This window comes from Achromobacter sp. HZ34 (assembly GCF_002209485.1).
Classification (GTDB): domain Bacteria; phylum Pseudomonadota; class Gammaproteobacteria; order Burkholderiales; family Burkholderiaceae_B; genus Bordetella_C.
On the sequence record NZ_NJIX01000001.1, the window covers coordinates 1263314 to 1319947 of the forward strand.

Below are 56634 nucleotides of genomic sequence, written 5' to 3' on the forward strand. Positions count from 1 at the left end.
CTTCCTGCCCGTCCTGATCCTGGGCTATCTGCTGAATTACCTGGACCGCACCAACATCGGTTTCGCGGCCCTGACGATGAACAAGGACATCGGCCTGAGCGAAAGCCATTTCGGCTTCGGCGCCGGCATCTTCTTCCTGGCCTATTGCCTGTTCGAAATCCCCAGCAACATGCTGCTGTTCCGCTACGGCGCCCGTTTGTGGCTGGCGCGGATCATGATCACCTGGGGCATCTGCTCCGCGGTCATGGCCCTGGTCTTGGGCCCTTACAGCTACTACGGCGCGCGCCTGCTGCTGGGCCTGTCCGAAGCGGGCTTCTTCCCCGGCGTCACCTTCTTCCTTTCCAGCTGGTTCCCCGCGCGCTACCGCACCAGCATCCTGGCCTGGTTCCTGCTGGCCATTCCGCTGTCTTCGCTGATCGGCAGCCCGCTGTCCGGTTCGCTGCTGTACATGGACGGCGTGTGGGGCCTGAGCGGCTGGAAATGGATGTTCCTGCTGGAAGGCACGCCGACGGCCCTGGTCGGCATCTGGGCCCTGTTCGTCCTGGCCGACAGCCCCGACAAGGCCAAATGGCTGACCCTTCCTGAACGCGGCCTGATCAAGCACATGCTGGCCAGCGAACAGCGGGAAAAGCCGCGCAAGGACTTCGCTGCCGCCCTGCGCGACCCGCGTGTGCACCTGCTGGCCCTGATCCAGTTCGGCTTCACCGTCGGTTCCTATGGCGTCGGCATCTGGCTGCCCTTGATCCTCAAGCAATTCCTGTCCACGCCGCTGGAGATCGGCCTGGTGTCCGCCATCCCCTATGCCTTCGCCAGCGTCGGCATGCTGCTGTGGGCGCGCCACTCCGACCGCAGCGGCAATTCGCTGGGCAATCTGGCGTGGAGTTGCGCGGTGGGTGCGGTAGGCCTGGGTTTCGCAGTGTTCGCCCACGGCAGCGTCAGCTCGATGGCCAGCCTGACCGTGGCACTGGTGGGCGTCACCGCGGCGCGTGCCATCTTCTGGGCCATTCCTGGCCGTATCATGACGGGCATAGGCGCGGCGGCGGGTTTCGCCTACATTAACTGCATCGCGGCGCTGGGCGGTTTCGCCGGGCCCTACGTCATCGGCTGGGCCAAGGAAAAGACGGGAAGTTTTTCCGCTGGCCTGGCGGTCATGGGACTGATCCTGGTCATTACCGTCTTGCTCGTGCTGCCGCTGCATCATTACCGTAAACGGGCGCAGGCCGCCGTCCCCGCGACGTCGTAAACTCGCGCCATTCTGTCCATTGCGTCCATAAGCCAAGAACCATCCGAAGGAGAACACAATGTCCGATTCCGCCAAACGCCGCGCCGATTTCCGCGCGCTCATCGAAGCCCGCCAGGGCCTGATGATGCCCGGCGCCTTCAATGCCCTGAGCGCCCGCGTGGCGGCCGACGCCGGCTTCAAGTCGCTGTACCTGAGCGGCGCGGGCGTCACCAATATGTACCTGGGCCTGCCCGACCTCAGTTTCATCGGCCTGACCGACATGGCCGACCATACCGCCCGTGTACGCGATGCGGTCGACCTGCCGCTGCTGATCGACGCTGATACCGGCTACGGCAACGCCGTCAACGTAGGCTTCGCCGTGCGCACTTTCGAACGTGCCGGCGCCGACGCCATCCAGCTGGAAGATCAGGTCAACCCCAAGAAGTGCGGCCATTTCAACGGCAAGGCCGTGATCGAAACGGCGGAGATGCTGGGCAAGATCCGCGCCGCCGTGGACGCGCGCCATGATCCGAACCTGCTGATCGTCGCCCGTACCGATGCCTGCGCCATCCATGGCTTCGAAGCCGCGGTGGAACGCGCGCACGCCTTTGCCGAAGCCGGCGCCGACGTGCTGTTCGTCGAAGCCGTCACCACGCTGGATGAAGTGGAGAAGCTGCCCAAGCTGCTGCCGCGTCCGCTGCTGATGAACATCGTCATCGGCGGCAAGACGCCGGCGCTGTCGCGCGACCGCCTGGGTGAACTGGGCTACGGCATCGTGCTGTACGCCAACGCCGGCCTGCAAGGCGCGGTGCTGGGCATGCAGAAGGCGTTCAGCGCCCTGTCCAAGACGGGCATGCTGGAAGAGGACCCCAATCTGGTCGTCCCCTTCAACGAACGCCAGCGCCTGGTGGACAAGGCGCATTACGACAAGCTGGAAAAACAGTACGCCGCACCGTAATCGGTGACCGGGCCTGCTGGCCCGGGGCGCTGAGGTCCGGGTCCCTGTTGGGATCTGGGACCTGGGATCTAGGATCTGGGACCTGGTTCCGAAAAAAATCCGGGCTCCCATCAGGGGAGCCCGGTTAGCATTGAAAACGGCAACAATAACGCGCCCCCACGGCAGGCTCTATGCCGGCTCGGCCGTCCCCGCCCCCATGGGCGTGATCGGTGAGACATAGGCGCCTGCGTTGGCCACGACATCGCGGGCGATGTCGATGATGACGCGCGCCGCCCGCCCCCGCGCCTTGGCGCGATGGGCCGCATAGATCACCAGCGGCGCCAACGCCGGCACCGTCTTGTGCCGCACGATGCCGCCCATCGCCAAGTCCTGTTCCACCAGGCACACCGGCAAGACGCTGGCTGCCACCCCCAGTCGTACCAGGCGCACCAGCGTCGCCATGTCATTGCAGATATCCAGCGTGGGCAACGGCACCTTGGCCCGCGCGAACCACTCGCTGATGATGTTGTGGAAAGGCGAAGCCGGCGGCATCGTCACGATGCGCCGATCGCGCAGATCCCCCGCCCGCAGCGTGCGCACCGCGCCGGTGGACGCCGGCCGCGAAAACCACGCGATTTCGCACAGGGCCAGCGGCTCGACGACATGCAGCGGATCGGACGGCGCATCCGTCAGGAAGGCGATGTCCAGCTTCTGCGCATCCAGCTGCTGACGCAAGGCGGCGCTGTTGGTGATGGTCAGCTCCACCCTTAGCGTGGGATGGCGCCGCTCCAGCTCGGCCAGCAACGCGGGCAGGCAGCTCAAGGCAAAGGTATTGGAAGACCCCAGGCGCAGGGAACCCGTCAGCGGATCGCCGCTGCTCAGGCGCCGTTCCATTTCCTGCAGCACGTCGAAGCCGCGCTGCACGTACTGCTGGGCGATCTGCCCTGCCTCCGACAGGCGCACACCGCCTTTGCCGCGCACGAATAGCGAACATCCCAGCGCGGCCTCCAGGTCGCGGATGCGCAACGAGATCGACGGCTGCGTGATTCCCAACCGTTCCGCCGCAATGCGGAAGGACCCGCATTCGCTGATGGCAAGAAAAGCCTCCATCTGGGCCACGGTGTAGTGCTTCATGTTGTCGTGTTTTGCCTTGGTGCTTCCAGCCTTGGTGTGTCATTTTGCGGGGCTGCATTCCCCTATTGTTCATGCCTGATTGAACGCCTGCGCGAATTCGTCCGAGAAGATGTCCGCCAGGGACTGGCGCAATGCCGCCGCGCGCTCGACGCCATAGATCTCCTCGAATCGTCCCTGCGCCTTGCGCCACAGCTGATTGGATTCCGCCAGCTTGGCCTTGCCCCGTGTCGTCAACACCACGCGGCGGCTGCGGCCATCGCGTTCGTCACGCTTCTGCACCAGGTAGCCATCTCGCTCCAACGGCTTCAGGCTGCGCGCCAGCGCGGACAGGTCCAGCACCATGGCATGAGCCAGCTCCGACGGCGTGGGCTCGTTACCGCGTTCGATATGCACCAGGACGGAACGCTGGACGATAGTCAGTCCACACGGCGCCAGCACGGCGTCGTACAGCTGCGTGAGCCTGCGCGTGGCCTTGCGCAAGGCGGCGCCATTGCAGACCAGAGGGTCCTTGATGCTCGAAACGGGGAGCCGTGGCATGGGTATCTCCAGGGAAGCCTCGACTTTAACGCACCTTGACCGATACTGGCATATGCCAGTACATTGGCCGAATACTTGCATATGCCAGTAAATTTCAACCACGGTTTTCCTGCGTCGTTTTTCCTTGCATGCGCAATTGCATGCACCCTGCCTTGCGTCCCTGAGGAATCCATGTCGGCCAATCCCGCCCTCAACGCTGCCCCGCCTGCCTCCAATGCGCGCCTGCGCGGCATGCTTGAGGCGCCGATCGCATCGACGCTGATCCGCATGGGTTGGCCCAATCTGTTGATGATGCTGGCACAGTCTTCGACCGGCCTGGTGGAGATGTGGTTTCTCGCCAAGCTGGGCACCGATGCCTTGGCCGGCGTCGCGGTAGTCATTCCCCTGCTGATGCTGATGCAGAACATGTCGCAGGGCGCCATGGGCGGCGGCATTTCGTCGGCCATCGCCCGCGCGCTAGGCGCCGGCAACGCGGCGCTGGCGGACTCGCAGGCGCGCCACGCCGTGGTGTTGAACGCCCTGGTGGGCATCGCCTTCACCGCCATTTTCCTGTCCTGCAGCGGCATGCTGTTCCAGCGGCTGGGTGCCACCGGCCCTGCCCTGGCGTACGCCAGGACGTATGGCCAGGTGCTGTTCGTCGGCCTGCCGCTGATGTGGACGATGAATGCGCTGGCCAGCGTGATCCGTGGCACGGGCAATATGCTGGTGCCGGGCGCGGTCATTTGCGGTGGCGCCTTCCTGTTGATCCCCGCGGCCGCGGCGCTGATCTTCGGCATCGGTCCGGTGCCCGCCCTGGGCGTGGCGGGCGGGGCCTGGGCTTTGGTGGTCTATTACGGCGTGGGCACCCTGGTGCTGGGCTGGTATTGCGTCAGTGGGCGCAACCTGGCACGGCTGCATCGTGGCCCCTTGCACTGGGCGCCCATGCGCAACATCCTGGCCGTGGGCGGCATCGCGTGCCTGAATCCGGTATTGACCAACAGCCTCATCGCCATCACGACGGCCATCGTCAGCGCCTACGCCGGGACGCAGGCACTGGCCGGCTATGCGACGGCCGCGCGCCTGGAGTATCTGCTCATGCCCATCGCCTTCGGCCTGGGCGCGCCCATGGTGGCGCTGGTCGGCGCCAACCTGGGCGCGGGCCAGACCGAACGGGCACGGCGCATCGCGTTGACGGGCGGCGCGATGGCTTTCACGCTGGCCGAGACGGTCGGCATCCTGGCGGCGATCTGGCCCGAAGCATGGTTGCGCCTGTTCGGTACGGACACATTGATGCTGCAGACCGGCGCGCACTACCTGCGCATCGTCGGTCCGTTCTTCGGGTTCTTCGCGCTGGGCTTTTCCCTGTACTTCGCCTCGCAGGGCGCACGCAAGCTGAAATGGCCCTTGCTGGCGGGAGCCTTCCGCCTGGCAATCTATGCGGGCGTCGGCGGCATCGCGCTGTCGGTCACCGGTTCCTTGACCGTGTTCTTCACGGCGGGCGCCGTGGCCATGGTCATCTACGGCGTGTGCATCTGCCTGTCGGTGACGTCCGGGCAATGGACGGCGCCGGCATCGGCGGCCAAAGGGACGTGACATTCAGGGCGTGACGTCCGCGCCGCACACGCGCTTGCAGCGCATTTCTCGTAAATCATCAGCATCACAACATCGGGAGTTGATCATGAAGATACTGGTCGTCGGCGCGGGCGCCATCGGCGGATACTATGGCGCGCGGCTGATCCAGGCGGGCGCGGACGTCACCTTTTTGGTGCGCCCCAAACGCGCCGCGGCACTGGCCGAACGTGGCCTGCGAGTACATAGTCCCCTGGGTGATTTCTCCGGCCAGGTGCGTACCATCACCGCCAGCGCGCTGCAGCCGGACTACGATCTGGTCCTGCTCAGTTGCAAGACCTATGACCTGGACGCCGCCCTGGACGACATCCAGGGCGCCTTCGGCGAGCGCACCCCGACGGACGGCTCCAGGGCAGCCGGCCCACGGACGGCCGCCCCCTACATCCTGCCCTTTCTCAATGGCCTCGGTGTCTACGACCAGCTCGACGCCCGCTACGGCAAGGACCGCATCATTGGTGGTGCATCCTACATCGCCACCATGCTGGACGCGCAAGGCGACATCCGCCATCTGGCCAATACGGACGTCGTCATCGTCGGCGCGCGCAGCGAGGCCGGCGCCACCACCGCGCAGGCCTTCCATGCGCTGATCACGCAATCCCCCGGCATGCGCTCCCTGGCGACCGACATCGAACAGGCCTTGTGGAACAAGTGGATGATGCTGGCCTGCGGCGCGCTGATGAACTGCCTGATGCGCGGCACCATCGGCGACATCCTGGCGACGCAGGACGGCGCCAGGCTCATGCACCAGGCCATCGCCGAATGCCTGTCCGTTGCGCAGGCAGAGGGCCATCCCTTGTCGCGTGAAGAGGTCCGCAAGCTCGAGGAGCGGTTGCTCGACGTCAATTCCAAGTGGGCCGCCTCGATGATGCGGGATATTTCCCAGGACGCGCCGCGCCTGGAATCGGCAGCCATCGTCGGTGACCTGATCACGCGCGCCACCCGGCACGGCATCGACGTGCCCCTGATACGCGCATCGTATTGCCACCTGCAGGTCTACGCGCGCCAGCATCACTGAGAGCGAAGGTGTCGTATACGGATGGCCAATGCCGCATGACCGGCCATGGCCGCCGGACTGACGTGAGCATGGACCTGCTACGCTTCCGCTAAACCCTTATCGAGAAGCCGCCCGCCATGACCACGCCTGCCCAGGTAAACGCCGCCGACCGCCCCGTCGCCCTTGTCACCGGATCGACATCAGGCATAGGCGCGGCCGTCGCCCGCCGGCTGTCACAAGACGGATACGCGGTGGTCCTGCACTCGCGTGCATCGGCCGATGCCGGCACGGCACTGGCGGCGGAGTTGGGCAACGCAGTCTATATCCAGGCCGACCTGGGCGACGACAGCCAACGCGGCCGCCTCATCACTGAAGCCGTCGCGGCATGGGGCCGCCTGGATGTCCTGGTCAACAACGCCGGCATCAGCCGTGTGATCCCCCATGGCGATCTGGCCGCCGCCACCCCGGAGGTCTGGCACGAGCTCTACGACGTGAACGTGGTGGCGCCTTTCCGGCTGATCACCGAAGCGCAGGATGCCTTGCGTGCCGCCGCCAGCCGGGGGCGGCCGGCCAGCGTCGTCAACATCAGTTCACATGCCGGCATCCGGCCCAAGGGCGCATCCATACCTTATGCCGCCACCAAGGCCGCGCTGAATCACGTCACGAAGCTGCTCGCGGTGACGCTGGCCCCTGGCATCCGCGTGAACGCCGTGGCGCCGGGCCTGGTCGACACGCCCCTGACGGCGGACTGGACCGACGCCCAGCGCCTGTGGAAGGAACGTGCGCCCATGCGCCGCGCGGCGAGTCCCGCCGACATCGCCCAGGCGGTCGCCCTGCTGGTGGCATCGGACTACCTGACCGGCGAAGTGCTGCTCTCGGATGGTGGACTCAATCTCGTGTGAGGCGGGCGCGCATATCCGCCAGGGCCCAGGCATGGATGCCCAGGCCGGCCAGCGCCAGCAAGCTGCCCACCCAGCCGGTCGACGACCAGCCCAGGCCTGCATCGATGGACAGGCCGCCCAACCATGCGCCCAACGCGTTGGCGATGTTGAAGGCGGAATGGTTCAAGGCGGCGGCCAGCGTCTGCGCGTCACCGGCAACGTCCATCAGGCGCGTCTGCAGCGTCGCCGCCAGCGCCACCACGGTGCCGATCAGAAGCACGTTGAGCGGCCCCAGGAAGGGGCTGCTGGCCGACAGATAAAATGCGCCCATCACGATGGCGGCCCAGACCAGCACGTAGCGTATGGTCTTTTCCATATTGCGATCGGCGAAGCGCGAGCCCATCAGATTGCCGCTGACCATGCCCAGGCCGAACAGCGCCAACACCACGGGCACCCAGGCCGGCGGCATATGCGCCATCTCGGTCATCGTGGGCTTGATGTAGCTGAACACCGTGAAGATGCCGCCCGAGCCGATGGCGCCGATACCCAGGGTCAGCACCACCTGCTTGTTGCGCAAGGCGCCCAGCTCGCGCAAGGGACTGGCGCGTTTGTCGCCGGGCACGTAGGGCACCCAGCGCCATACGGAAAAGGCCGTGAGCAAGCCGATGGCGCCGACGATGGCGAACGCTGAACGCCAACCCAGCAACTGCCCGATGGCCGCGGCAATGGGCACGCCGACCAAGGTTGCGATGGTCAATCCGAGCAGCACCATGGCGACGGCTTGCGCGCGCCGATGCGGCGGTACCAGGCCAGCGGCGACCAGGGCCGCGACGCCGAAATACGTGCCGTGGGGGAAGCCGGTGGCGAAACGCGCCAACGCCATGGACCCGAAGCCGGGCGCCACCGCGCTGACGAAGTTGCCCAGCGCGAACACCAGCATCAGGCCGATCAGGAAGCTGCGCCGCGCCCAGCGGGCACCCAGCACCGCCAGCAAGGGCGCACCGATCACCACGCCCAGCGCGTAGATGCTGATCAGATGGCCGGCTTGCGGGATGCTGATCTGGAGATCGCTCGCCGCGTCGGGCAACAGGCCCATGATGACGAACTCACCGGTGCCGATGGCAAAGCCGCCGACGCCCAGGGCAAACAGCGCACGGCGCGTTTCCGCGCGGGAAAGCGTAATAGAAGCGGGGGCGCGGCTGTCGGCCACGCCAGGAGATAAGGACATAGGGGTTTGAATAAGGAAATGCGTGAAGGACAGCGCGGAAGCACAACGTCGCGCGCCGTGTGCCGAAATGGAGCGGCAATCGGGAAGCACGCGGCAGCGATAGACCGCTATGGTAACCGCTGAAGATGAACGTCACGTCACAGGCGGGCGCGCGGTCGAGGTCTCGGCCGGGATCGCTGCCGGGGTCACTGCCGCGGAATCGTCGGCAGGTTCTCTGCCTCGTGCGCGAAACGTTCGATGAGGAAATCCAGCAAAGCCCGCACACGCGGCACCATGTAGCGGGTGGGATGCCATACGGCGTATACGCCCGCCTCTTCCCAGGCATAGTCCGGCAGCACGATACGCAGGCGGCCGGCGCGCACTTCCGCGGCCGCGTCCCACATGGGCTTGCGCACGATGCCACGACCTTCCAACGCCCATCGGCGGGCCAGCATGCCGTCGTTGGTCTCCCATGCCTGCGCCATCGGCACCGTGAACCGCGAGTGCGCGCCGTCCTTGCGGAAGTGGAATTCATTGAGCGGACCCGCGGCCGTCACCAGCACGATGAACGCATGACCGTTCAACGCGTCGGGCGTGCGCGGTTCACCATGTCGGCGCAGATAGTCCGGCGATGCGCACAGCACGCGGCACATGGGGCCCAGCCGGCGCGCGACCAGGGTACCTTCCTCGGGCGGGGCGAAACGGATGGCAAGGTCGATGTCGTCCTGTACCAGGTTGGTGATCGAGTCCGTCAGCGTCATGGACAGGCGCACGTCGGGATGGCGCGCGGTGAAGTCGTCCAGCCACGGCGACAGGATGTGCAGGCCGAAGTCCGTGGTGGACGACACGCGGATCTTGCCCTGGATGGCGCCGGTTCCCACTTGCAACGCGGCCTCGCCGTCATCGATCGCTTGCAGGGCGACCTGACAGTGGGCCAGGTACACGCGTCCTTCGTCCGTCAGGCGCAGTTGCCGGGTCGTGCGGACGAACAAGCGGGCGTTGAGAGCCGCCTCCAGCTTGCCCAGGCGCGCACTCGCCGCCGCCGGTGACATGCCCAGCTTGCGGCCGGCGGCCGAGAGATTGCCCAGTGCCGCTGCCGATGCGAACAGGCGCATGTCACCCAGTCTGTCGGCTGCCATTATTCAGTTGAATTTGAAAGACTGTCTTATACAAGACCGATTATCAAATATACCGGATATATCCATACTGACGCCCGTTGCCTCGCCCTGGGGCGTATTACAGATGCATCCACATGAGTTCCAGCTTCCCCCATGGCGCGGCCGTTGCGCCCGTTGATCCCGTTGCGCCTGCTTCGCCTGCAACGTCCCCGGCGCCCCCTACGTCTCCAGCCACCCCTGCTTCGACAGCGTCCCGGGCGGCCGCCACACCGAGCAACTTCGACGAACAAGCCGCCACGCTGCATTGGCCCGGTCTGATCGCGCTGATGCTTGCCAGCTTCGCGGCGACCGCCAACGAGAGCGTGCCCGCCGGCCTGTTGCCACATCTGGCCGCGGGCCTGGGCGTTACGCAAGCCTGGGCCGGGCAGCTGGTCACGCTGTGCGCGCTGGGCGCGGGCCTGGGCGCCGTGCCCCTGGCCACGCGCCTGCGCCACTGGCCACGGCGCCGCGTCCTGATCCTGGCCCTGCTCGGTTTCTTTCTGTGCAATGCCATCACCGCCCTGTCGCCGCATTTCGGACTGACCTTGGCCGCGCGCTTCGTGGTGGGCGCAGCGGCGGGTCTGGCCTGGAGCGAGATCGCCACCTTCGCGCGCCGCCTGGCACCACCCGCGCAGCAAGGCCGTGCGCTGGCCGTCGCCATGCTGGGCATTCCGCTGGCATTGGCCCTGGGCGTGCCCCTGGCGGCGTGGCTTGGCCAGTGGCTAAGCTGGCGCTGGATATTCGCCGGCCTGTCCGCCCTGCCCTTGCTCCTGATCGGCTGGCTGCTACTTGCCGTGCCGGAGGTGGGTGGTGAACAATGCGGCGCTCGGGATGGCGGCCACAACAGCGTACGAGATAAGAAAAAACAGGGCGCAAGCATTGGAGGGCCGAGCAACGCGTCCTCGGCCTCACATGATGGTCCGACCCTGGTCCAGGTGCTGGCCATGCCCGGCGTGCGGCCCGTGCTGGCCGTGGTCCTGCTGTGGGTGCTGGCGCATTACACCCTCTACACCTACATTGCCCCCTTCCTCGCAGCGGTGGCGTTGGAAGGCCACCTTGGTATCGTCCTGTCGACCTTCGGACTTTGTACCCTGGCTGGCTTATGGCTCGTCGGCTGGCTGGTCGACCGGCATTTACGCAGCCTGGTCCTGGCTTCGCTGGCGCTGTTCGTCGGCGTCACGGTGGCGTATGGATACTGGGGCGCATGCTGGCCCGTCGTCGCGGGCGGCGCCGCGCTTTGGGGCCTGAGTTTCAGCGGCGCGCCGACGCTGCTGCAGACCGCCCTGGGCGACGCGGCCGGTGCCCACGAGAGCATGGCGCAATCGATGCTGGTGACCGTGTTCAACCTGGCTTTCGCCGGCAGCGGCATCCTGGGCGGCGCCATGCTGGCAACCGTCGGCGCGCGCGGCCTGCCCTGGGTCTTGATGGTGCTGGCCATCGCCGCATGGTGCGTGGCGCTGCTGGCGCGCGAACATGGTTTTCCCCGTCGCCGGCTCAGCCCAGCATCTCCGGCCGAAACTGCGACCGGCGGCTGATGGTTTTTCCCGACACCATGAACACGCCATCACCGGTGTAGTGCAGGGTCTCCGGATGCTTGGGTGTCGTCGCCACGTGCGCCTTCACGATCTCGAAAATGAAGAAGCCGTAGCGGTCGACCAGGGCATCGTCGTAGAGCCGGCATTCGAAGTTGGCGTGGCATTCCTCGATCAAGGGCGCGGGGACCTCGGTCCCCACGCGGGCCGTCAAGCCGAAGTGGGCGAACTTGTCGATTTCAGCGCCAGTCGTGTTGCCGATACCCACCACGGCGTCGGTCAGCGCTGTCGTCGGCAGGTTGATGACGCACTCCCCGCTTTCACGAATCAGGCGGTGGCTGTGATTGCCATGCGAAATCATCAAGCCCACGAGCGACGGCGAGAACTCCAGTATCGTGTGCCAGCCCAGCGTCATGATGTTGGACTGGTCCTGCCACGCCGAAGACAGCAGCACGATGGGGCCCGGCTCCAGATAGCGCCTGGCCTGATGCACTGGAAAATCCGCTTTACCGGCGTGCCGCCCGTCCGGCTGCCGCGCAAGTGCATTCATGGCCTCTCCTTGAATTACATAAGGTTGAACAGCGCGCCCCTTGAATCGGGATGCGGCCAGCAGCGCAAGCATCGTTCCAGCCGAAACGCCGGTCGTATCGAAACGACGTCGAACACGGCTTCAGAAAGGCTTCAGGAAAATACGCTGGCTTCGCGGCTCACATCCCCATGCCTGCGACCGGCGTGCCGACAGATTCCCCCTTGATGAAATCGACGAAGGCCTTCAGCGGCGCAGGCATGAAGCGGCGGCCGGAGTAGTACAGGAACGGTCCTGGGAAGCTCGGCCACCAGGGTTCGAGTATGGGCACCAGCGCGCCGCAGTCCAGGTGCGGCCGCAGCCATTCTTCGAACAGGAAAACGATGCCGCTGCCACCGACGGCGGCATCGACGGCAAGGTCCACTCCGCCACCGATCAGGACCACCAACGGTCCGCTCGCATCGATGCGCAAGGTCTCGCCGTCGCGCTCGAACTCCCAGGCCGCCATATTGCCGCTGGGAAAGCGCCCGCGCAGGCAGGCATGTTCCATCAGGTCGCGCGGATGCTCCGGCCGGCCATGCCGCGCCAGATACGCAGGCGCGGCCGCGGCCGCCATGCGCTGCGTGCGCGGCCCGATTGGCACCGCGATCATGTCCTGCTCCAGCCGCTCGCCGTAGCGTATGCCCGCATCGCAGCCCTGCGCCAGGATATCGACGAAACTCTCCTCCGCCACCACGTCCAGGCGGATGTCCGGGTAGGCCGCCAGGAAAGGCGAGACGATGGCCGGCAAGACCAGGCGCGCCACGCTGACGGGAACGTTGAGCCGCAACGTACCTGCAGGCCGGTCGCGAAAACCGTTGACCGCCTCCAGCGCGGACTGCATTTCCGCCAAGGCCGGCTCCAGGCGTGTCAGCAGACCCCGGCCCGCCTCCGTCAAGGACACGCTGCGCGTGGTCCGGTGCAGCAGACGTACGCCCAGCTGCGCTTCCAAACGGCGGACGGCATCGCTCAAGCGGGACGCGCTGGTGTCTTGCAGCCTGGCGGCGTCACGGAAACCGCCGGACATGGCGACGGCGGCGAACGCGTTGAGATCGTTCAGATCGGACTTCATCCCTCTACTCCCCGCACTGTCCTATTTTCCGTACAGCCCGTACGGATTGTACGGGATTATCAACGGCCGCCAGACTGTTTATCTTGTAGCCATGGCGCTGACGCAGCACCGTCAGTGGATCCCTTAGCTCCCCGACGACCCTCCAAGGAGACCCCGATGTCCCGCAATCAATATCCCCGCACTTTCCCGCTGGCTGGCCGTGAGGTGAAGCGGCTCGGCTACGGCGCCATGCAGTTGGCCGGCCCGGGTGTCTTCGGTCCGCCCAAGGACAAGGAAGCCGCGCTGGCGGTACTGCGCGCCGCCATCGAAGCCGGCGTCGACCACATCGATACCAGCGACTTCTACGGCCCCCACATCACCAACCAGTTGATCCGCGAGGCCCTGGCGCCGTACCCCGATAATTTGCGCATCGTCACCAAGGTGGGCGCACGCCGCGGCGCGGATGCGTCCTGGCAGCCGGCGTTCTCGCCCGAGGACCTGACCGCCGCCGTCCATGACAACCTGCGTAACCTGGGCCTGGACGCCATGGACGTGGTTAACCTGCGCCTGATGTTCGACGTCCATGGTCCCGCCGAAGGCGACATCGAGCCCATGCTGTCCGTGCTGGCCGGATTGCAGCAGAAGGGCTTGATCCGCCATATCGGCCTGAGCAACGCCACCGCGAAACAGGTCGAGCAAGGACGCAGCATCTGCGACATCGTGTGCGTGCAGAACCAGTACAACCTGGCACACCGAGAGGACGACGCCCTGATCGATGCGCTGGCCCGCGACGGTATCGCCTACGTACCTTTCTTCCCGCTGGGCGGCTTCAGCCCACTGCAGTCGGCCACCCTGTCAGACGTGGCCAGGCAGTTGAACGCGACCCCCATGCAGGTCGCGCTGGGCTGGTTGCTGCGCCGCTCGCCGAACATCCTGCTGATTCCCGGCACGTCGTCGGTGGGCCATCTGCGGGAGAACCTGGCCAGCGGCGACCTGGATCTGCCGGACGACGCGATGGCCGCGCTGGAAGGCATCGCACAGGAAAAGCGAGCATAAGGGCAGGCGGCGGCGGGCATCTCCCGCCGCCATCCTGTTAGCGTCTATACCTGTATAACGTCACTACTTTTTCCGGAGCGCGTTTGGGACGACAGTGTCATCACTCGTACCGCACTCAGGAGAAACAAACATGCGTGTCTTCGTTACCGGCGCCACCGGCTTCATCGGCTCGGCCATCGTCAAGGAACTCATCGGCAACGGCCACCAGGTGCTGGGACTGACCCGGTCGGACGCCGGTGCGCAAGCGCTGGCCGCCGCCGGCGCCCATGTGCATCGCGGCGACCTGGAAGACCTCGACAGCCTGCGCAATGGCGCAATGCAAGCCGATGCCGTCATCCACTGCGCCTTCGATCACAACTTCGCGAACTTCGTGGCCAATTGCGAGAAGGACCAACGCGCCATCGAAGCGCTGGGCAGCGGCCTGGTGGGCTCCGATCGGCCCATCATCATCACCTCGGGCACGGGCATGGGTTCCGGTGAACACGGCCAGCCTGCCACCGAAGACGTGGTGAACTTCGACCACCCGAATCCGCGCAAGCTGTCGGAACAGGCCGGTGTCGCCCTGGCCAGACTAGGCGTGAACGTGATCACCATGCGCCTGCCCCAGGTGCATGACACGACCCGGCAAGGGCTGATCACACCGCTGATCGCCATCGCGCGCGACAAGGGTGTGGTGGCTTACGTGGGTGAAGGCCTGAACCGCTACCCGGCAGCCCATGTGCTGGACGTCGCCCGCCTCTATCGCCTGGCGCTTGAAAAGCGGCAGCCGGATGTGCGCTATCACGCCGTCGCCGAAGAAGGCGTCACCGTGCGCGATATCTGCGAGGTCCTCGGCCGTGTGCTGAAGCTGCCTACCGCGTCGATCGCGCCCGAGCAGGCGGCGGAACATTTCGGCTGGATGGCCATGTTCGCCGGCATGGACCTGCCGGCGTCCAGCGCCCGGACGCGGGCCGCCTTGGGTTGGAACCCGACGGGGCCCAAGCTGCTGGCCGACCTGGAACGGCTGGAAATCCCGGCGGCGTAATACGGCAGCGATCAGTACGACAGCGATCAATACGACTTCGGCAGTCCCAAGGCCTTTTCCGCGATGAAGCTCATGATCATCTGCGGGCTTACCGGCGCGAGGCGGGGTATCCATGCCTCGCGCAAGTAGCGTTCGACGTGATATTCCTTGGCGTAGCCCATGCCGCCATGGGTGAAGATGGCGTTCTCGCACGCCTTGTAGCAGGCTTCCGCGCCCAGGAATTTCGCGCTGTTGGCTTCAGCGCCGCAAGGTTCCTTCTGGTCGTACATCCACGCGGCCTTCTGCACCATCAGGTACGCGGCTTCCAGCTCCATCCACGACTTCGCCAGGGGATGCTGGATGCCCTGGTTCTTGCCGATCGGACGATCGAACACTTCGCGCTCGTTGGCGTACCTGGCGGCGCGGCGCAAGGCCGCCCGGCCCAGGCCGACCGCTTCGGCAGCGATCAGGATGCGTTCCGGATTCAGCCCGTGCAGGATGTAGCTGAAGCCCTTGCCCTCTTCGCCGATACGATCTTCCACGGGGATCCGCAGGTTATCGATGAACAGCTGGTTCGAATCGACACACTTGCGCCCCATCTTCTCGATCTCGTGGACTTCGATGGCGCTGCGGTCCAGGTCCGTATAGAACAGGCTGAGCCCTTCACTGCCCTTGCATTCCTCGATGGGCTTGGTGCGCGCCAGCAGCAGGATCTTGTTGGCCACCTGGGCGGTTGAAATCCACACTTTCTGCCCGCTGACGACATAGTGATCGCCCTGCAGTACGGCCCGCGTCTTCAGCTTCAAGGTGTTCAAGCCCGTATTGGGTTCGGTGACGCCAAAGCACGCCTTGTCCTTGCCGGCGATGAGCGACGGCAGCCACCTTTGCTTCTGCTCGTCATTGCCGAACACCACCACCGGGTGCAGGCCGAAGATGTTCATATGCACGGCCGACGCACCGGACAGGCCGGCGCCGGTGGCGGATATCGTGTGCATCATCAACGCCGCTTCACTGATCCCCAGGCCCGCGCCACCGTATTCCTGCGGCATGGCGATGCCCAACCAGCCGGCCTGCGCCAGGGCCTGGTGAAAGTCGAAGGGAAAGCCACCCTCCTTGTCCTTCTTGAACCAGTAGTCGTCATCGAAAGGTTCGCACAAGCGTTCGATGGCGGACTTGATCTGTTCCTGCTCGTCACTCAGACGGAAATCCATTGTTCTGCCCTGTTGTCTCGTCGTATTGATTGCCCGCTGCGGCAGAAAAAAATATATCACGCAAAATTCTCTGTGGTGAATATTTATTCACAAGGGTGAATTTTGCTAAAATTTTTTGTTGGCATTACCCCGTCGTTGCGCTGCTCATCGGGCAGCCCCCCTGTCCCTAATCAGCAGGACCTGATCATGTCGGAAGTGAAACTCGTCGGCCGCACACTGGACCTGTTCGAGTGCTATGCGGATAAAGGAGAACCCCTGTCGCTGACGGAGCTGGCGCAGGCGTTGCATGCCCCCATGTCCAGCACCTTGGCGCTGGTGCGCACGCTGGTCGTGCGCGGGTATCTGTACCAGACTCGCAAACGCACCTATTACCCCACCAGGAAGCTGATGGGCCTATGCGCGGCGATCGACCTCCAGGATCCCATCCTGGAGGTGCTGCGGCCTTATCTGGCGCGGTTGCGGGACGAGAGCGGAGAAACCGCCGTCCTGGGAACGCGCGAGGATATGCAGGTGATCTATCTGGATTGCGCGCATTCGCCCCAGGCCATCCGCTATACGGCCGAGGCCGGCGAGGCGCGCAGCCTGCATGCGAATTCCCTGGGCAAGGCCTTGCTGTCCGCCATGAACGCGGAAGAATTACAGGAGGTGCTGGACAGCCTGGAGATGAAGGCGCTTACCAGCAAGACGCTGACCAGCAAGAAGGCGCTGCTCAAGGATCTGCAGCAGGCGCGCGAGCGCGGCTGGTCGGCGAATATCGCGGAGAGCGTGCCCGACCTGGCGGCCATCGCCGCGCCCTTTTCGATGGCGGGCAAAGGGTTTGCCCTGTCCATCGTGGGCCCGATCGGGCGCATGGAATCCGCCTGGGCCAGGCACGTCAAGGTGCTAGCCAAGGTTGTAGCGGATCTGTCGCGGCATCAAGCCATCGACAACGTTTGAAGCGCAGCGGCCACGCAATCACGCCGTGTAAGGCGCGGCCCTGAAAGCGTCCTGTTCTTCGGCCAGCGCGGACCACGCCGCCTGCAACGGATAGTCTTCCGGCGCGATCAGTCCCGGCAACATCCGTTGAGTGAAATGCCAGGCCACGGCGATGCTGATGCCGTCCTGCTCCACGGGAGCCTCATCCGAATCCGTCGCCCAGACCAGCGGGGATTGCCCCAGGTCTTTCTCGATTTCGTCGAAGGCGGCCCGCAATTGGCCCTCGACCCGATCCACCCAAGGCTGATGCTGCTTGTCTTGCGGACGCAGATTGCGTTCATAGGCGATCTGGATGGCCTTTTCGCTGGCGACGAGGGCCAGCCCCGTCAGGCGCAGCACGGGCAGGCGCGCTTCGGGTTCTTCCGGAACCAGGCGGCGTTCCTCGGGGACCAGGGACTCCAGGTACTGCAGGATCAGCGTCGAATCCGTCAATACCTGGCCATCTTCCGTGATCAAGGTGGGCGCCTTGACCACCGGATTGATGGCCTTGAAGTCGTCGTAACCGCGAAATACCGAGATGGCTCGATGGGTATAAGGCAATCCCATGACCTGCATCGAAATGGCAACCCGCCTGACGTAGGGCGAGTCCAGCATGCCTATCAGCTCGAATTTCATCGCTTACCAACGCTCCAAATAGACCAGCTCCGCCACATCCAGGAATGGGGTGATTTCACTACGGCAGAGCAACGCCCGAGATATTCGCACAAATTTCGACAAGTGCGTCCTGTAATTCAGGATCCGCCGCCTGCGGATTGAATTTCAGCGGCTTCAAATGATAGAAGTATTGGCCGCTGACGCGTGCCTCGGGGTCATCGGCGGCCGCCAGCCAGGCCTGGGTCAGGTGGCCCTGGTCCAGGTCATCCGGCGCGCCGCGTCCGCCCATCTTCGTAGGCACCCACCCGGGCTCCAGGGCATTCGACAGCACATCCGGCCAACGCCGCGCCAGCGCGCACGCCAGCATGGCGTCATGCAGCTTGCTTTCCGCATACGCGGTCGATCCGTTCCAACGCCGGCGTTCCCAGCGAATATCGTCGAGATTGGCGTCCGCATGGTGATGCATGCCGGAACTCAGATAGACCAGCCGCGCCGGCCGCTCGATCAGCGCCGTCAGGATATACGCCGCCAGCGTGTTGATGGCGAAGACGTGCGGCAGGCCGTCGCTGGTGGTTCTTTGGGGCTCCTGGTAGCCGACCGCGGCATTGTGGATGACGGCGTCGAAGCGCCCAAACTCGCGCCCCAGCACGTTTACCTGCGCCGCGACGTCCTTGGCTGCCGCGATGGTATCCAGGTCGCCGACGACGACCGCTGCCGCCTTGGGCAGCGCGCGCCGGGCGTCGTCGGCGCGCTGCGCATTACGGGCATGCAGCACGATCTGGTGGCCCTGGCTGGCCAGCAGTTGGCCTGCCATCAGTCCCAGGCCGGTGGACGAACCGGATATGAAGATACGAGACATGGATCTCTCCTGTTGATGCACGTGGTGTTTGAGCGGAACGAATGACGGGGAAGGAACGACAAGGCAGCAACTAAGCGGAGGAAACGACGCGACGGGACCGGACCTGGGCGCCACGTAGCAGCATAGCGCCCAGCAAAGCGCAGAGCCCGCCGAACAGATAGACCGCGGCGTAGCCTGCCTGCCCGGCGATGAATCCCGCCACCGGTCCCGCGATGCCGTAGGCAATATCGAGGAACGCCACGAACGCCCCCATGGCGCTGCCCCGGTTGGCCGGCGGTACCCGCTTGAGCGCCTCCACGCCCAGTGCGGGGAAGATCAACGCGCATCCCAGCCCGGTCACCAGGGCGCCCGCCAACGCCACCGCTTCCTGCGTCGCGCCCCACACCATGATCTGCCCGATCGCTTCGACGACCATGGACCACAGCGCGACGCGGTAGCCGCCGATACGATCAGGCAGATGCCCCAGTACCAGGCGCACGGCGATGAAACCCGCGCCGAACGCCGTCATCACCAGGCCCGCATGCCCCCACTGGCGATACGCGAAGTAAAGCGACGCGAATGCGGTCAAGCCGGCAAGGCCCACCCCTTGCAACATCAAGCCCAGCCCTTCCCGCCAGATCTGGCCCACGACGCGCATGAAGGGCAGTCGCGCACCGCCTGGCGAGGCGTAGGCCGTGGCCCCCAGCATGACCGCCATCGCCAGCAGCGGCGCGGCGATGCACGCGATCATGGCAGCCGGCAGGCCCCAAGCCTGGTACAGCATCATGCCCACGGGCGCGCCGATGGCCAGCGCCGCGAACATCGCGATACCCGTCCAGGACATGGACATGCCCGCCCGCTGCGGTCCGACCGACGCGATGGACCAGGACACGCAGCCCGTGACGAACTGGCTCTCTCCCAGCCCGGCCGCCAGCCGCCCTGCCACCACGGCGGCCAGGCTGGCCGCGGGAGCCAGTCCAGGTATGGCGGCGAGCAGATATAGCAGGCCTCCCAGCACGCAGAACGACGCGCCCTGCAAAGCCGCACGCTTGCCGCCGCGGCGGTCGGTGACGTAGCCGGCGTAGCCGCGCGCCAGCACGGTGGCGACGAACTGGATGCCGATCGCCAGCCCCACGACCAGGTTGCTGAACCCCAGTTTCTCGTGAATGAACAGGGGCATGACCGGCAAGGGCAAGCCGACCGCCAGATAGCCCGCGAACAAGGCCGCGATGACGGGCAAGGAGGGACGCGTTAGCGTGGTCGGGCCGACAGCGGATTTCATGGTCATTGAAAACATGATCGACTCCTGGCTCACGCCGAACCCGCCCGATACCCACTCGCCTCGACCAGATGATCGCGCGACGCCGTCACCTCCGCGCCCAGCTTGTCCAGGTCCACGCCCACGAGCCTGCCGCCCCGTTTGCGCACCTGTCCCGCCACCATCACGGTGTCGACGTCGGCCCGGTCCACGGCCTGCACGATGGTGCCGATGACATCGTTCACCGGAAAGATTCCGACGCCCCGGGTCCGCAGCATGATGATGTCGGCTTGCTTGCCGGGCGCCAGCGTGCCGACACGCGATGCCAGTCCGGCCGCGTGCGCGCCGTTGACCGTGGCGGACTCCAGCACCGCCTGCACGGTGATCGGCGCCGGCACGTCCTGCTCCCCGCGAAACTTGCGGTAGCGCATGGCCGCACGCTGATGCCCGAACAAGGCCCGCATCTCACCGAACATGTCGCTGCCGAAAGCCGTATCCAGGTCGATACCCAGGGCCGGCTTCAGGCCATGGCTCACCGCCTGCTGCCAAGCAAAGCCGTCGTCATCGAAGCCGAACAGGGCATCCGACCGCGGATTGACCGTCACGTTGACTCCGCGGTCCGCGAACAATTGCCAAGTCTGCGCGGGAATCCGCGTGCAGTGATTGAAGATATTGTGCGGGCCGAGCACGCCGGGCTCGGCGAACTCCGGGCCCAGCGTGGCCAGGTCGCCGATGAACTCCGTCAGGATATGCATGTCCAGGCCGCGCGCCACCTTCCACCAGTCCAGGTTCAACTGGCCGAACAGGCCCACCCGCACCAGGCTGTCGCTGCCGTTCCACGCTTGCGCCAGGCGCGCCAGATCGCCGGGCAAATGCGCGCTGGAAGCCTGCTTGTCCATCGCCGGTCCCACCATGTGCAGCGCGCGTATGCCAGACGCCGCCAGGGCATCCAGGGCCGCATCGGTGTGCTCGGGGCTGCGCGAACTGTGGCAGGCGTCGACGATGGTGGTGATGCCGGCATCCAGCGACGCCAGCGCCGTAAGCCTGGTGCTCAGGTACATGTCCAGCGGACGATAGTGTGCGCCCAGTTGCTGCGCCACCACGTCGATGTAGGCGAACAGGTCGTCGACGTCGGGCATGAGCCGGCGCATGACGCCCAGCCACGCGTGGTGGTGGGCGTCGACCAGGCCCGGCATGACGATGCTGCCCGTCGCATCGATGACCTCGGCGCCCGCGGTCGGCAGGTCGCCACCGAGCGCGGCGATACGGTCGCCTTCGACCAGGACATCGCCCACGGCGGGTGCGTGCGTGCCATCCGCCATCGTCACCAGGGTGCCGCCTTTGAACAGGGTGCGTTTGATTTCAGACATGGAATGCTCTCCGATTACGTTGTGTCGTCGACGCAGGGGCTGCTGCGTCGGTGATGGAACGATAGGCGTCGGCGCATTCTTGATTAAGATAGGGTCAATCAAATCATTTTTGCTTAAATTCAAAGGTGCAGGCATGAGCTTCGACGGCAGACTCCTATCGGGCATGAGCGTGCTGGCCGCCGTGGTCGAGACCGGCAGCTTCACCAAGGCGGGCGAAACCTTGGGCCTGTCCGCGTCGGGCGTCAGCCGTTCGGTCTCGCGCCTGGAGGAACGCATCGGCATCCGCCTGCTGGAACGCACCACGCGCGCGCTGCGCTTGACGGGCGAAGGCGCCCGTCTCTATGACCTGGCCGCGCCGCATCTTTCCGGCATCGAGGAAGCGGCCAACGCGGTGTCCGGCGCCGCCACGGTCGTGCGCGGCACCCTGCGAGTCAGCTTGAATCCGATCTTCTCGCGCCAGGTGCTGGCGCCGCGCCTGCCGGAATTCCAGGAACGTTATCCGCAGGTCGAATTGCTGTGGGTGTCGCCCGCCGAAGCCCGCGACCTGGTGGCCGAAGGGATCGACGTGGCCGCGCGCTTCGGCGAGCAGGTGTCGTCGGGCATATCGTCCCGCTTGCTGCTGACGACGCGCGTGCTGACGGTGGCGGCGCCGGCGTATCTTGCCAGGCATGGCGTGCCCAGGACACCGAAGAAACTGGCGACGCACGACTGCATGCAGTTCATCGACCCGCAACGGGGCCGGCCGTTCCCGTGGGAGTTCCACCGTGGCAAGGAAATCCAGCGGGTCGATACCCGCGGACGGCTGACGTTCACCGACAGCGAAACCATGGTGAACGCCTGCCTGGCGGGGGCTGGCGTCGCGCAAGTCCTGGCCTTGGGGCTGGAGCCGCTGATCGCCAGCGGCGCCCTGGTCGATCTGTTTCCCGACTGGCCTGGCGAAACCTTCCCGCTCTACATCGTCCGGCCCTCGCGCCGCCTGCCCCCAGCGGCCGTCGAGGCCTTCATCGACTTCTGCGTGGACATCTGCCGCGGCCCCGCCAGCACGCAGCGGCGACGCGCCACGGCAATAGCGCCGTCAGCATCAAAGCAGGCTGTGAAACCCGCTCGATAGCAAAGCCAGTCCCGCAAGGAACAGCAGCAAGGCCATCAGGCGGTCGAAGGTCTTGGCTGACAGGTTCAGCACCAGAGGCTTGCTGAGAAATGTTCCCGCCATGATCCCCGCACCCGCCAGCAAGCCGTTCAGCGTGGTCTCCCACGGCAAGGCGCCCTGGCTGGCGAAGGTCGCGATCTTGCTCGAATAGAGGAATAGCGCGCTGGCCGCCTCGGTGCCCAGAAAGGCGCCGCCCGTCAGCCCATACGCCATGAAAGCCGGCACGCTGAGCGGCCCGGTGGACAGGACCAGTCCCGTGAGAAAGCCGATGCCGCCACCCGCCAACCCCAGTTGCATGACGCCCAGCTTGCGCCCACTGGCGCGCAGGCGCCGGCGCAACAGCAGCATCGTCCAGAAGAACAGGCCCAGCGCCAGGTCGATGACGCCGGGCGGCAGCACCAGCAAGGTGCGCGCGCCCAGCGCCGCGGCGGGCACGCCCGGTATTGCATAGGCCAGGGCGGCGCGCCAGTCGATATGGCGCCACCACAACAGCACCCGGGATACGTTCCCGAAAATGGCCGCGATGCCCATGATGGGAACCGCGGCCAGGGGACCATACGCCTGGACCAGCACGGGCAGCAGCAGCAACGACGACCCGGTGCCGACGATGCCGCTCACACTGCCGGCGACCAGGGCGACCATGACAACGAACAAACTGGTAATCAAAGCGGCCTCACGCCTGGCAAGAAGGATTGCGGGCAGCTTAAGACGTGACGTACGATCACACAAACGATAATAAATACCATATTGCGGAACTAAAACTCACAATGAAGCGCCGACACCTGCCTTCCCTCAACGCCCTGCGCGTCTTCGAAACCGCGGCACGCGCCAGCAGCTTCAGCGCCGCGGCGGAGGAACTGGACATCACGCATGGCGCGGTCAGCCGGCAGATTGCCGTGCTGGAGACCTGGCTGGGCCAGCCCCTGTTCCTGCGGCAGGGCCAGCGCAATGTCGCCACCGACCATGCGCGCGCCTTCGCGGCCGAGGTCAGCACGGCATTCGATCGCCTGAGCGACGCAGTCACACGGTTTGGTAAAGCGCCCGCGACCAGGGTGGTGCGGGTGGCGGCGCAAACCACCGTAGCCATGCGCTGGTTGATTCCCCGCCTGCCGGATTTCCACGCCAGTTATCCGGATATAGAAATCGCCGTGTCCACGGCCAACACCGGCGAGCATGAAAAACTGCGGCGCTTCGACGTCCTTATCCTGCGCGCGCCCCCGGACAAGCCGGAGTGGCGTTACTTTCAGCAGACGGTGCTTTTCGAGGAGCGGCTGACCGTCGTCGCCGCGCCGGACCTGCTTCAAGCAATCCCCTTGAAGACGGCAGCCGACCTGGCCAACCATGTCTTCGTCACCTCGGCAACGCGATCCGGAGAATGGGAACGATGGCTGCAGGCCGCGGGAATGGCGGACATCCGCCCGGCCCGCTTCCAGCGTTTCGACCATTACCATGTGTGCCTGCAGGCCGTGATCGACGGGCTGGGTATCGGTGTGGGCGGCGTGCCCACGTTGTCGCGGGAGATCGAAGCGGGACGGCTGCTGGCCCCGTTCGAGTTCACCACCGCTGGCAGTACCTATTCAGCGCTGGTGCCGAACGATGTGGACAAGACCAGCCATCTGCATTGCTTCCTGCAGTGGCTGGAACGGCAGGCTATCAGTCCCGCGCCACGTGCACATGCGACTTGATGTGCTTGAGGTTGATCACGATGGTGAAGGTCATGATGACCAGCAGCGACCACGAACTCCACTTGCCCAGGTGAACGGCCGACCACGCGCCCAATTGATTGGGGTAGGCCCACAGCTTGAAGAAAGTGCTGATGTTTTCCGCCAGCCACAGGAAAAATCCGATCAGGACGAACGCCAGCAGCAGCGGCATGCGGCGATCTTCATGCACCGGCCGGAAAATCACCGTCGTTCTGGCGTATAAACCCAAGGCGCAGGCGGTAATGAACCAGCGGTAGTCGCCGATATAGTGGTGCGTGAAGAAATTCGCGTAGATGGCGATGGCAATCAGCCAGGACATCCAGAATGGCGGATGGTGGCGGACACGCAACTGGAACAAGCGCCAGGCCTGGATGATATAGCTGCCCACGGCCGCATACATGAAGCCGGAAAACAGCGGCACGCCGAACAGCTTGGTATAGGCAAAATCCGGATAGGTCCACGACGGCATGCCACGCGAGGTCTTGAACACCTCCAGCGCGAAACCGACTACGTGGAACAGGCAGATGGCCTTGAGTTCATCCACCGTTTCCAGGCGCGCCCACAGCATCCACACCTGGATCGCCAGCGCGTAGATAAGCAGCAGATCGTAGCGGGGTATGCCCAGCGTGTCGCCGCGCGGCATCAGGAAAACGCCCGCGAAGAACAGGCCCGCGAACAGGCAGGCGCGGGCTTCCTTCATACCGAAGTAGAGAAACTCCACCACGCCCCGTCGCCAGCCCGCGCTCATGGGCGGTATGGCCGGCTGCGTCAGCGCACGATCCAGGGATTGCAGACTCATACTGCCCAGTCATCCGAATTCAGGTCGGCGCTAATAGTAGCAGCGTCCCCGGTCGAGCCTGGCGCACTCAACCCAATTGCGCCAGCCAGGACGCCAGGACGCCGCGAGCGGCGCTGGCGAGTTCGGGGCCATACGTCGCCGCATCGGCGCGTATCGTCCGGGGGTCGATGCCGCGCGTGGCCAATTCGTGGGCGTGGCCGATCAGCCAGCGTTCGATCTGCTTGTCGTCGGCTTCCAGATGGAATTGCAGTCCCAGGATGTGCGGCCCGATGGCGAAGGCCTGGTTGGGAAATCCCGGGGTTTCAGCCAGGCGGGTGGCGCCATTGGGAATGCCGAACTCATCCCCATGCCAGTGCAGCACCGGCACGGTACCCAGCCCGCCCAGGACCGACGACCGCCCCGCTTCCGTCAAGGCCAACGGGGCGTAGCCGATTTCCGCGCGTCCCGTGGACCTGACCTCGGCACCCACTGCGCGCGCCATCAACTGCGCGCCCAGGCAGATGCCCAGCGTAGGTTTGTATTGCCGCAGGCGCGCGGCGATGGCTTCCTGTTCCGCCGCCAGGAAAGGATAGATGTCCGTCTCGTATACGCCGATCGGGCCGCCCAGCACGACGACCAGGTCAGGCTGGGTCAGGGTATCGACATTCAGCGCATCCACGCCCGCTTCCAGATAGCGCACGGCATAGCCTCTTTCGGCCAGCAATGGCGCGAGGACACCCAGATCCTCGAAAGCGACGTGGCGTATGGCCAAGGCCGTTTTATTCATGCTTTCAACTCCATTTCATTCACAGTGAGCGGGAGCAGCCGACCGGGCGGTTCCGCCGGAACCGCCGGCCAGGAACACCCGCCTGGTTAACTGGAACGGTGACGCGGGCGGCTTGCCGGCGCCAGCAGCAGTTCCGCGCTGCGCGCCTCGAACGTCAGCCGCAAGGCCGCTACCACCTGGTCGCAGGCGGCCGCGACCGCCTCGAATACGGTGGCGCCGGTTACCAGGCGGCCAGTCACCGCCGCGCTGAACAGATCGCCCGTACCCTTGGGCGTGGCATCGACGCGCGGGTGGTTGAATACCTCGCGGCGGATGCCATGCCCCTCGCGCATCACCACGATCACGCGCATTTCGCCGTCGGCCCAGGTCTCCGGCGCGGCGCTGGTCACCGTCACCCACTGGGTGCGGCCAACCAGCAAAGTCTTGGCGGCAGCGACGACGCTGTCGACGTCATGCACCGGCAGGCCTGTCAGGCGCTGCAGTTCGAAGCCGTTGGGCGTCATGCCGTCCGCCAGCGACAGCAGGTGCTGGCGGTAGGCGTCGACCATGCCCGGGCTGACGTACTCGCCGCTGTCGTAGTCGCCAATCACGGGATCGACCACGCAACGCACATCCGGCCTGGCCTGCACGACTGCGGCGATCCACGTGCCCAGTGCCCGCACCTGGGCGGCGCTGCCCATATATCCCGCCAGCACCGCTTTCAGGCTACCCAGCGCGTTGCGGGCGAACAGGTCGCGCAGATAACCCTCGAACCATTCGATGGGAATCGGCCCGCCGTGGATGGTCGGATAGTGCGGCGTATTGCTGAACGCCACCGTCGGCACGGCGGCGGTCATCAGGCCCATTGCTTCCAGCGTCGGCAAGGCGACGTTGTTGCCTACCCTGCCGTAGACCACTTGCGACTGCACGGATACCACGTCGACAGGCAAGGGCAATAATGGCGTCGACGCCGCGCCCACGGTCGGATCGAAGTTGTCCATCAGCCTTGCTCCCCTGCCCCTGCGCCCGCAGTCGGCCAGTAAAGCGCATCGGGCGTCGCCCGCGCACCGAAGATCGCCTGGCCCACGCGCACCACCGTGGCGCCTTCCTCGATGGCGATTTCATAGTCGCCGGACATGCCCATCGACAGTTCATCCAGCCCCGCGCCGCCGGGTGCGTCCTGGCGCAGACGGTCACGCAGCGCGCGCAGGCGCACGAAGCACTGCCGCACGCGCGTGGCGTCGGCCGAGAACATCGCCAGCGTCATCAGGCCGCGCACCCGCAACGCCGGAAATGCCGGCAAGGCCTGCAGGAACGCCGCCACCTCGGCGGGGGGCAGGCCATACTTGCTGTCTTCCATCGATGTATTGACCTGCACGAACACGTCCAGGGAACGCCCTTCTTCCTGCAGGCGGCGTTCCAGTGCTTCGGCTACCCGCAGGCTGTCCAGCGCCTGGAATTCCGTGGCGAAGCGTGCCACCAGCTTGGCCTTGTTGGTCTGCAAGTGGCCGATCACCGACCAATGCAGGTCGCCCAGGTCCTGCATGGCTTGCCATTTGCCATAGGCCTCTTGCGGCTTGTTCTCGCCGAAATGGCGGCAGCCGGCGGCATAGGCCAGGCGCAGGATGGCTTCAGGCTTGGTCTTGCTGACGGGAAGCAGGCGCACGCCGGCGGGGTCGCGCCCGGCTCGCTCGCACGCCGCGGCGATGCGCGACTGCACCGCCGCGATATTGCGGCGGAAATCCTGCACGGATTCAGCCTGCGGCCAGTGGCCATGCTGCTCGTGCAAGGTGGATGTTGCCAAAGGGGTGCCGGTGTTCACTCGCTCGCGCCTCGATACCTGAATGCGGATGACTTCGTTGCTTGTGGCATGGTGCCGACAGCTTCATTGCTCATGCTGCGGGTATTACCGTCGCATTACCGGCATAAATGTATCACCCATGCCAGGCCGGCCTTGGTTCGCCTGGGTTCGACTGGATTCGTATACTTCCTGCAACCTCCTGCAGTCTGCGCGTTTGGCCGCGCGCCGGCTATCCGCTGTTTCCACGCCCGCCCTGCCCGACCATGCCGTCCGCCCTTACCGCCTGCCCCTGCTGCCCGATCGATGGCTTACTGTCCACCGTCACCCGGCGCTATCGCATCCCGGCGATACCGGACCCGGCGCTGTCCGCAACATCGTCGACGGCCAACCCCGCCACGGCATTGGCGCTCATCATCGACCAGGCGCGCAACGCCACGGCACAGGGACTGCGGCCGGACTCCGCGTTGCAGGATGTTTTCACCGACCGGCTCGCGCGCCTCATCCAGGACGCCCTGCGCCCCATGCACGGCGACAGCGCGTTCCAGGCGATGGTGCTGCGGCAGCGCGACCCGGGCGTACGTGAATACGCGTCCCTGTCCGCCCACGCCGAGCGAGACCGCCGCGCCGTCCTGACAATGGTGAACGCCATCGCGCACCCGGGCAAGCAACAGCGCCTGGCGCCGGGCCCGTTGCGCGAAACCTTGGCCCAGTTGCAGGCTCGGGCCGAGGCGGGATGCTGGACGGTGCTGGCCGACCTCGCGCGGGTAGCCCTGCGGCCGTCCCCATCGGGACCTGCCCTCGCGGAAGAGGCCGCCATCGAAGCCGGCCTGGAAAAACTGCTGCAGGGTCCCGCCTTGCAGCGGCTGCAGCGCCGCGCCGACCTCGCCGCCGGCGACAGTGTGCGCCGATACGAAGCGCTGTGGGACCGGCAGGGCCCGCGCTCCGGCAGCGCCGAAGCCCTGGCTTTGGGCAAGACCACGCAACGGCGCGGCGCCGCCGTCGAGGCCCTGGCCGCGCAGGCGCTGCAGGGCTGGGCGCGCAGGCTGGGCGAAGCGCAGGGCGGCGCCACGGCCTATCGCGTCGTCACGTCGATGCGCGTACCGGCGTCGCTGGCGGCCAACGCCGATCGAGCCAAGACAGAGTGGGACGTCGTCCTGCTACGCCGTGCGGGCGGTGAAGACGGCCCCCCGGAAGTTGAAAATTCCGCCCGGCAACGTAACCATGGTGCGCAAGCCAGGACTGCCCATGAAGGCGCCGGTAGCGATGGCTGCTGGGATATCTGCCTGGTGGCCGAGGTCAAGTCATCGGTCGACGCCGCCACCACCGACTATCCGCGCCTGTTGCGCGGCCTGCGGTTGCTGGCGCAGGCGGACGGTGCGGCGCGCTATTCCTTCGCCTGCCAGCAAGGCGTGATCGAAGTGCGTGGCGCCTCGCTGCGCGCGCTGCCCACGGACGATGACCGGGTGGCCGGCGCCGTGCTCTATTGCTGCGACGCCGCGTTGGACGATTCCCCGCGCCTGCTCAACGCCGCCAGCCGCATGCAATTGCTGTCGGCCCCGGAAAGCCTGGCCTACGCGACCCACGTGCAGAGCGCCGCCTCGTTGGAGAATACAGCGCTGGATCCAACCACAGGGCCGGATCCGAAGGCGCTGGCGCCCGTCTGGCACAAACTGCTGTCATCACCGCAATGGCAGCCCGTCCTGCAGCAATACGCCACGCTGCACCAGGTACGCGAACTCATGGTCCACGTGGCCGACCTGGACTGCGCCGTCGCCGAACCCAATCCACTGGTCTCTGGCAAATCCTGACCGACGACAAGCGGTGAGACAGCAAATACTCGTCGGCACTCACGTCCTGCCCCAGTAATCATTGCCAAGGGAATCTGCGCCGGCTCCCACCGCTCCGGCTTACCTTCGACATCGCCAAACCTTGCCCGAAGGACATCGGCTAGCGTCAGGACATTGGACGCAACCTTGGCGCTGCTGGCAGCAGTATGCGGACGAGCATCGATACCGCTTTTCCGAGTATCGCAACGCGGCCATCCACCAAGTGCTTCGAGGCCATATCGCAAATCGCCTGTCCGAAAAGCTGTTCGGCGACCACAATCAGAGAGCGGAGGCAGCATCAGCATTCCAGCCTCGTACGCCAGACGAGCCTTCCACTGATCCGCCAATATCCCCACGGGCAAGGAATAGCCACATCGGCGACCCGCGCGATCGGTCATGATCCGCTCCAGCAGCGCCTAGTCCGCTGCGCAGCACCACGTCCAGTTGTAGCGACGATGACCCACATGCAGATTAGCGCGGTCAATACCTACCCTTCTTGCGGGAACAGCAGTTGAACTGACTGCCCCTTTTTCCTGGCACCGGTTCCAATTAAATCCCGCCGTGCCGTCCGAAAGCATGGGCCGCAGGATTTACTCGCTAGCAACTAGGGCATGGCCAACGTCCGCGCCACGCAAAAGTAAACAAAGGTCCAGGTCGCGCGCAGCGTGCTCCACTTCGACATCCAAGGCAAAGCCATCGGCGGCGCAGAATCCGTCGAAGGCATTACAGCGCCGATGCAGCGGACCTTAATCCGTAGCGCCTTTCTCGATGTAGGCCGGACTAGTGCGTGTGAAAAGCATCCGACAAGCATTAGCTCCGGCGCTCATACTGACTGACTTCGACGCTCGATAAAACCTATTTGGTGCTACGTAAGCCGCTCGCTAAGTCGCTCTAACCGATGTTTTGCTCTCCGCAGGCTTTCCGATCGCTGTGATGCTCGTTCCGGGCACCAATCATCGTTAATCCAGGGTACCAACCGGCGGTTATAGCCGAGTCCCTGTCTAGCCATTGCACCGACATTCGCAAGCAAATCTTCTTTGACTGCTCTAGGAGCCAATTTCGCCAAGATCAGCAGATGTTGTTTTGGATCGGGCAGTTCATCAGGGGTGGGGGGGAATCTTCCACGCGCGCCCAAGAGGCGTCTGAGTGCGTCATGATCAGCCATCGCCCAAGCTTCTATTTCTCGTACTGCAATTCTCAATACCAAATTGGCGGGGCAGTCCCGGCCTGGACCGAGCCAATCATCCAAGAGCTCCAAAGGGCAGTTGACGCGATCTAGATCGGTCAGCACGATCACGACTTGATTGCGTGCCATCTGACGCCAGCTCGACATTCTGGAACGTAGATACCCAAAACCATTTTTTCTCAAGAGCATGGGCGGCTGATCAACAGACAAACCGCAGGCCCTCAAAAGCTTCAATCCCACGGCCTCGCTAAGCTCATCTTCCGTTGCTAAGGCAATAGTGGTCATTCCCATAGCCCCAACTGATTGACCGAGGCGGGACGAGTCTTAGGTAGAACAACTTCGGCAACAGACAATCCAGCTTCCAATGCAATAGCCTCATCCTGCTGCAGAGTTCGCCCGGTCGAACCATCAGTGCCAGCCTCAAGCAATACAACTCCACGCCCATCAATACCTGGATTGCTGAGAAGTGCTTCACTATGGGTACTAATAATTATCTGCCTTTTTATTTTTCTATTTCTTTGCAACCGTTGAATAATGATAGGAATTTCCTTAACGACGGCATCATTAAGGGATATCTCAGGCTCTTCCAATAGCAACATGGAACTACCGTCCAATAACGACCAGAGCAGCCCTAAGAGCCTTAGCGTCCCATCAGAGAAATGTTCTTCTGACTGCCATCCCGCATTAGGTCTATGGTGGGCATAGCGTGCTTCAAGATGTGGATGACCAACCTCGTCTTTCACGAACCTAAGTTCCTTGAACTGCGGCACCGCAAGCGTAAGCGCCTCGCTTATCTTTTTTAATCGTGCGATTCGTGTTCTGTCCGGCGTCTTGGCGATTCGTTCTAAAAATCCCTGCCCAAAGGGATCATCTTCAAGGCGGTGCCCACCAATTTTTTCCGCATATTTCAACAACTGCGGGACCAAATGCAAATAGGTGACCGCTCCGAAGAAATCAGCGAGCGGACGAAATTTGACGTTTGCCGAAATCTGTTCCAATCGGGTCTGGGTCAACAAAACCTCGTCGATCTCATCGTCACCATCTGGCCGCGAGAACAACATTTTCCCGTTCCGCCAAACTTCTTCTCTCGATACAAGAATTCTCTGTGCGCCCTTTCCTTCGGGTTTGAACCCAAGAACATATTGCCAAGAAGGAAACGGATCATCGCTCGACTCAGACAGATCAACCTCAATGAGGACCTCGGGATCCCGTCGGGCATGAAGGCATCGCAGCTTGCTTATGCCACCACGCTGAGCAACCGCTACCTGCAGCCCGCCCCCGGTCGGTTTGCTAACGTCTCTGAGGAAACGAAACACGTCCAAAACATTTGATTTTCCTGATGCATTCGGACCAAGGAAATATGAAACGTCACGCAACGGAACGTCAATACCTCTAAAATTTCGCCAGTTTTTCAACTTCAATCGCGTTACCTGCATACTTTTCACTCCTCGATGCCAGCCCGCGACCGGCGCTCATTTTACGTAAGCCACCCGGAACATTGATCGATCAGGGATCTTTTATGGACTTAAACTGAAGAGCGAAATTTTACGCAAAAAACGGCCGAGAAATCGCTCGAGACAGGCTGGACGCTCCGAACAAGCTGCCAACAACCAAATATAGCCCTCAGCCAAGGACAGACTATTTATCTGCCCCCCGGCCGACCAGGTGCGCAGCCGCTCGCCATGCATGATGCGCCAGCCGCGCCAGCCTTCTCACATTGTCGATGCGCGTCAAGGCCTCCGCGGCCGTCATCCCGCCGGGCGCCACGGCCGCGAGGGTGGCGCCGCGATGGTCCTGTTCGATGGCGTCCAGTTCCCCCGTCGCGGCTTCCAGTTCAGCGAGTTCAGACGCCACTTCGACGGATACCGTCCAGCCGATGGGATCGGTGTGGCCGCTGAGCGCCGTTTGCGCGGTGATCGACGCGCCCACTTCCTCCGCGCCGCGCATGGCCCTGACGCATAGCGCAGTGGCTTGCAGATCGAGCGTAGCGCCACCATCCGGCGTGCTGGCCGCGGCAATGAAACGTCCCGCCGCCATGTTCTCCACCATGCGTGTGGCGTGATCGAGCGCGTGCAAGGTACTGGTCAGATGCAGGTGATCGACCTCCGTTTCCGTTTCGATCGGGCCATGCAATTCGGACAGGAACTCCTTGACTTCGGCCAGTGTCGCCGCCGCGGTCGCGCTGCCCGGCACGCCCTGCTGGTCGACGCGGCCGGATAGCGCGGCGGCGACCGATGCCGACGCCGTCTTCAAGACGTCGGCCACCACCCGCCGCGCCGCTTCGACGGCCACCACTGGATTAGCCAGCACACTGCGGTCCAGTGCGCGTTCCACCGCCGTCTGTCTGGAGGGCATGATGCGCTCGACGACCCGCGTGAACCATTGCGTCGCGGGCAACAGCACGGCGACGCCCACCACATTGAACGCCGTGTGATACGCCGCCAATAGCGTGGTGCCATCGACCGACGACGCCAGGCGCCGCATCACGCCCACCATGAACGGGAAGGAAAATATCGCGATCAGCGCGGCGATGACCTTGAACAGCACATAGGCCAGCGCCAGCCGCTTGGCCGTCACGCTGGCGCCGATGGCGGCCAAGGCCGAACTGGTGGCCGTGCCGATGTTCTGTCCTATGATCAGGGCGGCCCCCTGCTCCAGGCTGATGGCCCCGGCGTAGAAGGACGCGATGGTGACCGCCGTGGAAGCGGTGGAGGACTGCATCACCGCCGTCATCGCCAGTCCCACGATGATCAGCATCAGCAGCCCGCCCGTCCCCGTCAGCCAGCTGACGCCAGCCATTCCCAGCACGGAGGGCAGGTCGGAAGGATGCAGGCTTTCGGCCAGGCCGCCCATGCCCTGTTGCAGCGTGGTCAGGCCATACAGCACCAGCGCGAAGCCGGCGAAGGCGCCGCCCGCGGCGGAGATACGGCCCTTGCCCAGCAGCTTGGTCAGCGCGCCGATGAAGATCATGGGCAATGCGTAAGCCGACAGCGAAACGCGCACACCGACCAGCGCGATGAGCCACGCCGTGCCGGTCGTGCCGATGTTGGCGCCGAACACCAGGCCCAATCCCTTGGCGAACGGCAGGATGCCAGCGTTGACAAGGCCTATGGTGGTCATCGTCACCGCACTGGACGACTGCACCAGCAAGGTGACCATGGCACCCCAGAACGCACCTGACCAAGGTGTGGCCGCCGCTTTGCCGAGCACCGTGCGCAGCGCCGATCCCGCCAACTCCTTCAAACCGTCCGTCATGACCGTCATGCCGAGCAGGAAAAGCCCGACACCACCCAGTATGGCAATTGCGGTAGACATGGTCAGCCCTCGCCTTTGTCGCTGGAACGTCTCCCGCGGACCGCGGGCCACGGCACAGTGGCGTGCGCGCTTATCTTAGCCCTATACCTCCGTATCAGAAACCATCGCCAGGACACCGACGCCATCTAGGCCGGGCACTTCTCCGTAGCGATACCCAGCCACCACATGGCGCCAGTCGTCAGGGTCAGCAAGCCGCCGATCGCGGCGGACAGATGCATCCCCGTCATGAAGGCAGACGGCGCGGTATCGCGTACCAGATAGCCGCAAACGGCCACGCCCAGCAGCCCGCCAACCTGTCGCGCCGAATTGAGCACGCCGGAAGCAATGCCCGAGCGCCCCGGATCCACTGAGGACAGCGTGATGTTGGTCATGGTGGGCACGGTCAATGCCGTGCCCGTGGCGGCCAGCAACATGGGCAGCGCCAGCCACACGTAAGCGCCCTCGATGCGCACGGGCAGCAGAAGCAGGTAGCCCGAGGCCGCGATCAACAGGCCCAGCACCATCAACCGGCTCCCACCCATCCGCGTGATCAGGCGGCTAGCCGCGAGATTGGCCACCATCAGCACCACCGTCATCGGCAGGAAGGCCAGGCCCGCCTGCGCCGCTGACATGCCCTGTTCGACCTGGAAGAACAGGCTGAACACGAAGACCAGCCCGTAATACGCGAAGTTGACGGCGACGCCCGACACGGCAGCCAGCGTGAACGCCGGCACACGGAAAAGCGCCAGAGGCAGCATCGGCGCCGGGCTTCGCGTTTCTATGCGCAGGAAAGCGGCGACGGCCACGACGCAGGCCAGCAAGGCGCCCTGTACCCACGGACTGGCCCAGCCCTGCCGTCCGACTTCCATGAGCCCGGCGGTCAGGGCCGTCAGTGCCAGGATTGCCGCGCCCTGCCCGGGCCAGTCCAGGCTGCGTGCGTGCCCCGGTGGATCGGCCGCGACGTACCGGAGGGTCAGCCAGATACCCAACACACCGACAGGCAGATTGATGGCGAAGATGGCGCGCCAGCCCCACTGCGCCACCAACAGGCCGCCCAACACGGGGCCAGCCGCCAGCGCAAGGCTGGCGATGCCGCCCCACCATCCCACCGCGCGGCTGCGCTGCAGCTTGTCAGGGAAGGCGCGTTGCAGCATGGATAGGGAATTGGGCACCAGCAAGGACGCGCCCATGCCCTGGATGACGCGCGCGCCGGCCAGCAAGGCCAGACTGCCAGCCAACCCGCAAGCCGCGGACGCCAGGGTGAACAGCATGAAGCCATAAAGAAAGATGCGCCGGGCGCCGAAACGGTCCCCCAGCGCGCCGCTGGTCAATAGCAGCGCGGCAAACGCCAGCGTGTAGGCGTTGACCACCCATTGCAGGCCGGCGACATCGGTGTCGAATTCCTGGCGCAGCGCATCCAGCGCCACATTGACGACACTGACATCCAGCAGGACGACGACGAAACCCAGAGCGGCCGCGACCAAGGTTCCGCGCGGCGAGGGAGTGGAAAAAGACATGGCAGGCAACGTTGAGTCCAGGGAGCAGACGATGCTACGCATCGGCAATGTCCGCGTAAATTCCCTAAAATCGCACTGTTACCTGGAGAAAATGCACAGATGTTCAATTGGGAGAATTTGCGTCATTTCCTCGCCGTCGGCCGCGCCGGCACCTTGTCGGGCGCGGCGCGCGCGTTGGGTGTGGACCATGCGACGGTCAGCCGCCGCCTGGCAGCGCTGGAAATCGAAGTGCAGGCGGTGCTGGTCGAGCGCCTGCCGCGCGCTTGTCGCCTGACGCCCACCGGTCTGCAGGTCCTGGAAGAAGCCAAGGCCATGGAGATGGCGGCGTTCTCCATTGAGAGGCAGGCGCGCGGCAGCCAGACGGGCTTGAAGGGCCGGGTATCGCTGAGCGCGCCGCCGGTGCTGGTCACGCACTTCCTGGCCCCGCGCATGGTGGATTTCCAGGCGGCCTATCCGGGCATACAGCTTTCCGTCTCGTCCGAAGCCGGGCAGGTTTCCCTGGCTCGCGGCGAAGCGGATGTGGCGTTACGGATGGCCCGTCCCAGGGAAGCCGGCAGCGTCACCCGGCGCATCGGCCGTATGCCTTTCGCGCTGTATGCCAGCCGGCGCTACCCCGCCCTGCGCGATCCCGCCCGGTGGACCTTCATCGCCTATGAGCAGCGTTTCAGCCGCCTGCCCCTGGCGCGCTGGATCCGTGATGCGGCCGGCGCCCGTCCCGTCAATTGCGAACTCAGCGACACCAACAGCCACTTGATCGCCGTGCAATCCGGCGCCGGCGTAGCGGCGCTGCCCTGCTTCCTGGGCGATGCAGAAAAGACCTTGGTCCGCGTGGAAAACCCGGCCACGCCCTTTTGCCCGGACCTGTGGCTGATCACCCACCGCGACCTCAAGCGCAACAAGGCCGTGCGGGCCGCCATGGACTACTGGGCCGAAGCCTTCTTGAACGATCCGCAACTGGGACCCGCCGCCGGAGCGCCATGAGCGCGCTCATGGCGATGCCTGGACATGCAGGTGAACGCCGCCGTTGTGCTGCCTAGGCTGACGCGGCGAATGCCGGTTGGCATTTCACGCTGGGGCGTTCGCGCATCGCGGCGTACCAGGTGCGCAAAGCCTCGCAGTCCGCGGGCAGGGGCAGCTTCACGAGGTCGGCGAAAAGCAGGCCGGCGATCAGGGTGATGTCGGCCATGGAGAACGTGTCGCCGGCGACAAAACCGCGCTTCTCGAGAATGCCGTTGAAGTACCGCATGCCGCGCAAGGCCTTGTCGCGTTGCCGGAAACCCCACTCCGGATTCTGGTAGACCTCGACATCGGGCCCCAGGCCCGGCGTGCCGTGATGAAAATAGACACTCACGGCGTCCAGCACTTCCAGCTCGGCGCGCTTGCTCATCATATGAACCAGGCCCTGCTCCAGCGGCGTCCTGCCGGTAAGCGTGGGAGCACCGTCCAACGCGTCCAGGTATTGCGTGATCGCCGTGCACTCGCCGATGTGGGTACCGTCGGCAAGCTCCAGCACCGGCACGGTGCCTGAGTAACTCCTGGTGGCGAGAAACTCGGGCGTTTTGTGCTCGCCCTTGTACAGATCGACAAATTCGAACTGGACCTGCGACGTCAGGCCCTTCTCCGCCAAGGCAATCCTCACGCGCGTGGGATAGGGGCCGGCGGGGAAATCATGGATCTTCAGCAAAGGTGTATGCGCTACTTCGTGATCGGCTGCTGCGGCAGTCATGGATGACTCTCTCTCTGATGAGAATAGGGAATGGAGGGAAATAAACGGGATATGGCGGCCGGCCAAGCCGCCTGAACATCAACACCTACCTAACGATCGTTAGGTAAAGAATAAGAGGTATATTCCCCTACGTCAATCTTTCTTGGGAATCGCGGTGTTGAAGACAGAAGCGGGTGCCAATGCGAAGGAGCGCATCCTCGCGGCGGCCACCAGGATGGCCCAGGCCCACGGCTACAGCGGCTTGAATTTTCGCGACCTCGCGGCGGACGTCGGCATCAAGGCCGCCAGCATCTACTACCACTTCACCAACAAGGCGGACCTGGGGGCTGCCGTGGCCCGGCGCTATACGGAGAACGCCGCCGCCACGCTGGATGCCTTGCTGGCCGAGGAAGGCGATCCGCAGCGCGCGCTGCAGCGTTACCCGGCCACGTTTCGTAAAGCCCTGGAAGCCGATAACAGGATCTGCCTGGGCAGCTTCCTGGCCGCGGAAACCGTCGATCTGCCGGAGGAAGTGAATACTGAGGTGCGCGCGTTCGGCGACATGAATATCGCGTGGCTCAACAAGACGCTGCTTGCCGCCGGCACGGTCGCACCGGAAGCCAGCGAACGGCGAGCCCGCGCCATCTTCGCGGCGGTGGCCGGTGCCCAGTTGCTGGCGAGAAGCCGTGCCGACCTCGCGGTCTACGATAGCTTGATCGATGGTTATCGCGAAGCCGGACTTTTGTAAGCTTAGTTGCGTATCTTCCTGTTTACTCAGTGCAGGCAAGACGTTCAGGTAAGACGTTCAGGCAAGACGTTCAGGTAATCGTTCAAGTAACACAGGAGACCCCCCCATGACCTGGTCCGCCCAGCAATACTCACGCTTCGAAGCAGAACGCACCCGTCCCGTCCGCGACCTGGTCGCGGCCATTCCGAATGAGGACGTCAAGGTCGCCGTCGATCTGGGTTGCGGTCCGGGCAACTCTACCGAAGTGCTGGCGCAGCGTTACACGCAGGCCCAGGTCACCGGCCTGGACAGCGATCAGGACATGATCACCGCGGCCCGCAAGCGCTCGCCGCAGACCACTTTCGAGCTGGCCGACATCGCCAACTGGGCGCCCGCCACCCGCTACGACGTCATCCTGGCCAACGCCTCGCTGCAGTGGCTGCCGGACCATCAGGCGCTGTACCCGCGCCTGGTCGACAGCCTGGCGCCCAACGGCACCCTGGCCATCCAGACGCCGGACAATCTGCAGGAACCCGCCCATCTGCTGGCCCAGGAAGTGGCGGCCGACGCGCGCTGGGGCGGCACGCTGGCGCAGGTACGCCATCACAGCCGCCACACGCCGCAGTGGTATTACGGCCTGCTGCAAGCCCACTGCCAGCATATCGACGTCTGGCGCACGACGTATTTCCATCCGCTCGAAGACGCCCAGGCCGTCGTGGAATGGTTCAAGGGTTCGGCCCTGCGCCCCTTCCTGGCCAAGCTGGACGACGCCGGCAAGGCCGACTTCCTGCAGATGTACAAGGAGCGCATCGAGCAAGCCTACCCGGCATTGCCCAGCGGCACGGTGCTGCTGCCCTTCCCGCGCCTGTTCATCCTGGCGACGCGCTGAAGCCGGCCGAAGCTGGCGTCGAAGCGCGGGACTCAAAGCGAAGGATGCAAGACGCCGGACTCAATCCAGCTTGATATTGCGTTCCTTCGCCAGGTCGAACCATTTCTTGTAGTCCGCTTCGACGAACGCGCGCGATTGCGCCACCGACATGTGCTTGATCTCGGTCGACTCACGCGCGAACAGTTCCGCCATGTCCTTGCTGGCGATGACTTCGTTGATCGCCTTGTTGTAGTAATCGAGCAATTCCTTGGGCGTGCTGGCTGGCGCGAAGAACCCCCACCACACGTCCACCGTGTAGCCGGGATAAATCTCGCTGACCGACCTGACATTGGGCAGCAAGGGCGACTGCGCCGCGCTGGTCACGCCCAGCGTCACCAGGTCACCCGATTTCATCTGTCCCAGGATGGAAGCCGGTGTCGAGATCATGAAATCGACGCGCCCGCCCATCATGTCGATGGCCGCATTCGACACCCCTTTATAGGGCACGTGCCGGAACTTGCCGCCCGAACGCTGCATCAGCAGCTCCGAGGAAAAATGCGCAATCGAGCCCAGACCCGGTGTCCCGTACGTCATGGGCTTGCCGGACGTCAGCGCCGCCTTCAGGTCATCCAGGTTCTTCAGCCCGGACGCCTTTGACGCCACCAGCACCATGGGCCCCTCGGAGACCACCGCGACCGGCGCCAGGTCCTTGGCAAAGTCGTAATTCAACTGGCGCCCCACGGTATTGGTCACTACCGAGGACGAACTGAAAAGCAAAGTCGCGCCATCACCCTTGCTCTTGGCCACCTCGCCGGTACCGATCACGCCCCCTGCCCCCGGCTTGTTCTCGACGATGAAATTCTTGCCGGTCTTCTTCGTCAATTCCTTGGCGATGGCGCGGCCGAAGGTGTCATTGCTGGCCCCGGGGGAAAACGGCACGATGATCCGCACGACGCTGGGAACCTCGGGCTCGGCGCGCGCGGCACAGGTCAGGCCGAATGCCGCCACGGACGCGGCAGCCAACTTCCAAAGCGATCTCATTTTGTCTCCTGATCTTGTTCTGGTGGCACCGGCGCGCGCATCGAGGCGCAACGCCAAAACCAGAATATCATCATGAGATCATGATATCAACGGAAGAAATTCCCTATTAAGACGGAGACCTCGCCAGCCTCAGGATGCCGTGCCGGCCGCCCGATTCAGCGTCATCTTGTACGTAAAGGTATGGCCCGGGTAGGTGTTCACGGTCACTTCGAAAGGCTCCGGATCCTCGAAGAAATAGCGCCGCACCACTTGCAGCGCAGGACTGTAGGGCGTGGCGTGCAGCAACTCGGCCTCTTCCGGTGACACGAACACCGCCTGGATTTCCTGCTCGATCTTCTGGATGGTGCTGTCGAAGGCCTCGGAGATCTGCGTATAGACGGCGGTATCCATCTCCCGGTCGTGCGCCACCGCGCTCAGGTAGGGTTTGCGCACATAGATGCGGCACACCGACACCACCACGCCGGTATCGGCGCGATTGACACGCTTGCCCGCCAGCCGCAATACCGTATCGCCGGTGGGCATCTTCAGCACGGCCGTGTCCTCGGGCCGCAGCACCAGGGATTCGCGGCGCGAGATCAGGTAACGTGTCGGCCCGGCCCCGTAAGACACCAGCTCGGAAACCGAGCGTGAAGTCAGCATGAAGCTCTGGTTCTGCGCCCGCGCCACCACTTTGGTGCCCACGCCATGGATGGTCTCGATCAGTCCCTGCGACACCAGCCGCTTGAGGGCTTCGCGGATGGTCGTGCGGCTGACCTCGAAGCGCTCGATCAGGTCGCTCTCCTTGGGCAGCAGCTCGCCGACAGCGGGAAAGCCGTTGGAGATTTCCTTGGCCAGCAGATCGGCGACGAGCAGGTATTTCGGGGCGGTGGTCCTCATGGGCTTCTTTCGGTCTTTCGTTCTTATGGGAGCGGCGGAACTGCCAGCCCGCATCTTACCGTCACCCGCAATGGCAGGTTGGATTGCGTTAGATATAATGATATCCTTATTTCAAGAATCACCATCAGCCTTCACAGATGACCGACTTTCCTGCCGCCGAATTCAATCCCGACGCCCGCGGCCCGCTTAGCGGCGTGCGCGTGCTGGACCTTTCCCGCCTGGTCGCGGGCAATGTGATGACCTTGCAACTGGCCGATTTCGGCGCCGACGTCATCAAAGTCGAACCGCCAGGCGGCGACACCCTGCGCAACTTCCGCAGCGACGGCCACGATACCTGGTGGAACACGTACTGCCGCAACAAGCGCAGCATCGGGTTGGATTTCCGCCACCCCGACGCCATTGCGCTACTGAAGCGCCTGCTGCCGACGATAGACGTGTTCGTGGAGTCCTTCCGCTCCGGCACCCTGGAAAAAATGGGACTGGCGCCGGAAGTCATCCATGCCATCAATCCGAATATCGTCATCGTGCGCATCACCGGCTGGGGCCAGACCGGTCCCTACCGCGACAAGCCGGGCTTCGGCACCCTGGTGGAGGGCTACACGGGCTTCGCCGCCATCAATGGCTTCCAGGACCGCGAGCCCGTCCTGCCGCCGATTTTCCTGGGCGACATGGTCAGCGGACTTTATGGATTCGGCGCGGTGATGACGGCATTGTGGAATATGCGCGCCAATGGCCAAGGCGGCGAGATCATCGATCTTTCCCTGTTCGAACCCACGGTCTCGGTGCTGGGCCCGCAGGTCGGTACGTATGAACTCACCGGCAAGCTCAAGGCGCGCACGGGCAGCCGGTCGAACACCACCGCGCCCCGCAATGTCTACAAGACGGCCGACGGCAAGTGGATCTGCATATCGACATCCACCGAAACCATGGCCCGGCGCTTCTTCAACCTGATCGGGCGCCCTGACATCCCGGAACACCCGGAATACGGCACGGCACGGGGCCGCCTGCGCCACGTCGAATACATCGACGGCCTGGTGGCCGACTGGTTCGCCAAGCAGCATTTCGCCGAAGCCCTGGCGCTGTTCGACCGGGAAGGCGTGACGGCCGGGCCGGTGTACGACGCCAGCGACCTGATCAAGGACGACTACGTGCGCGAACGCGAAGTGTTCGTACGCCTGCCCGAAGCACAGGACCGCCAGCTCGCCCACAACATCACGCCGCGCTTCGCGCGGCATCCTGGCGCGTTCCGCTACCAGGCGCCCTACGTCGGTGAACACAACGAGGAAATCCTGGCGCCCATCATCGGCCAGGACGCATTCCAGACTTTGCAGGCCAGCAAGGTGGTCTGCACGAACAAGGAGACTTGAATGGCATTGCTTGGAACGCAGCTGCAAGGGCCGGCGGTATGGAAAGGCCCTGAAATCGACTGGCGCACCCACGGCCTGCATGTGTTGTCCCCGCAGGAGGTCGCCGAGATCGACGCCGCGCTGGCGCACCTGAAGGCGCAGGGCGACGTCGACTTTCCCGATATCACCCCGGAGAATTTCCCGCTGCAGCAGGTGGGCACCCTCATGCGGGGCCTGCCGCAACGGCTGCAGGACAGCGTCGGCTTCCTGATGCTGCGCGGCCTGCCGCGCGACCGCTACAGCGACGACGACATGGCGAAGGTGTACTTCGGCCTGGCCTCCTACATGGGACGCCCCATGACGCAGTCCTATCTTGGCGACATGCTCGGCCACGTCATGGACGTCAGCGACCTTGAACCCAAGTCACGCGGCTACCGCAAGGGCGGCGGCCAGCTGATGCACACGGATTCCTGCGACGTCATCGGCCTGATGTGCCTGCGCACCGCCAAGTCCGGCGGCGACAGCCGCATCAGCAGCGCGCTGACCGTGCATAACTACATGGCGGAACATCATCCGGAACACTTTCGCGTACTGTGCGAAGGCCTGTGGCTGAAGCGCGCCGACGAAGACGGACGCCATGCCACGCGCACCTATAGCGAAAACAAGGTCCCCTTCTTCGTTGAACAGAATGGCCGCGTCGTGTGCTACCTGCCGACCGGCTACGCACGCCTGTGCGAAAAGAGCGGCCAGCGTCCGTACACGCAAGAAGAATCCGATGCCTTGTACCGCGTACGCAAGGTCGCCGCGATGCCCGAGCACTTCCTGGACATGGGCTTCAAGGATGGCGACATCCAGTTCCTGAACAATCGCAGCATGGTGCACGGCCGCACCGATTACGAGGACTACCCCGAAATCGAACAGCGCCGTCATCTGATGCGTATCTGGATCCGCGCCAAGGACTGGGACGCCATGCCGCCGCGCCAGGTCTTCCATACGGATGAAGACATGCGCCTATGGTCGCAACACCGCAAACCGTTCGCGGAATTGCCTTCGGTCCACGACGAAAGGCTGAAGGCGAGCACCGCGGACAGCAGGATGGTGGACTAGGCCCCAGGCGTCGGCCAGCGCGCCGGCATCCGGAAGTCAGCCACCCCACCCGGCCAGCAACTGCTTCAGCGCCTGCGCCGACGTGTCCGTCAGCGGCCAGGCCGCCGGCGGACGGGGCGCGCCGCAATCCTCGCCCAGCAACTGCAACGCTGCCTTCACGACGCTGACGTTGCAGCCGTTCTGCTCTTCCGCCCGCAACGCTTCGAAGGCGCGCATCTGCTCGATCAGCACGCGCGCACGCGGGTAGTCGGCCGCCTCCAGCGCCTGGTGGATCGCCACCGAATGCGCCGGCTTGACGTTGATCAGCCCGGACGTGAAGCCGCGTGCGCCCATGGCGTACAAAGGCGGCGCCCAGATCTCGGCCAGGCCGCAGACCCACGCCAGGTCCAGGTCGGTGGTACGCCGCATGGCCTCGCCCATCAGCAAAGGCGTGGGCGAGGCCCACTTGATGCCGACCACGCCCGGCAGACGGCAAAGCGCCTCGATCGCCGCCAGGCCGATGTTCTCGTTACGCAGATACAGCACGACGGGCAGGCCGCCGCTGGCATCGCTGACCCGCGTCACATACTCGACCACGCCCCGCGGCGCGACGAAGGGATCCGGCAGCTGATGCACCATCAGGCCGCTGGCGCCGGCGCGTGCCGATTCGCGGGCCAGGCGGCAAGCCTGGCCGATATCACGGCCCACGCCGCCCAGCACCGGCGCGCGACCGCCTACCTGCTCCGTCGCCGCGTGCGCCATGGTCACGGCTTCTTCCGGGGACAAGCCATAGAACTCGCTGGTATTGCCGTTCACGACCAGGCAATGCACCCCCGCGTCCACCGCGCGATCGACGATGGGCGCAAGCTTGTGCGGTGCCAGCTGGTCCTGCTCATCGAAAGGCGTCACCAGGATGCCGGAAATACCATTCAACGCGGCACGCAACTGCGGAAAAGCGAAAGCGGTCATTCCATGTCTCCAGAATAGGGGCACCTGGAAGATAGCATCCCGACCGGCAAAACCGAAAGCGCACCGGGTCTCGCACCGGATCCCGGTGCGCCCCGGTTCAACCCTTGCGCCGCAGCTGCTCCAGCAGGGCGACAGCACGATCGGTACGCACGTCATGCTCAGCCGCCATCTGCCTGGCCACCGCATCGATCTCCTCGCCCACCGCGCCGGCCACCAAGGCGATATTGCGCGCATGCAGCGCCATGTGGCCGCGCTGGATGCCTTCCGTCGCCAATGCGCGCAGGGCGCCCAGGTTTTGCGCCAGGCCCACGGCTACCGCGATCTCGCCCAATTCCTGCGCCGTCTTCACCCCCATGATCTTCAGCGACAACTGCGCCAGCGGATGGGTCTTGGTGGCGCCGCCGACCAGCCCCACCGGCATCGGCATCTCGATGGTACCGACCAGGGCGCCGGTGGTGTCCTTCTCCCATTTGGTCAGCGAGGTGTAGTGCCCGCCCCGGCACGCCCACGCGTGCGCACCCGCTTCCACGGCCCGCCAGTCGTTGCCCGTGGCGACGATGATGGGATCGATGCCGTTCATGATGCCCTTGTTGTGCGTGGCCGCCCGATAGGGATCCACGGCGGCGAACGTATAGGCATCGAGCACGCCCTCGACGATCTCCTCGCCGGCACGTTCCTTGGTCTTCAGCGTCGCCGGCGTCAGGCGGACGCGGGCACGCGCCAGGCGCAGGTCCGCCAGGTTGGACAGGATGCGCAGGCGCACCTGGCCACCGGTGAGCTTTTCCACCAGGGGCGAGACCGACTCGGCCATGGTGTTCACCGTATTCGCCCCCATGGCGTCGCGCACGTCGACGATCAGGTGCATCACCACCATGGCGCCCCGCGGCGTATCGGGAAACACATGGATCTCGATATCGCGGCAGCCGCCGCCCAGGCCGATCAGCACCTTGTCACGGCTGTTGGCCAGTTCCAGGATCTCGTCACGATGCTTGAGCAAAGCCAGGCGCGCGCCGTAAGGGTCGGTCACGCCCAGGATCTGCACCTGGGCCCGCATGATGGGACCCGTGCTGGACGTCTCGAACCCACCCGTGTCGCGCGCCAGCTTGGCCATGTAGGAGGCCGCCGCGACGATGGAGGGTTCCTCCACCGCCATGGGCACCAGTACGTCCCGGCCGTTGACCTGGAAATTGCTGGCCACGGCGAACGGCAGCTCGAAGGTGCCGATGACGTTCTCGATCATGCCGTCGGCGCGAGCCACGGGCAGCGCACCGGGCTGCAGGATCAAGGCGGCTTCGGCGTCCGTCAATCCGACGGCCTTGACGAGGTACTCCGCGCGTTGCGCGGGTGTGAGAGCACGAAAATTGGGCAGGCGCGAGTCGGCCATGAGAGGATCTCCTGAAATTGGTCGGTGGAAGAATGAGAAACGCGGGGCGGCGCGGCCGAACGGGCTGCGGCGCTACGCCACCCTGAAGAAAATCAGCCGCGGGCGGCGCGGCCCCTGTTGCGCGACAGGAAACGCTGCAACCCTTCCTTTGCTTCGTCGCAGGTAAAGGCACGCTGGCCCAGCACCGCTTCCTTGCGGAACGCCTCGTCAAGAGGCAGATGCGCCAGCGTCAACGCCGCCTCCTTGATGACCGACACCGCCACCTGGCCTTTCTGCGCGATGCCCTGGGCATAGGCCAGCGCCACCGATTCAAGGTCCTCGGGCGGCACCACGCGATTGAGCAGCCCCATTTCCGCCAGGCGCAAGGCAGGAAAGCGCTCCGCGGTCAGCATCAGCTCCATCGCGTAGGCGTAGGGAATCTGCCGCACCAGCCGCACCAGGGTTCCGCCGGCCGGCGTGAAGCCGAGGGCCGCCTCGGGCAATGCAAACTCGGCCGTGCTGGCAGCGATACGGATATCCGTCGCCAGCATGATCTCGAAACCACCGCCCATGCATAAGCCGTTGATGGCGGCCACGACGGGTTTGTAGAAACCGCTCTGCTTCAGGTGCGCGCCATCCCACTGCGAGATGTCGAAGCGCCCTTGCGCCAGCGCCGGGATCGACTCACCCAGGTCGGCGCCGACGCAGAAAGCGCGGCCGCCATTGGCGCCCAGCAGAATGGCACGTACAGCGGGGTCGTCATTGGCGCGCTTGAACGACTCGGCCAGGACCTCATACATGTCCAGCGTCAGGGCATTGAGCTTTTCGGGCCGGTCGAAGCGGATATGCGCGACGGCATCCTTGACCTCGTAGGTGATGCCCATCTCAGATCACCCCTTCGGCGACGAAGCGCTCATAGTCAGCGGCCGCCACCCCCAGCCACCCCTTGAGCACCACCTCATTGTGCTGCCCGAAGCCCGGCGCGCTGCCTTGCGCCTGTACCGGTGTGCGCGACAGCTTCATCGGGCTGCCGAAAGCCTGGACCTGGGCGCCGTCGACCTGGGTTGGCACGAACATGTCCCTGGCCCGCAGATGGGGATCCTCGACCACCTCGGCGATGGTCTTGATGGGGGTCATGGGAATGATGTCGCCGGCCAGCGCCTCCAGTTCCGCTTTCGTGCGGGCGGCGCACCAGCGTTGCACGATGGGCTGCACCCGCCTGGCATAGACCTCCGCATCGAAGCGCTTGGCCATCGTGTCGATCTCGGTATCGTTCAACAGCTCGGGCTCGCCGAACAAGCGGCAGGCCTCGCGCCAGAATTTATCCGTATAGGCGCCAAAAAACACATAGCCATCCTTGCAGGCGTATTGGCCGTAGGGCCGTACGAAGGGATGATCGTTGCCCAGCGGCTCACCCACGATGCCGTCCACCGTGTAGTTGACGATGGCGTGCTCCGTCAACGTCACCACCGAGTCCTGCTGCGCGACATCCACCTGCTGGCCCAGGCCCGTCTGGCGCATGTCGACCACGGCGGCCAGCGCCGCTATGGTGGCGTAGAACGATGCCGACAGGTCGCCGATGATGGTGCCCACCCGCAACGGTGCCGCGCCCTTGGCGCCGTTGATGGACCACAGGCCGCCTGTCGCCTGGGCGCTGTTGTCGTAGGCCGGCCGCTTGGCGTTGGGCCCGGTCTGGCCGAAGCCGCTGATGGAAACATAGATCAGCCGGGGGTTGCATTGCTTCAAGGTCTCATAATCCAGGCCCATGCGCGCCATGGTCCCCGGGCGAAAGTTCTCGACCAGCATGTCCGCCTTGCCCACCAGGTCGCGCAGCAGCGCGCGGCCCCGCTCGGACTTCAGATCCAGGCTCACCCCCAGCTTGTGCCGGTTGTATTGCGCGAAGAAGGCGCTGGCCTGCCCTTGCTGTCCCTGCACGAAAGGCGGAAAGCTGCGCACGTAGTCGGGCTCGGCCGGGTTCTCCACCTTGATCACGGTCGCCCCCAGGTCGGCGAGCATCATCGTGCAATAAGGGCCGGCCACGACGCGCGTCACGTCGATGACCACCAGGCCGCGCAAGGGCCCCTCGCCCAGCGGCAGCTGCGTCAAATCATCAATCACTTCGATACCTCCGATGCCAACTCGATCTGCCCGCGTTCGATGTACAGCGTCCTGCTCTGTACGTCTTCGAGCAAGGATGCGTTCGATTCCGTCACGACCACGCAAAGCTGTGGATGCGATGCGCGCAGCAGGCGCAGCGAATCGCCGTATTGCCGCGCCAGCGCGGGCGCCAGTCCCTGGAACGGTTCATCCAGCAGGACGAAGCGCGTACCTACCATCAGGGCGCGCGCCAACGCCACGATCTTGCCTTGCCCGCCCGACAGCGCGGCGCCCGAACGCGGCAGCATCGCCTTGAGCTGCGGCACGCTGGCGAGCACGCCCTCCAGCCGCTGCTGGACTTCCCTGGCGGGCACCCGCAGCACTTCGCAGGGCAAGGTGATGTTCTGGGCCACCGACAGCGCCGGCACGATCACGCGGTCTTCAGGCGCGTAACCGAAGCCGCTGGCCGAACGGCGCGCCGCCGGACGGCGCGCGATGTCGTCGCCATCCAGTTGCAAGCGGCCCGTGCGCAGTTTCACCAGGCCCATGATGCTGCGCAGCAGCGTCGTCTTGCCCGCGCCGTTGCGACCGACCACGGCGATTGTGTGGCCTGCTTCCAGCGTCACGTTGACATCGCGCAGTACCGCGTGCCCCGCCAGGTCCACGCTCATCGATTGGATATGCAGTGTCATCGCACCCCCAGCACTTCACGGCGGATGACCGGATCGGCGAATACTTCCTGCGGCAGGCCATCCGCGGCGATGCGGCCGTCGATCCACGCAGCAACGCGCGTCGCGTATTTCAGGACGATATCGACGTCATGCTCGACAAACCAGCTGGTCACCTTGCGTGCTTCGAGCGCGCGCATCAGGGTCTGCATGACGCCATGCTTGTCTTCGGACGCCACGCCGCTGGTGGGCTCGTCCATGATCACCAGCTTGGGCTCCAGCATCAACGCAATAGCGACGTCCAGCAGTTTGCGCCGCCCCTCCGGCAGCACCGTGGTGGGATGCTCGGCGTAGGGCTGCAGCTCGACCAACGCCAGCATCTCGTCGACCGCGCGCCGGTCCGCGGCATGCGCCAGCGCGGTCCAGCGCGACAGTGTGCCCTTGCGGCTGACGGACGCCAGCTCCAGGCACTGGCGTACGGTGTGGTCCAGGAACAGCTGCGGCAATTGGAAGGAGCGACCCACGCCCAATCGGGCGATCTGCCGCGGGCCCTTGCGGGTGATGTCGGTCCCTTCGAAAAACACCTTGCCGCGGGTAGGCTTCAGATAGCCGGTGCAGATATTGATGAAGGTTGTCTTGCCGGCGCCGTTGGCGCCTATGACCGCCAGATGCTCGCCATGATGCAGGGCGAAGTCGATCTGGTCGGCGGCGCTGATGCCGCCGAAGCGCAGTGTCAGGCCCTCGGTGCGCAGGAGCTCGGTACCTGGTGATCCAGTACGTGGTGATCCGGTACGCACGGATCCAGCCTGGGTCTCGTTCATTGTCCTTCTCCCACCGCATTCTTCGCCAGCGCGACGGGCGCCGCGCCTGCCCGGTGCTCGTCACGAGGCCGCGTGGCGGTCCCGCGCAGGCATCCCGCTATCCCGTTCGGCGCGAAGAAGATCACCCCGATCAGCGTCAGTCCAAGCAGCATCTGCCAGGCGTTGGTGAACCAGGCGGCCGCGCCCAGCTTGATGGCCTCGAACACCGCCGCGCCCATGAAGGCGCCGATGGCATGGGCGGAACCGCCCAATATGGCGATGAAGACATACTCGCCCGAGCGGATCCAGTAACCGCTTTCCGGCGTGACCAGGTTCTGTTCCAGCGCCAGCAAGGCACCAGCCAATCCCACCAGCGCGGCCGACAGCACATAACCTTGCGCCAGCGCCGCCCTTGCGGACACGCCTATGTATTCGAGCCGGGTCTCGTTGCTGCGGATCGCCAGCATCACCTGCCCCGCCGATGACACGAAATACCGTTGCACGCACCAGCCCAATCCGACCGCCAGGGCCAGCACCAGGCCCAGCATGGCCAGTTCGAACTCGCCGCGATCCAGGGCCATCCCCAGAAAGGCGGGCCGCTCGAAGCGCAAGCCGTCCGTGCCGCCCGTCCAGCCGTACAGCTTGCCCGCCAGCGCGAACAGCACCATGGAAATGCCCAGGTTCAGCATCCCGAAGAAGATGCCGCGATAACGCGTGACGAAGGCCGCCACGATGGTGCCGAAACAGACGCTGGCGAGCACCCCCGCGCCCAGCACCACCAGGGCATCCGCCCCGGGAAAATGGCGCGCCGTGAAGCCCGCGCCGTAGCCGCCGATGGCGGCATACATCGCATGGCCGAACGATACCTGGCCGGCACGCAGCAGCACGGTCAGGCCCAGGGCCGCCAGGCCGTAGCAGAGAAAGGTGATCGACGGCACGCGCGCCGACGGCCAGATCCAGGCCGCCGCCAGTATCAGCGCGACGGCCAGCGTGACGGCCGGGGCAAGTAGACGCAAAGACGGTCGCATCAGATCCTCCTGGCCGCGGTCACGGAAAACAGCCCATGCGGACGCACCAGCAATACGGCCACCATCATCAGGTAAGGCATGACGACTTCCAGCTCCGGCAGCACGTACACAACCATCGCCCGTGCCAGGCCGATCAGCAGCGACGCGACCAGGGCTCCCGTGATCTGTCCCAAGCCGGCCGTGGCGATCACCGCGAATGACGTCACGATCATTTCCGCCCCCAGGCCCGGCACGAAGGAAGTCATGGGAATCGACAGCGCGCCGCCCAGCGCGCCCAAGGCGCCCGCCAGGCCGAACGTCAACGTACCCACGCGCGCCGCGTTGATACCCAAGGCGGTAGCCACTTCCCGGTTATGGATGACGGTGACGATCTGGCGTCCCGCCAGCGAGTGGCGCAGCAGGAATTGCAGTCCGGCATAGGCCGCCAGCGCCACGCCGGGGACGAACAGCAACTGGTAATTCATGAAGGTCACGCCGCCCAGTTCCAGCGTGCCCATGCGGCCGGCCAGGTCGCCCGCGCTGACGGGCGTCGATCCCCATATCATGCGTTGCAGGTCTTCCAGCACCATAAAGGCGGCGAAGGTCACCAGCAGCTGCAGGATGGGATCGCGCTCCTGGAAATAGCGCAGCAGGCCGCGCTCCAGCAGCATTCCCAGCGCCCCGCCCACCACGATCGCGGCCACGAACAAGGCCAGGATCATGACCGGCGTGGATGAGGTATGCGGCGCCAGCCACGCCAACAGCGTGGCGGCGCTATAGCCACCGAAGGCGTACAGGCTGCCGTGCGCCACGTTGATGACACCGAACACGCCGCAAATGAGCGTCAGCCCCAGCGAGATCAGGAACAGCAGGCTGGCATAGGACACGCCGTCTACGCTCGCCAGCAGGATGAGGTTGAGATCCATGGCTAGGCGCCCGCTGCGAGGTACTGGTTATGCCGCACGTTCATTTGCCCACATGCTTGATCTGGTCGCTCTGCAACAGCGCGGGCTTGAGCGTCTTCACCCACTCAGCGGACTTCTGCCCCACCGGCGCGGCCACGATATCGGCCGGGTAGAAAGTCAGCTGCCCGACCAGGGGGAAGGACTGCGAGGGATCCTTGCGGGTGATGCCGAGCAACTGCCCCTGCAAGGCCTGGCCGTCTTCGCGCATGCGGATCGGGCGCGACAGCCCGCGATACTCGGACGTCCGCAAGGTGGTCGCCAACTGTTCGGGCGTGGGCCATTTACCGCTGTTGTCGGCCAGGAAGTGCTTGTAGGCCCCCGTCGTGGCCTTCAGCGCCTGGATCATGTGATACACGGCGAAGTTGGGATAGGCGCCGGTGCGTTGCTTGAACTTCTGCACGAAGGCGCGCGTTTCAGCATCGTTGGCGAATTCCGGATCGGCGAAATAGCCATCTCCCACGAAACCGACGATGACGCCGGGCGGCACGGCGTCGCCCAGGCGTTCCAGCGACGAGTCGGCCAGCGGCAGGATGAACTGGGAATTCTTCAGCAGGCCGCGTTGCGAGGCCTGGCGCAGGAACGTGTCCAGGTCGCCGCCCCATGCCGTGGACAGGACGACATCCGGGCGCAAGGCCTGCAAACGCGTCACCTCGGTGGAGAAGTCCGGCGCACCGAACTTGGGGAACAGCTCGGCCACGATCTTCACGTCCGGCTTCAGGGCCAGCAGCGTGTTGCGGAACACTTCCCAAGAGTCACGTCCCCAGGCGTAGTCCTGGTTCACCACCGCCAGGGTCTTGAAGTCCGGCTTGGTGCGCAGCAACTGCAGCACCGCGGCCACCATCTCCATGGTGCCGTTGGGCCCCGTGCGGAACACGTATTGGTAGCGGCGGTCCTCCAGCACTTTTTCGGTGGAGCATTCCCACAGGATGTTGACCACCTTGAGATCCTCGGCCACCGGCGCCAGCGCGTTGCAATAGCCGCTGGAGATCGCCGAGATCATCACCTTCTCACCCGGTTCCTGCGCCAGGCGGCGATAGTCGGACAGAAACTTGTCCGCGCCCTGCCCTTCATCTATCCACGTCGGCTTGAGCTTGACGCCGTCGACACCGCCGGCGGCGTTGAAATCCTCGATCCACATGTCGGCCGCCGCCTTGGCGGGCGCCCCCAGCACCGAGGCGGCGCCGGTCATGAAGGTACTCATGCCCAGGCGGATCTCGGCGGGGCGAGCTTGCTGGGCGTAAGACGTCGTTGACAGGGCGAGCAGGACGGCACCCGCACCCAATAATTGGGCCAGCAACTTCATGATTTGTCTCCTCAGCCTTCAGACTGATAATGTTTTAGTACGTGCATAATGCCGGCTATGCACGGCGCGGGATATGGACGATGCATACACAAGATGGATGAATTCCTGTCCACTATCTCCATCACTCCTGGTATGCCGCAGTGCAATTCAGGGTTTTCACCGAAGCCATCATGTCCAAGAAACACGACCTTCCCGCCAGTGAATCGCTGGCCCTGGCTCCCGGCGAGTTGCAGGCCGAACTGCTGGCCATGCTCCAACGCAATGCCAGCGCGCGCGACTACGACCGGATGCTGGCGCGCATCGAGACCGACGTGCATGACCCGGCCGATCGTTCTTTGCTGGAGGGAAGCATTCGTGCCGCCGTCGCCATCCGCGAGCAGCAGACCTTGCAGCAACGGCGGGAGAAAGGCCTGATGGTGGTGCTTGAAAGCGCCAACGACCTGACCGCGATCCGCGACCTGGAACTGGTGCTGGGCGCCATCGTCAGGCGCGCGCGGCAGATCTTTGCGTCGGACATCGGCTATCTCACCAACTTCGATCGCCTGCGCGACGATTTCTATATCCGCGCGGCTGAAGGCGCGATATCGGAGCGCTTCAAGAACGTGCGCGTACCGCAAGACCATGGCATCTGCGGTCACGTGCTGACGCACAAGACGCCGTATCACTGCACCGATTACCTGGTGGATCGCGGCTTCGCCCACGAACAAGGGATAGACCTTGCCATCCAGGAAGAAGGCGTGCGCTCCCTGCTGGGCGCGCCGCTGATGGTGGGCAACCACTGCATAGGGATGCTGTGCATCTGCGATCGCCATCCGCGCTTCCACGAGCCGTGGGAGGTGGCCATGCTCTCGACACTGGCGGCGCAGGCGGCCATCGCCATCGAGAATGCACGCCTGTTCCAGGAGACGCAGGTGGCGTTGCAGCGCGCCAGCGAAGCCAATGCGTCGCTGCATCGCCAGGCGATGGAGATCGAGGCCGCCGCGGAAGCGCAGGAACAGATGACGAAGCTGGTGGCGCGCGGCTGCACCATGCTGGATCTGCTGGACATGGTGGCGTCCTTGCTGGATGGACACCTTGCCCTGCTGGACGAGGCCGAGCAGCTGATGCAGCACACGGGGGCCGGGAATCCGCTCATCGAATGCATGCGCGACACCCGCGTGCAGGACGCGGTGCATCTGGCCCTGTCTGCATGCCGGCGCTCGGGCCGGTCGCAGGAAGTCGAATCCACCCACATTCGCATCGCGGCGCTGATGGGCGCCGACCGCCTGCTGGGCGCGTTGCTGATCGCCTCGGATAAGCCCATGACGCCCACCCAGATCCGCACTTTCGAGCGGGGCGCCCTGGTGGCCGGCGTGGTCCTGCTGTCGCAGGAACGCAGCGAACTCGTGGTGAGCAACGAGTCTGCCGCCACCATCCGCGCGCTGGTCAGTTGGCAGCAGGAAAGTTTCCCGGCCCTGCAGTCGCGCGCCCGGCCCTTTGGCCTCGATCTTTGCGATCCTCTGCGCCTGATCGTGCTGAGCGTCGAGGAAAGGGATATCGAATACGCCCTGCGGCGTGTCCGCACGGGCATAGGCCGCGGCATCCTGCTGGAGAAATTCGAAGGTTTCATCGTGGCGATCTGTGCCGACGACGGGTATGCGCAGCTGGAGCGCGGCATGCAGGAAACGGTGGTCAGGGACGAGCGTTTGAATACGCTGGGTGTCACGTCCGCCACCTTGACGACGGTGGACGCGTTACCGAACAGCTTTTTGTCGCTCAAGCGCGGGATCGGTATCCTGCGCGCCCTCGGCCGATCCCACGAAATGGTCGCCGAATCCACCTTGACCATGTATTCATTGTTGTTCGAACAACGGCAGGCCGCCGACGTTGCGAACTTCATCGATGCCACCATCGGCAAGCTCGTCGCCCACGACCAGCGGCGCGGCACCGACATCGCGGGAACCTTGCTGGCCTACCTGGAGCACACCCAGAACTCCAGGTCCACCGCCGACCATCTGCAGATCCACGTCAATACGTTAAGGCAGCGGTTGGAACTGGTCGACGGCTTGCTGGAAAACTGGCGCGACGACGGCCGTTTCCTGGAACTGCATGTGGCGCTGCGGCTGCACCGTTTGCGCCGCGGCCTGCAGGGCGCCGGAGACGGCGGCCTCACCGACGCGTCCGCCTTGGCGTAAATACCCCGGAATCTGTCGCTTACGCCTATTACTCCCAGCCCTCCCCGGCACTAGACTCGCCCCCAGGCCATCACCCCATCCACGCCATGCGGATCTCCATACTTGCCCTTGAAGGGCTGTTCGACACAGGGCTCACCGTCCTGCTCGACGCGTTTGCCCTTGCCAACAAATTCTCGGCGGCACAGATGGGCGGGACGCCGCGTTTCGACGTCACGCTGGTCGGCATGCGCAAGCGGGTCCGTTCGGGCCACGGCCTGCTGCTGCCCGTGCAATCCGTGACGCCCGGCCTGAAACCCGACTGGGTGATCGTGCCGGCCTTGAGCACCGGCACCGCGGAGCAATTGCTCCCTGCCCTCGATCGTCCCGACGTCAGGCAGGCGCAATCCCAGATGCTGGCCTGGCATGGCAAGGGCGCGCGTATCGCGGCGTCCTGCATCGGCACCTTCCTGGTCGCGGAAACAGGCCTGCTCGATCATCAGGAAGCCACCACTACCTGGTGGCTGGGCCCCTTGTTCCGGCAACGCTACCCGAAGGTGCGGCTCGACGAGTCACGTATGCTGGTAGCGTCGGACGTAGGCGTGACGGCCGGCGCGGCCATGGGGCATCTGGACCTGGCGCTATGGCTGGTGCGTAATGCCAGTCCGGAACTGGCGACATTGGTCTCGCGCTACCTGCTCGCCGACATCCGCTCTTCGCAGGCGCCCTACATCATCCCGAACCACCTGGCCCAGGCGGATCCGCTCATCCAGCGCTTCGAGCGCTGGGCGCGCGACCATCTTGCCACGGGCTTCTCGCTGCAGGCCGCCGCCAGCGCCCTGGCGACCAGCACGCGCTCGCTGCAACGGCGCTGCCAGGAAGTCCTGGGCAAATCGCCGCTGGCCTATTTCCAGGACCTGCGTGTCGAGCGGGCCCAGACGCTGCTGCGCGGGGGCGGGCTGGACCTGGAAAGCATCGCTGCACAAGTAGGCTATGCGGATGGCGCCACCCTGCGCACCCTGCTGCGCGACCGCCTGGGGCGAGGTGTGCGCGACATCCGCGGCGACCTGCGCTGAACCAAAAGAGACATCGCGGCGCGTGACGGCCACACGGTTGCGGCCGTCACGCTGCACGCAACGCCTGACGCTTAGCGACCCTGGATCAGCAGTCCCAGCGGCGCCAGCGGCCCGACAGGAATCAGCTCGTACTTGGCGAAGCCGCCGGTCACCAGCGGCAGCGTGTCCAGTTCCGCTTTCGCCTGTTCGACCGACTCGGCGTTCATCAGGAACACCACACCGGGTGCGTCCTTGCGCGCCCAGAACTGCTCGATCTTGCCGTCGAGATAGTGCTGCAGCGTGGCCGGCACTTCCTTGGGCATGATCTCCTTGCGTTGCTGGTCCGAAACCGGCTTGGCGATGGATGCGATGGCTAGAACTTTCATGTTGATCTCCTGACGAGAAACGTTGGATGGGAGATCAAACTTTAGCCAGCGGAGGCGCAAACCCCTATCGGCGTAAGCGCCATTATTGGCGGCATTTACGCCATCATCACGAAAGCTGCGGCAAGCCCGCTTCGACCAGGGCGGCCGCCGGTAGCCGCGCCTGCATCGCCGTGGCATCGACGCCGCGCAGGAGGCGGCCCAGATGGCCGCTGTTGGCGAATCCCAGGCGCACGCTGACGGCGGACAGGCTCAGGCCCTCGGCCAGCAACATGCGCGCGTGGCGTGCAACCATCAGCCTGCGTACCGCTACCGGGCTCAGGTTCCACTCCTGCTGGCACGCGCGCTGCAACTGGCGCACGGAAATTCCCAGGCGGGCGGCCGAGGCATCGATGGTTGCCACGGTGCCCTCCTGCTCCAATGCCAGCGCGAAACCGCGCAACATCTGCTGGGGAGGGCTGAGCGGCGCCACCGGCGCGGGCCGGGCAGCGCTGGCCACCTGCGCCATGATGGCGCGCACCAGATACTCGGCGCCTTGCGGCCTGGCGGCGGGATGCAGCAAGGCATCGAGCATGGCCACGGCCGCGCCATCGAGCTGCAGCGCGCCATAGGCCGTGCATAGCGGCCGCAGCAGGTCCGAAGCGAGATAGAGCTCCCCATGGCGCTGGCGCGCCGTCCCCGACAGCGTCTGGTGCGCGGTGCCCGCGGGCAGCAGCAAGGCCGTGTTGCGCATCAGCGTGGCCGTTTGCGCGGACTGATCGCCGGCCCAGGCCGTCACCAGGCTGCCCGATTGCGGCCACAGCAGCATGGCGCAGTCGTGCGAATGCCAGCGGCGTTCGTAGCGCGCCTCGCGATCATGCAGGCAGGCATAGCCGCTGGACTGGATCAATGCCTGCTTGGAGGACAGATAAACAGAATGGGCGGTCATGGCTTACCCCGCATGGATTTCCCTTGCATGGGTCGCCCCATGTCGTGGCCCCTGTTCTAGCGTCGCGGAGCTTGATTGCAGCGACATAGTAATGCGCCCCGTCGGCGCCGGCCAATCGTGCCGGCGCCATGTCGCATTTTGGATCG

Annotated in this window: 53 protein-coding genes (1 of these 53 running past the window's edge); 19 read left to right on the top strand and 34 right to left on the bottom strand. The window is 64.8% G+C overall.

What is annotated here, in order from left to right; all coding sequences use genetic code 11:
• Together CEY05_RS05345 and CEY05_RS05350 are read left to right on the top strand one after the other, a co-directional pair.
• On the top strand, window positions 1-1243 hold the 3' portion of the coding sequence (locus CEY05_RS05345) for an MFS transporter (RefSeq protein ID WP_233161360.1). The gene continues 71 nt to the left of window position 1, outside the view; the window shows 1243 of its 1314 coding nt (coding positions 72-1314); its start codon lies beyond the left edge, outside the window; it ends in the stop codon at window positions 1241-1243.
• Window positions 1244-1301: 58 nt separating this feature from the next.
• On the top strand, window positions 1302-2180 hold the full coding sequence (locus tag CEY05_RS05350) for an oxaloacetate decarboxylase (RefSeq protein WP_088596389.1): 879 nt from the start codon (window positions 1302-1304) through the stop codon (window positions 2178-2180).
• 168 nt (window positions 2181-2348) lie between these two features.
• On the opposite strand, the gene CEY05_RS05355 is transcribed toward CEY05_RS05350, so the two are convergent.
• Window positions 2349-3293, bottom strand: coding sequence for a LysR family transcriptional regulator (locus CEY05_RS05355; protein WP_088596390.1), 945 nt, complete (start codon window positions 3291-3293; stop codon window positions 2349-2351).
• Window positions 3294-3362: 69 nt separating this feature from the next.
• Window positions 3363-3830 carry a MarR family winged helix-turn-helix transcriptional regulator gene (locus CEY05_RS05360; protein ID WP_088596391.1) on the bottom strand — a complete coding sequence of 156 codons (468 nt, stop codon included), beginning with the start codon at window positions 3828-3830 and terminating at the stop codon, window positions 3363-3365.
• Between the two features lie 171 nt (window positions 3831-4001).
• Here CEY05_RS05360 and CEY05_RS05365 point away from each other — a divergent pair, with 171 nt between their 5' ends.
• The 3 genes from CEY05_RS05365 (at window position 4002) to CEY05_RS05375 (ending at window position 7334) form a co-directional block, all read left to right on the top strand.
• A complete protein-coding gene (locus CEY05_RS05365) occupies window positions 4002-5402 on the top strand; it encodes an MATE family efflux transporter (RefSeq protein WP_088596392.1) in 1401 nt (466 codons plus the stop codon).
• An 85-nt stretch (window positions 5403-5487) separates the two neighbouring features.
• Window positions 5488-6453 carry a 2-dehydropantoate 2-reductase gene (locus CEY05_RS05370; RefSeq protein ID WP_088596393.1) on the top strand — a complete coding sequence of 322 codons (966 nt, stop codon included), beginning with the start codon at window positions 5488-5490 and terminating at the stop codon, window positions 6451-6453.
• 116 nt (window positions 6454-6569) lie between these two features.
• Window positions 6570-7334, top strand: a complete 765-nt coding sequence (locus CEY05_RS05375; protein WP_088596394.1) for an SDR family NAD(P)-dependent oxidoreductase — start codon at window positions 6570-6572, stop codon at window positions 7332-7334.
• Here CEY05_RS05375 and CEY05_RS05380 read toward each other — a convergent pair.
• Window positions 7321-8541, bottom strand: a complete 1221-nt coding sequence (locus CEY05_RS05380) for an MFS transporter (protein WP_088596395.1) — start codon at window positions 8539-8541, stop codon at window positions 7321-7323. The genes CEY05_RS05375 and CEY05_RS05380 overlap by 14 nt on opposite strands.
• Window positions 8542-8726: 185 nt before the next feature.
• The gene (locus tag CEY05_RS05385) at window positions 8727-9659 is read right to left on the bottom strand and encodes a LysR family transcriptional regulator (RefSeq protein WP_088596396.1); all 933 of its coding nucleotides are present in this window, start codon (window positions 9657-9659) and stop codon (window positions 8727-8729) included.
• A gap of 113 nt (window positions 9660-9772) precedes the next feature.
• Here CEY05_RS05385 and CEY05_RS05390 point away from each other — a divergent pair, with 113 nt between their 5' ends.
• A complete protein-coding gene (locus tag CEY05_RS05390; protein WP_233161361.1) occupies window positions 9773-11212 on the top strand; it encodes an MFS transporter in 1440 nt (479 codons plus the stop codon).
• Here the strand turns inward: CEY05_RS05390 and CEY05_RS05395 are convergent.
• Together CEY05_RS05395 and CEY05_RS05400 are read right to left on the bottom strand one after the other, a co-directional pair.
• Entirely contained in the window at window positions 11172-11759 is a 588-nt protein-coding gene (locus CEY05_RS05395) for a flavin reductase family protein (protein WP_088596398.1), read from the bottom strand. The genes CEY05_RS05390 and CEY05_RS05395 overlap by 41 nt on opposite strands.
• 157 nt (window positions 11760-11916) lie before the next feature.
• Window positions 11917-12846 carry a LysR family transcriptional regulator gene (locus CEY05_RS05400; protein ID WP_088596399.1) on the bottom strand — a complete coding sequence of 310 codons (930 nt, stop codon included), beginning with the start codon at window positions 12844-12846 and terminating at the stop codon, window positions 11917-11919.
• A 156-nt stretch (window positions 12847-13002) separates the two neighbouring features.
• Between CEY05_RS05400 and CEY05_RS05405 the strand changes: the two genes are divergently transcribed.
• Entirely contained in the window at window positions 13003-13881 is an 879-nt protein-coding gene (locus CEY05_RS05405; RefSeq protein WP_088596400.1) for an aldo/keto reductase family oxidoreductase, read from the top strand.
• A 130-nt stretch (window positions 13882-14011) separates the two neighbouring features.
• A complete protein-coding gene (locus tag CEY05_RS05410) occupies window positions 14012-14905 on the top strand; it encodes an SDR family oxidoreductase (protein ID WP_088596401.1) in 894 nt (297 codons plus the stop codon).
• Between the two features lie 26 nt (window positions 14906-14931).
• Here CEY05_RS05410 and CEY05_RS05415 read toward each other — a convergent pair whose 3' ends face one another.
• Window positions 14932-16095 (bottom strand): acyl-CoA dehydrogenase family protein, encoded by a 1164-nt coding sequence (locus CEY05_RS05415; RefSeq protein ID WP_088596402.1) that lies wholly within the window; start codon window positions 16093-16095, stop codon window positions 14932-14934.
• Window positions 16096-16281: 186 nt separating this feature from the next.
• On the opposite strand from CEY05_RS05415, the gene CEY05_RS05420 reads away from it, so the two are divergent.
• Window positions 16282-17031 carry an IclR family transcriptional regulator gene (locus CEY05_RS05420; RefSeq protein WP_088596403.1) on the top strand — a complete coding sequence of 250 codons (750 nt, stop codon included), beginning with the start codon at window positions 16282-16284 and terminating at the stop codon, window positions 17029-17031.
• A gap of 18 nt (window positions 17032-17049) precedes the next feature.
• On the opposite strand, the gene CEY05_RS05425 is transcribed toward CEY05_RS05420, so the two are convergent.
• The 4 genes from CEY05_RS05425 to CEY05_RS05440 all read right to left on the bottom strand — a co-directional run bounded on the left by CEY05_RS05425 (window position 17050) and on the right by CEY05_RS05440 (window position 21130).
• Window positions 17050-17685, bottom strand: coding sequence for a glutathione S-transferase (locus CEY05_RS05425; protein WP_088596404.1), 636 nt, complete (start codon window positions 17683-17685; stop codon window positions 17050-17052).
• 58 nt (window positions 17686-17743) lie between these two features.
• Entirely contained in the window at window positions 17744-18523 is a 780-nt protein-coding gene (locus CEY05_RS05430; protein WP_088596405.1) for an SDR family NAD(P)-dependent oxidoreductase, read from the bottom strand.
• Between the two features lie 70 nt (window positions 18524-18593).
• A complete protein-coding gene (locus CEY05_RS05435) occupies window positions 18594-19799 on the bottom strand; it encodes an arabinose transporter (protein WP_198952674.1) in 1206 nt (401 codons plus the stop codon).
• 14 nt (window positions 19800-19813) lie between these two features.
• Window positions 19814-21130 carry an amidohydrolase family protein gene (locus CEY05_RS05440; RefSeq protein WP_158219257.1) on the bottom strand — a complete coding sequence of 439 codons (1317 nt, stop codon included), beginning with the start codon at window positions 21128-21130 and terminating at the stop codon, window positions 19814-19816.
• Window positions 21131-21263: 133 nt separating this feature from the next.
• Between CEY05_RS05440 and CEY05_RS05445 the strand changes: the two genes are divergently transcribed.
• Window positions 21264-22241: a LysR family transcriptional regulator gene (locus tag CEY05_RS05445; RefSeq protein WP_088596407.1), complete on the top strand. Its 978-nt coding sequence runs from the start codon at window positions 21264-21266 to the stop codon at window positions 22239-22241.
• Here the strand turns inward: CEY05_RS05445 and CEY05_RS05450 are convergent.
• Entirely contained in the window at window positions 22212-22946 is a 735-nt protein-coding gene (locus CEY05_RS05450) for a sulfite exporter TauE/SafE family protein (RefSeq protein ID WP_088596408.1), read from the bottom strand. The two genes, CEY05_RS05445 and CEY05_RS05450, sit on opposite strands and share 30 nt — an antisense overlap.
• A gap of 101 nt (window positions 22947-23047) precedes the next feature.
• Between CEY05_RS05450 and CEY05_RS05455 the strand changes: the two genes are divergently transcribed.
• Window positions 23048-23965: a LysR substrate-binding domain-containing protein gene (locus tag CEY05_RS05455; protein ID WP_088596409.1), complete on the top strand. Its 918-nt coding sequence runs from the start codon at window positions 23048-23050 to the stop codon at window positions 23963-23965.
• On the opposite strand, the gene CEY05_RS05460 is transcribed toward CEY05_RS05455, so the two are convergent.
• The 4 genes from CEY05_RS05460 to CEY05_RS05475 form a co-directional block, all read right to left on the bottom strand.
• A complete protein-coding gene (locus tag CEY05_RS05460; protein ID WP_369825892.1) occupies window positions 23934-24731 on the bottom strand; it encodes a DUF817 domain-containing protein in 798 nt (265 codons plus the stop codon). The genes CEY05_RS05455 and CEY05_RS05460 overlap by 32 nt on opposite strands.
• 118 nt (window positions 24732-24849) lie before the next feature.
• A complete protein-coding gene (locus CEY05_RS05465) occupies window positions 24850-25548 on the bottom strand; it encodes a glutamine amidotransferase (RefSeq protein ID WP_088596411.1) in 699 nt (232 codons plus the stop codon).
• 86 nt (window positions 25549-25634) lie between these two features.
• Window positions 25635-26528 carry a pyridoxine/pyridoxal/pyridoxamine kinase gene (gene pdxK, locus CEY05_RS05470; protein ID WP_088596412.1) on the bottom strand — a complete coding sequence of 298 codons (894 nt, stop codon included), beginning with the start codon at window positions 26526-26528 and terminating at the stop codon, window positions 25635-25637.
• Window positions 26528-27349 (bottom strand): YggS family pyridoxal phosphate-dependent enzyme, encoded by an 822-nt coding sequence (locus CEY05_RS05475; RefSeq protein WP_233161362.1) that lies wholly within the window; start codon window positions 27347-27349, stop codon window positions 26528-26530. The genes pdxK and CEY05_RS05475 overlap by 1 nt, the downstream gene beginning before the upstream one ends.
• A 242-nt stretch (window positions 27350-27591) precedes the next feature.
• Between CEY05_RS05475 and CEY05_RS05480 the strand changes: the two genes are divergently transcribed.
• The gene (locus CEY05_RS05480; protein WP_088596413.1) at window positions 27592-29136 is read left to right on the top strand and encodes a 3-deoxy-D-arabino-heptulosonate 7-phosphate synthase; all 1545 of its coding nucleotides are present in this window, start codon (window positions 27592-27594) and stop codon (window positions 29134-29136) included.
• A gap of 883 nt (window positions 29137-30019) precedes the next feature.
• Here CEY05_RS05480 and CEY05_RS30795 read toward each other — a convergent pair.
• From CEY05_RS30795 to CEY05_RS05500, 4 genes are all read right to left on the bottom strand, one after another.
• Window positions 30020-30625, bottom strand: a complete 606-nt coding sequence (locus CEY05_RS30795) for a hypothetical protein (protein WP_143220282.1) — start codon at window positions 30623-30625, stop codon at window positions 30020-30022.
• Window positions 30622-31761, bottom strand: coding sequence for an AAA family ATPase (locus tag CEY05_RS05490; protein ID WP_233161363.1), 1140 nt, complete (start codon window positions 31759-31761; stop codon window positions 30622-30624). The genes CEY05_RS30795 and CEY05_RS05490 overlap by 4 nt, the downstream gene beginning before the upstream one ends.
• 217 nt (window positions 31762-31978) lie before the next feature.
• Window positions 31979-33655: a Na/Pi cotransporter family protein gene (locus tag CEY05_RS05495; protein WP_088596416.1), complete on the bottom strand. Its 1677-nt coding sequence runs from the start codon at window positions 33653-33655 to the stop codon at window positions 31979-31981.
• Between the two features lie 125 nt (window positions 33656-33780).
• On the bottom strand, window positions 33781-35151 hold the full coding sequence (locus CEY05_RS05500; protein WP_088596613.1) for an MFS transporter: 1371 nt from the start codon (window positions 35149-35151) through the stop codon (window positions 33781-33783).
• 99 nt (window positions 35152-35250) lie between these two features.
• Here CEY05_RS05500 and CEY05_RS05505 point away from each other — a divergent pair, with 99 nt between their 5' ends.
• Window positions 35251-36132, top strand: a complete 882-nt coding sequence (locus tag CEY05_RS05505; RefSeq protein ID WP_088596417.1) for a LysR family transcriptional regulator — start codon at window positions 35251-35253, stop codon at window positions 36130-36132.
• Between the two features lie 52 nt (window positions 36133-36184).
• Here CEY05_RS05505 and CEY05_RS05510 read toward each other — a convergent pair whose 3' ends face one another.
• Window positions 36185-36877 (bottom strand): glutathione S-transferase, encoded by a 693-nt coding sequence (locus CEY05_RS05510; protein WP_088596418.1) that lies wholly within the window; start codon window positions 36875-36877, stop codon window positions 36185-36187.
• 157 nt (window positions 36878-37034) lie between these two features.
• Between CEY05_RS05510 and CEY05_RS05515 the strand changes: the two genes are divergently transcribed.
• Both CEY05_RS05515 and tam read left to right on the top strand, forming a co-directional pair.
• Window positions 37035-37604 carry a TetR/AcrR family transcriptional regulator gene (locus CEY05_RS05515; RefSeq protein ID WP_088596419.1) on the top strand — a complete coding sequence of 190 codons (570 nt, stop codon included), beginning with the start codon at window positions 37035-37037 and terminating at the stop codon, window positions 37602-37604.
• Between the two features lie 106 nt (window positions 37605-37710).
• Window positions 37711-38472, top strand: a complete 762-nt coding sequence (gene tam / locus CEY05_RS05520) for a trans-aconitate 2-methyltransferase (RefSeq protein ID WP_088596420.1) — start codon at window positions 37711-37713, stop codon at window positions 38470-38472.
• A gap of 60 nt (window positions 38473-38532) precedes the next feature.
• Here the strand turns inward: tam and CEY05_RS05525 are convergent, their stop codons facing one another.
• Window positions 38533-39492, bottom strand: coding sequence for a tripartite tricarboxylate transporter substrate binding protein (locus CEY05_RS05525; RefSeq protein WP_088596421.1), 960 nt, complete (start codon window positions 39490-39492; stop codon window positions 38533-38535).
• A 129-nt stretch (window positions 39493-39621) separates the two neighbouring features.
• Window positions 39622-40368, bottom strand: a complete 747-nt coding sequence (locus tag CEY05_RS05530) for a GntR family transcriptional regulator (RefSeq protein ID WP_158219258.1) — start codon at window positions 40366-40368, stop codon at window positions 39622-39624.
• Between the two features lie 137 nt (window positions 40369-40505).
• Between CEY05_RS05530 and CEY05_RS05535 the strand changes: the two genes are divergently transcribed.
• Window positions 40506-41735, top strand: a complete 1230-nt coding sequence (locus tag CEY05_RS05535) for a CaiB/BaiF CoA-transferase family protein (protein ID WP_088596423.1) — start codon at window positions 40506-40508, stop codon at window positions 41733-41735.
• Window positions 41736-42821 (top strand): TauD/TfdA family dioxygenase, encoded by a 1086-nt coding sequence (locus CEY05_RS05540; protein WP_088596424.1) that lies wholly within the window; start codon window positions 41736-41738, stop codon window positions 42819-42821.
• Window positions 42822-42857: 36 nt separating this feature from the next.
• Here CEY05_RS05540 and CEY05_RS05545 read toward each other — a convergent pair whose 3' ends face one another.
• From CEY05_RS05545 to CEY05_RS05585, 9 genes are all read right to left on the bottom strand, one after another.
• Complete coding sequence (locus CEY05_RS05545; protein WP_088596425.1) at window positions 42858-43769, bottom strand: dihydrodipicolinate synthase family protein; 912 nt, start codon at window positions 43767-43769, stop codon at window positions 42858-42860.
• Between the two features lie 97 nt (window positions 43770-43866).
• Complete coding sequence (locus CEY05_RS05550; RefSeq protein ID WP_088596426.1) at window positions 43867-45153, bottom strand: hydroxymethylglutaryl-CoA reductase, degradative; 1287 nt, start codon at window positions 45151-45153, stop codon at window positions 43867-43869.
• A gap of 92 nt (window positions 45154-45245) precedes the next feature.
• The gene (locus CEY05_RS05555) at window positions 45246-46016 is read right to left on the bottom strand and encodes an enoyl-CoA hydratase/isomerase family protein (RefSeq protein WP_088596427.1); all 771 of its coding nucleotides are present in this window, start codon (window positions 46014-46016) and stop codon (window positions 45246-45248) included.
• 1 nt (window position 46017) lies between these two features.
• Window positions 46018-47250, bottom strand: a complete 1233-nt coding sequence (locus CEY05_RS05560) for a CaiB/BaiF CoA-transferase family protein (protein WP_233161364.1) — start codon at window positions 47248-47250, stop codon at window positions 46018-46020.
• Window positions 47247-47921, bottom strand: coding sequence for an ATP-binding cassette domain-containing protein (locus tag CEY05_RS05565; RefSeq protein ID WP_233161365.1), 675 nt, complete (start codon window positions 47919-47921; stop codon window positions 47247-47249). Before CEY05_RS05565 ends, CEY05_RS05560 begins: the two co-directional genes overlap by 4 nt.
• On the bottom strand, window positions 47918-48718 hold the full coding sequence (locus tag CEY05_RS05570; protein ID WP_088596429.1) for an ABC transporter ATP-binding protein: 801 nt from the start codon (window positions 48716-48718) through the stop codon (window positions 47918-47920). Before CEY05_RS05570 ends, CEY05_RS05565 begins: the two co-directional genes overlap by 4 nt.
• Window positions 48715-49725 (bottom strand): branched-chain amino acid ABC transporter permease, encoded by a 1011-nt coding sequence (locus CEY05_RS05575; RefSeq protein ID WP_088596430.1) that lies wholly within the window; start codon window positions 49723-49725, stop codon window positions 48715-48717. Before CEY05_RS05575 ends, CEY05_RS05570 begins: the two co-directional genes overlap by 4 nt.
• Complete coding sequence (locus tag CEY05_RS05580; RefSeq protein WP_088596431.1) at window positions 49725-50630, bottom strand: branched-chain amino acid ABC transporter permease; 906 nt, start codon at window positions 50628-50630, stop codon at window positions 49725-49727. Before CEY05_RS05580 ends, CEY05_RS05575 begins: the two co-directional genes overlap by 1 nt.
• 40 nt (window positions 50631-50670) lie before the next feature.
• Window positions 50671-51972, bottom strand: a complete 1302-nt coding sequence (locus tag CEY05_RS05585) for an ABC transporter substrate-binding protein (protein WP_088596432.1) — start codon at window positions 51970-51972, stop codon at window positions 50671-50673.
• Window positions 51973-52142: 170 nt separating this feature from the next.
• Between CEY05_RS05585 and CEY05_RS05590 the strand changes: the two genes are divergently transcribed.
• A complete protein-coding gene (locus tag CEY05_RS05590) occupies window positions 52143-54146 on the top strand; it encodes a GAF domain-containing protein (protein WP_143220283.1) in 2004 nt (667 codons plus the stop codon).
• Window positions 54147-54232: 86 nt separating this feature from the next.
• Window positions 54233-55198, top strand: a complete 966-nt coding sequence (locus CEY05_RS05595; protein ID WP_088596434.1) for a GlxA family transcriptional regulator — start codon at window positions 54233-54235, stop codon at window positions 55196-55198.
• A 71-nt stretch (window positions 55199-55269) separates the two neighbouring features.
• Here CEY05_RS05595 and CEY05_RS05600 read toward each other — a convergent pair whose 3' ends face one another.
• On the bottom strand, window positions 55270-55563 hold the full coding sequence (locus CEY05_RS05600) for a hypothetical protein (protein ID WP_088596435.1): 294 nt from the start codon (window positions 55561-55563) through the stop codon (window positions 55270-55272).
• Between the two features lie 106 nt (window positions 55564-55669).
• On the bottom strand, window positions 55670-56488 hold the full coding sequence (locus CEY05_RS05605) for a helix-turn-helix transcriptional regulator (protein ID WP_088596436.1): 819 nt from the start codon (window positions 56486-56488) through the stop codon (window positions 55670-55672).
• Window positions 56489-56634: the final 146 nt, after the last annotated feature.

Coding starts and splice junctions, on each gene's coding strand:
- CEY05_RS05350 (WP_088596389.1), top strand. CDS start 1,302: ATGTCCGATTCCGCCAAACGCCGCGCCGATTTCCGCGCGCTCATCGAA.
- CEY05_RS05355 (WP_088596390.1), bottom strand. CDS start 3,293: ATGAAGCACTACACCGTGGCCCAGATGGAGGCTTTTCTTGCCATCAGC.
- CEY05_RS05360 (WP_088596391.1), bottom strand. CDS start 3,830: ATGCCACGGCTCCCCGTTTCGAGCATCAAGGACCCTCTGGTCTGCAAT.
- CEY05_RS05365 (WP_088596392.1), top strand. CDS start 4,002: ATGTCGGCCAATCCCGCCCTCAACGCTGCCCCGCCTGCCTCCAATGCG.
- CEY05_RS05370 (WP_088596393.1), top strand. CDS start 5,488: ATGAAGATACTGGTCGTCGGCGCGGGCGCCATCGGCGGATACTATGGC.
- CEY05_RS05375 (WP_088596394.1), top strand. CDS start 6,570: ATGACCACGCCTGCCCAGGTAAACGCCGCCGACCGCCCCGTCGCCCTT.
- CEY05_RS05380 (WP_088596395.1), bottom strand. CDS start 8,541: ATGTCCTTATCTCCTGGCGTGGCCGACAGCCGCGCCCCCGCTTCTATT.
- CEY05_RS05385 (WP_088596396.1), bottom strand. CDS start 9,659: ATGGCAGCCGACAGACTGGGTGACATGCGCCTGTTCGCATCGGCAGCG.
- CEY05_RS05390 (WP_233161361.1), top strand. CDS start 9,773: ATGAGTTCCAGCTTCCCCCATGGCGCGGCCGTTGCGCCCGTTGATCCC.
- CEY05_RS05395 (WP_088596398.1), bottom strand. CDS start 11,759: ATGAATGCACTTGCGCGGCAGCCGGACGGGCGGCACGCCGGTAAAGCG.
- CEY05_RS05400 (WP_088596399.1), bottom strand. CDS start 12,846: ATGAAGTCCGATCTGAACGATCTCAACGCGTTCGCCGCCGTCGCCATG.
- CEY05_RS05405 (WP_088596400.1), top strand. CDS start 13,003: ATGTCCCGCAATCAATATCCCCGCACTTTCCCGCTGGCTGGCCGTGAG.
- CEY05_RS05410 (WP_088596401.1), top strand. CDS start 14,012: ATGCGTGTCTTCGTTACCGGCGCCACCGGCTTCATCGGCTCGGCCATC.
- CEY05_RS05415 (WP_088596402.1), bottom strand. CDS start 16,095: ATGGATTTCCGTCTGAGTGACGAGCAGGAACAGATCAAGTCCGCCATC.
- CEY05_RS05420 (WP_088596403.1), top strand. CDS start 16,282: ATGTCGGAAGTGAAACTCGTCGGCCGCACACTGGACCTGTTCGAGTGC.
- CEY05_RS05425 (WP_088596404.1), bottom strand. CDS start 17,685: ATGAAATTCGAGCTGATAGGCATGCTGGACTCGCCCTACGTCAGGCGG.
- CEY05_RS05430 (WP_088596405.1), bottom strand. CDS start 18,523: ATGTCTCGTATCTTCATATCCGGTTCGTCCACCGGCCTGGGACTGATG.
- CEY05_RS05435 (WP_198952674.1), bottom strand. CDS start 19,799: ATGTTTTCAATGACCATGAAATCCGCTGTCGGCCCGACCACGCTAACG.
- CEY05_RS05440 (WP_158219257.1), bottom strand. CDS start 21,130: ATGTCTGAAATCAAACGCACCCTGTTCAAAGGCGGCACCCTGGTGACG.
- CEY05_RS05445 (WP_088596407.1), top strand. CDS start 21,264: ATGAGCTTCGACGGCAGACTCCTATCGGGCATGAGCGTGCTGGCCGCC.
- CEY05_RS05455 (WP_088596409.1), top strand. CDS start 23,048: ATGAAGCGCCGACACCTGCCTTCCCTCAACGCCCTGCGCGTCTTCGAA.
- CEY05_RS05460 (WP_369825892.1), bottom strand. CDS start 24,731: ATGAGCGCGGGCTGGCGACGGGGCGTGGTGGAGTTTCTCTACTTCGGT.
- CEY05_RS05465 (WP_088596411.1), bottom strand. CDS start 25,548: ATGAATAAAACGGCCTTGGCCATACGCCACGTCGCTTTCGAGGATCTG.
- pdxK (WP_088596412.1), bottom strand. CDS start 26,528: ATGGACAACTTCGATCCGACCGTGGGCGCGGCGTCGACGCCATTATTG.
- CEY05_RS05480 (WP_088596413.1), top strand. CDS start 27,592: ATGCCGTCCGCCCTTACCGCCTGCCCCTGCTGCCCGATCGATGGCTTA.
- CEY05_RS30795 (WP_143220282.1), bottom strand. CDS start 30,625: ATGACCACTATTGCCTTAGCAACGGAAGATGAGCTTAGCGAGGCCGTG.
- CEY05_RS05495 (WP_088596416.1), bottom strand. CDS start 33,655: ATGTCTACCGCAATTGCCATACTGGGTGGTGTCGGGCTTTTCCTGCTC.
- CEY05_RS05500 (WP_088596613.1), bottom strand. CDS start 35,151: ATGTCTTTTTCCACTCCCTCGCCGCGCGGAACCTTGGTCGCGGCCGCT.
- CEY05_RS05505 (WP_088596417.1), top strand. CDS start 35,251: ATGTTCAATTGGGAGAATTTGCGTCATTTCCTCGCCGTCGGCCGCGCC.
- CEY05_RS05510 (WP_088596418.1), bottom strand. CDS start 36,877: ATGACTGCCGCAGCAGCCGATCACGAAGTAGCGCATACACCTTTGCTG.
- tam (WP_088596420.1), top strand. CDS start 37,711: ATGACCTGGTCCGCCCAGCAATACTCACGCTTCGAAGCAGAACGCACC.
- CEY05_RS05525 (WP_088596421.1), bottom strand. CDS start 39,492: ATGAGATCGCTTTGGAAGTTGGCTGCCGCGTCCGTGGCGGCATTCGGC.
- CEY05_RS05530 (WP_158219258.1), bottom strand. CDS start 40,368: ATGAGGACCACCGCCCCGAAATACCTGCTCGTCGCCGATCTGCTGGCC.
- CEY05_RS05535 (WP_088596423.1), top strand. CDS start 40,506: ATGACCGACTTTCCTGCCGCCGAATTCAATCCCGACGCCCGCGGCCCG.
- CEY05_RS05540 (WP_088596424.1), top strand. CDS start 41,736: ATGGCATTGCTTGGAACGCAGCTGCAAGGGCCGGCGGTATGGAAAGGC.
- CEY05_RS05545 (WP_088596425.1), bottom strand. CDS start 43,769: ATGACCGCTTTCGCTTTTCCGCAGTTGCGTGCCGCGTTGAATGGTATT.
- CEY05_RS05550 (WP_088596426.1), bottom strand. CDS start 45,153: ATGGCCGACTCGCGCCTGCCCAATTTTCGTGCTCTCACACCCGCGCAA.
- CEY05_RS05555 (WP_088596427.1), bottom strand. CDS start 46,016: ATGGGCATCACCTACGAGGTCAAGGATGCCGTCGCGCATATCCGCTTC.
- CEY05_RS05565 (WP_233161365.1), bottom strand. CDS start 47,921: ATGACACTGCATATCCAATCGATGAGCGTGGACCTGGCGGGGCACGCG.
- CEY05_RS05570 (WP_088596429.1), bottom strand. CDS start 48,718: ATGAACGAGACCCAGGCTGGATCCGTGCGTACCGGATCACCACGTACT.
- CEY05_RS05575 (WP_088596430.1), bottom strand. CDS start 49,725: ATGCGACCGTCTTTGCGTCTACTTGCCCCGGCCGTCACGCTGGCCGTC.
- CEY05_RS05580 (WP_088596431.1), bottom strand. CDS start 50,630: ATGGATCTCAACCTCATCCTGCTGGCGAGCGTAGACGGCGTGTCCTAT.
- CEY05_RS05585 (WP_088596432.1), bottom strand. CDS start 51,972: ATGAAGTTGCTGGCCCAATTATTGGGTGCGGGTGCCGTCCTGCTCGCC.
- CEY05_RS05590 (WP_143220283.1), top strand. CDS start 52,143: ATGTCCAAGAAACACGACCTTCCCGCCAGTGAATCGCTGGCCCTGGCT.
- CEY05_RS05595 (WP_088596434.1), top strand. CDS start 54,233: ATGCGGATCTCCATACTTGCCCTTGAAGGGCTGTTCGACACAGGGCTC.
- CEY05_RS05600 (WP_088596435.1), bottom strand. CDS start 55,563: ATGAAAGTTCTAGCCATCGCATCCATCGCCAAGCCGGTTTCGGACCAG.
- CEY05_RS05605 (WP_088596436.1), bottom strand. CDS start 56,488: ATGACCGCCCATTCTGTTTATCTGTCCTCCAAGCAGGCATTGATCCAG.